Below are 57,671 nucleotides of genomic sequence, written 5' to 3'. Positions count from 1 at the left end.
ACCTCATCCTCCTTAGCATAAAAGAACTCAAACATAGATTGATATTCTCCTATACTAATCAGACCGATGAAGTGATGTATCCATCATGGCACCGTCCTCTCTCAAGACGCTTACGAAGTTAGCTGTCGGATTCGGACTTTGAGAGTAGCCCTACTTTCAACATTGAAAGATTCACCCCTAGTGACGACGCACAAATTGGTTCCTCCGCTCCATACATTTGGACTCAGCGTATTACAAAAAATGTATTCTGGCTGATATATTACTCCTGTATTTTGAAAAAGTAAACACAAAAAAAGCCAGTTAACAAACTGGCTTCTCGTATCTTTATACATGCGTCTTATTCAATTTATATGCAAAATGATTCGTCGGCCCATGACCACTTCCAATATTCAACGGCTCTTCAATCGCTATACTAATAAATCGTTTTGCTTCTTGAACCGCCTCTTCCATCAAGTAGCCTTTCGCAAGTCCTGCTGTAACTGCAGACGCAAATGTACACCCGCTTCCGTGCGTTTGTTTCGAAGGAATTCGCTCACTTCTAAATTCAATAAACTCTTCTCCATCGAAGAGTAAATCAATTACTTCATTACCTTGATATTCTGCATGTCCGCCCTTCATAAGCACATATTTAGCCCCTAATTCATGCAATACTTTTGCAGCTTCCTTACTATCTTCTACATTATGAATCTCCATTCCAGTTAACACTTCTGCTTCAGGCACATTCGGTGTGACAACAGTTGCTACTGGCAATAAATATTCTTTCAATGCTTGTACTGCTTCTTGTTGTAATAATGACGCACCGCCTTTAGCAATCATAACAGGATCTAGCACAATATTATTCCAGCCAAATTTCTTAATATGCTCTGCCACAATTTGAATAATTTCACTACTAAATAACATTCCCAGTTTCACAGCATCTGGCGTTAAATCCGTACCAATTGAATTCAGCTGCTCCGTAATCCCTTCTAAAGAAACAGGATATACCCCTTGAACGCCAAGCGTATTTTGAGCAGTAATTGCTGTAATAGCCGTCATTCCATACACACCAAGCTCTTGGAAAGTTTTTAAATCCGCCTGAATCCCAGCGCCGCCTCCGCTATCAGACCCTGCAATTGTTAAAGCTTTATTCACTTTCATCCCACTCATCCTTTTCTACCCAAAATAGCGATGATAAATTGTTTTCGCTTCGCTTATATCTTTCGTTCCATGTACAAGTACACGGCCATCTTTAAAAGCAACTAATCTCTTTTCTCCAACCGAAAATGATAATAAATATGGATTTACATTCAAATCATTCACGCGATCATTCAGCAATTTTTTATATTGTTCAAAATCCATTTCCTCTTTATGAGGTGGTCTAATTTGAACTGTATTTCTCCCGCATAACACTGCTGTTTTTGAAGTATTTTCCTTATTTAAATATGGATATACTGCCTGTTCACCACATGATAGACAATTATGTTTACGAAGCTTTCGCACATTCATACATGAATATTCATTTTTCCATACATCAAATGATACAAGCCCATCTCGAAGCGAGTCATAATCTTCTACTAACAGTTTAAGTGTTTCCGTTACTTGATGAGAAACGACAAGAGACACAGCAGGCGATATAATCCCCGCTGTATCACATGTCGCTCCGCCAAGCGGAATCGATTGTAATAAACAAGATAAACATGGCGTTTTTCCTGGAAGAATAGTATAAGAAAGACCGTAACTCCCTACACATGCCCCATAAACCCATGGAATAGAATATTTTTGCGATATATCATTCACAATGAAACGTGTTTCGAAATTGTCAGTCGCATCGATGATTACATCAACATTTGTAACGAGTTCTTCCAACTCTTCAGCCGTTACATCCTGAACGAGAGCTTCTACTCTTACTTCACTATTAACCTCTTCTAGACGTTTTTTTGCCGCTACAGCCTTCGGAAGATTATTCTCTACATCACTCTCTGCATACAATTGTTGTCTTTGCAAATTACTCCAATCGACATAATCACGGTCAACAATTGTTACTTGACCAACGCCTGCTCTTACAAACATCTCTGCATTTGCACTACCTAATGCACCTGCACCGATAATAAGTACATGCTTTTCTCCTAGCTTTTGTTGCCCTTCTTCCCCAATTGGAGAAAATAGTTCTTGGCGAGAATATCGATTATTCAACTACGCTCATTCCTTCTAAAGGACTACTTGCTGTCGCGCAGCGCTTACGTGCAATACGACCTGCTTCAAACCCTAATCGTCCTGCCTCAATACCTAATTTCATTGCGTATGCCATTTTAATAGGATCGTTCGCTCCAGATACTGCAGTATTTAATAACACACCATCTGCTCCTAATTCCATTGCAAATGCTGCATCAGCTGGACTACCAATACCAGCGTCAACGATAACTGGTACTGTCGCTTGTTCAATAATGAAACTTAAATTTAATGGATTTACAATACCAAGCCCTGAACCAATCGGTGATGCTCCTGGCATAATCGCGTGTACACCAAGTTCTTGTAATTTACGAGCTAATACAACATCATCAGATGTGTATGGTAGAACGATAAATCCTTCTTCTAGTAACATTTCAGATGCCTTTAACGTTTCTACTGGATCAGGTAATAACGTTCTATCATCACCAATAACTTCTACTTTTATCATGTCACAAAGTCCAGAAGCTTTTGCTAATTTTGCAATACGAACAGCTTCTTCAGCATTTTTTGCTCCTGCTGTATTCGGTAATAACGTATATTTTTTCACATCAAGTTTCTCTAATAAATTAGGCTGCTTCGCATCAAATATATCCATACGACGTACTGCGAATGTTAAAATCTCAGCCTCAGAAACATCAATTGCCTTTTGCTGCACATCAAAATCAGGGAATTTCCCTGTTCCTAATAAAAGTCTAGAATGAAATGAAAATTGTCCAATGTTTAACATAATCAACCGCCTCCTACGAAAGTTACAATCTCAATTTGGTCCCCATCAAAAACAGATGTATCGTTATGATCATCTTTTTGTAAAATATCTTTATTACGTTCTACTACAACAATTCTGTTATCTAACTCTAAATGTGTAAGTAGCCCAGCTACTGTTTTTATACTCTCTGGTACTTCAATTTGGTTACCATTAATTTTTAAATTCAAACTTCCATCCCCTTTCTAAACCGTTTTAGAAAGCAATGAATCTAGCAAGTGATTCTCCTGCTTTCCTTCTATTAAATCAGCCATATACTGACCAGAAACAGGACTTAATAAAATGCCGTTTCGATAATGGCCCGTACAAGCATATAAACCTTTTATTTCTTCATGCTCTCCCATATAAGGAGCTTCATGATTAGACTGCGGTCTTAACCCAGCCCACGTACTTTCCCATTCTGCTTCTTTTAAAGCAGGCAATATTGTGTAGGCACGCTCTAATATGGAAGTAATACTTTCTGGTTGTACAGACTTATTAAACGTATGAGGCTTCATTGTTGCCCCAATTACGTAACGGCCACCACGTTTCGGTGTAATATAAAAACGTTCTTGGAAAATAGGGGCTTTCAAGAGCGGTTTCTTGCTTCTTACTGCAACAACTTCACCCTTCACAGGATACGTGCCCCAGTCACTATGGAAATAATGTAGTAATTTCGTACTCCATGAGCCTCCAGCGATAACGACTTTTTCACATGTGATTACACCTTCACTCGTAACAATTCCAGTCACTTTATTATTTTCAATACGAATATTAAACACTTCTGTTTGTTCATATATATCAGCACCGGAAATTGCTGCAGAATGTGCGAATGCTTTCGTAAGCTCTGGTGCAATAACTTGACCATCTTTCGGATAATATACAGCCCCTATAATTGACTCGGAAAGAAACGGCTCTTTTTCCCGTAAATGGTCCCCCGTTAGAAATCGGGAATCTTCACCTGTTTTCTGCTGCCAATCCATAATATGAAGAATTCTTTTCTTCTCATCTTCATTTTGAGCGATGCGATAAATGCCCTTTTCTTCATACCCAATATCGATGCCTGTTTTTTCACGTAAAACTGCTGCAAGTTGTGGAAATATAGCACGGCTTTCTCTAGCAAGCTCAAACAACGGATCATATGCATCCCATTCTGCCTGAACACCGAGCAAACCAGCAGCTGCTTTCGAAGCTTCAGATGCGATTCTTTGCTTCTCTACAATCGCTACTTTATGCCCTCTTTCTGCTAGAAAGTGTGCAACTGAACTACCAATTACACCTCCGCCAATAATCGCTACATCATACTTCTTACACATGTTTTTCCGCCCACTTTCTTATTGATTCCTTATAAGATTTCGCCTTGCTATACGGATTACTACTGCTTATAATCCCGGACATAACAGCAATGCCACTTACACCATTTGCAAGAACATCACCTGTATTTTCAGGGGTAATCCCACCAATTGCAGTTATTGGTATGGATAAACAACTTGCCATATGAGCAATTTCTTCTAATCCTCTCGCTGGCACACCTTTTTTACAATCTGTCGGAAATACATGACCATAAACGAGTGAATCTGCTCCATTTTTAAATGCTACTATCGCTTCATCTAGCGAATGTACTGAATAACCGACATGCAAATAAGAAAACTTTTCTTTTACTAACCTTACATCTGCGCTTCGATATCCTAGCTGAACACGCGGAATATTTAATAGAATAGCAATATCAATTCGATCATTTATCACTATCTTCGATGCTGGAAAGCCTTTCCCCAAAAGACTTTCCACACCTTCATACAATTCCTTCGTACTTTTCTCACGCTCACGAATATGCAAATAATCGATCTCACTCTCAATTTGCATCGCTACATTCACTAACTCTTCGAATGGCATATGGCCATTTGAGATTACATGGAGCTCATTTTTCATATTCATTCGCCTACTTTAAAATGTTTTCAAATAATTCATCGGCTGGAACGATTTCTTTCGTCATTCCTTTGTCTTTCAACCATTTGTTTTGTTTCTCCCATGACTCTTTTGAATCCGATAAGAATGGCTCATCTTTCGTTTCCATCTTCTCTAATAAAATTTTCATACTTTCTTTTTCAACTTCTGGTACAAGCGGGAAGTTTTCTTTTTCTTGATGATCTAATAAAATATTTAATGCTTCATCGGGTTTTTTCTTCATAAAGTCATACCCTTTTTGTGCCCCACGTAAAAAGGCTTGCAATGCTTCTTTATCTTTTTTCAACGTTTTATCACCCGTTACAAACACAAGCTCATGATAGTTCGGTACACCATAATCTGCTGGATTAAAGTATGCTGGTTCATGACCTTCATGACGCATAACAGGTACTTCATGGTTAATGTATGCCCCTGTTACCGCATCCACTTTTTTCGTAATTAATGCTGGTACTAAATCAAAGCCAACATCGACTACTTTCACTGTATCTGGATTACCACCAGCTTCTTTTACCATCGTTTTTAAATACATCTCACTTAAAGGTGTTCCAGAATATCCAACTGTTTTCCCCTCTAAATCTTTTGGCGATTGAATGCCTGCTGACTTCAGTGATACAACATGATTTAATGGTGAACGTACGACAGCTCCAATTGATTTCACTGGAATTTGTTCATTTACTTTTGCCATGACAACATCTGGTTGATAATACAAACCAACTGTCACTTTCCCTGCTGCCGCTAGCGTTAATGGATCAGTCGGATTAGAAGGGAATTTAATATTCACCTTGACTCCTTCTTCTTTAAAGTATCCTTTTTCAATTGCCGTATAAATAAAGCTATGTACCGCATTCGGGTACCAATCAAGCATTACTGTTATTTCTTTTTCTGATTTATTCTTATCTGATGCCGAGTTACTCGAACATCCTGCAATCATTGCAACTAATAATGTAAACACAAAGATGCGTTTTAATAATTTCATGAATGTTTCCTCCAACTAATAAATTTCTTTTCTAATATCGAAACAAGTATGACGAAGAAAATAGCTAATAATGATAACAATACAATTGGTGCAAATACACCAGCTCCGTCTAACTGCGTCATCATTCTTTTACTGAAATATCCAAGCCCAGCTTGTGCACCGAGCCATTCACCAATCGCTGCCCCAATAACGCTAAGTGGTATCGCAATTTTTAACGCTGAAAAAAAATAAGGAAGAGCAGATGGCAACTTTAGCTTTAGAAAAACATCTTTTTTCGTTGCACCATATGTAACTAATAGCTCCTCCCATTCTTTTTTCGTACTGCGCAGTCCATCATACGTATTGACCGCAATTGGGAAAAACGTAATTAAAACGGTAACAACAACCTTACTCCAGATGGTATATCCAAACCATAAAACGAAGAGCGGCGCAAGCGCAGTAATCGGGATTGTTTGTGAAGCAACTAATAACGGATAAAATGCTCTTTCCATCCACGTACTCGCATTCATTAACATTGCTAGCCCTACGCCCAGTACGATAGAAATAACAACGCCTATTAAAACGACGTATAACGTTGCAGGTAAATGAACCGTAAATAATATATCTTTCAGCGCCCATATCTTCATTACAATTGCAGAAGGTGATGGCAAAATGTACATCTCATCTACAATTCTTGCTCCTACTTCCCACAGAGCAAGTAAAATTCCACTTAATATAAGGGCAGGTAATAACTCCTTCAAGCGATTCATCATACGAGTACCTGCCTTTGTAACATACTAAGGAGCTCTTCTTTAAGCGCTAACACTTCAGGCTTATATAAATCTTTTCTTGTTCGGTTACGATCAAGCGGCACAATTCGCTCAGTTAAAGTTGCTATCGGTTGATTTTCTACAACCAAAATTCGATTAGAAAGAAACAATGCTTCTTCAACATCATGAGTGATAAATAAAATTGTTTTTTCCCACTCTTTCCATTGTTCAAACAACCATTCTTGCAAAGATGCCTTCGTTAAAGCGTCCAATGCGCTAAACGGTTCATCTAACAATAATATCTCCCCGCCTGTTAATAAAGTTTGGATAAAAGATACGCGTTGCCTCATACCACCAGATAAATCTTTCGGATATTTTTTCTCGTACCCTTGTAAACCAAATTTATGTAACAGTTCTTTCGCTTTTACTTGCGCTTCTTTCTTCTGCACACCTTGGCACTCTAGCGGCAGGGCAGCATTCTCAATAATCGTCCTCCACGGCAAGAGCATATCTTTTTGGGGCATATACCCTACAGGATGACTCTTTGTTTTTGTCAGCTCTATCTGTCCAGTACTTGCCTCTTCTAAGCCTGTAATAAGGCGAAATAAAGTACTTTTCCCGCATCCACTCGGCCCGATAATACTTACAAACTCTTTATCTTGTATAGAAGCATTTAATTCATTGATGATTGGTTTCTCATCATAATGAAAGGTAACATTATGAAACTGTAGTATGTTCTTGCTCCTCAAAACCCCACATCTCCTTACGATAAGCCATATCCCAGAATAAATATTCAAATCGGCTGGAATATAAGAAAATCTCCTCTAATCGGTCTAGCTCTTTCTCTGACTTTCCAACTGCCATTTCATTTAATAAATCTATTAACCAAATACAAAGGTTACCGTATTCTTCAGAACAATATCCTTGAATCCACTCTCCAAAGAACTCATGATCTCTTGCTCCAGGAATATCATTTAAACGCTTTCCGATCTCCCAATAGCTCCACATACATGGAAGTAAAGCTGATATTAATTCTGCAAGTGTGCCATTTTGAGATACAGACATCATGTAATTTGTATAGGCTAAATTTTTAGCAGATGGTTTCGCAGATTCTATCTCCTCTACAGTAATGCCAAGTTTGTTTGCATACTGTTTATGGATCGTCATTTCTCCATTTAAAATCCCATCAATTTGCTCTGCAAATTTTGCCATAACTTGTGGATTCGTTGCCTTTACAACCCCAATTGCATATAGCTTTGCATAATCTAACAAATATAAATAATCTTGAATAATATAGTACTGGAATTTGTCTTTTTCCAACGTACCATCCCCCATACCTACTACAAACGGATGATTATGACTTTTCTCCCAAACAGGCTGCACCGTATCAAATAATCTTTCACAAAATTTCATTAATAATTCCCCTTCCTATATATCTATTTATCTCAATAAAAAAACCACTTCTGTATATAAGAAGTGGTTACAGCAAATAAAATTATAATTTATTCGTTGTTCCACTTCCCTTCGCTAGTATTATCTAGATCAGGTGTTGTAAGGGTTAAGGATTATTCCTCTCTCAGCACGAAAAGCACCCCTAGTGGTGTTAATATGAAATTTTCAAATAAAAAAGCCCCGTTTCTATACGCAAAGAAACGGGGACTCATTGTTAATGTCCGAATTGCTTCCCTACGCTAGCATAATCTAGATCAGGTAATAAAAAGGATCAAAGGCTTACGGCCCTACTCTCAGCTGGCAACACCAGCCCTCCTAGCAAACTATAAAATTATCACTGTCAGTATAACACCGCCATAAGACATCATCAACTGTTTTAATTTTCTTAATTAAGAATTAATTCTTAACGTGTTAAACAAATATAAATGCGACCTCACAAATGATATATACAATATTTATATACGAATCTCTCTTCTGACATTATTTTTATTGATTTCATATTACATTTATGTGAATACGACCAATATATTATATCTTTATACTATAATAAAATTACAACTATACAACTAGAGGAGGTCTTTATTACATGAATATGAAAGCCACAGCTTTAACAGCAACTACTATCGCAATTGCTTCTTTACTTCCTTCTATGGGAGAATCCGATATACAAACAGCGGCTGCTAAGCAACCATCTACAGTAAAAACTGGATATGTAAAAATTGACAACGTTGCACTACATCAAAATAGCCATACAGACAGTGCAATAATTGATACCATTCGATTTAATAGCCCGGTTACTATTCTTGAAACAGTTCAAGATTGGTATAAAGTATCTGTTAACAACAAAACAGGCTATATGAAAAAAGATGCAATTCTATTCAAAAAAAATGTTCAACCAAAGTCTCAATATATCGTAAATGCAAACGCATTAAACGTTCGTTCTGAACCTAATACAGAGTCTTCTATTCTAGATATATTACCAAATGGTCAATTCATTACCATTCAAGGTGAACAAGGAGATTGGTACAAAATATTACATAACGGTCAAATTGGTTACGTACAAAAAACATTTGTATCTAATGGATCCACACCTCTAGTAAAAGGTGTAACAGTACAAGGTTCTCCATCGTATACTGTTGCAACACCCAAATTAAATGTACGTAGCAATGCTAGCACAAGTGGCACTCTACTTGGCTCATTACAAAATGGTACACAAGTACAAGTAGTAGAAACGGTAGGTACTTGGTATAAAATTCGTTTTGGCACAGGATACGGATATGTAGCAAAACACTATGTAGTGCAAAATCAAAATCAAGCACAAGCTAAAACAGCTCAACCTGCATCAATTCCAGCAGTTTTCAAATTCCCTACTCAAGGGAAAATCAGCTCCACTTTTGATATGCGCTGGGAGCAAATGCATTATGGTATAGATATAGCAGCACAAGGAAATGTCTCTATTCAAGCTGCTGCTGCAGGTAAGGTTGTAAAATCTTATTATTCGGCTAGCTACGGCAATGTCGTGTTCATCGCCCATCAAATAAATGGGAAATTATATACAACAGTTTATGCTCATATGAAGGATCGCACTGTACAAGCTGGTGATCAAGTACAAACTGGACAATTAGTAGGTCATATGGGAAACACAGGTCATTCATACGGGCAACATCTCCATTTTGAATTACATAATGGGGAATGGAATTTTGAAAAAACAAATGCAGTAAACCCACTGCCATATTTAGTTAGGTAAATTATATGCCACGCAATATACCTCTCTTTATTGAATACCTGGCCTTTTTAGGTTTAATCTGTTGTTTAATCATTTATAATACGAACACTGTATTTTTATCTATTATTATTGCTTTTGTTGCTTTAGAAATCATTATGGAAGCATTACAAATGCGGCTAAAACAAAAAATTGCCCATATTTATAATGTAATTTTTCTTTTAAGTGCTCTTATAACAAATATAATTAGTAATGGTTTTTATTTATCTACCGTACTTCCTGTATTCTTTATAGGTGTTTTATTATTCATAGCTAGATACGTTCATGTTCCTAATAACCAAAAACATGAACAAGAAGCTTAGAAAGAGGAGACACTGTGTACCAATCTTTCAAAGATAATCCAATGAAATATATATTGAATTTATATGAAAAAATGAATACTTTTTTTGGTATACAAGGAAGTTATACTGCACAATTTCTCCTTTATGGAATGTTATTTCTTATCTTAGTTACTTTCTCCTTGCTTTACTAACAAAAAAAGGATCTCACATAAACTTGAGATCCTTTTTAATTTATATTAATTTTTAATATGTAAAATATGGTTTATCCACAAGCATATTTTTCATAAATGAAACTAAGATTATATTTTTTCTCTAAGCTCATTCTTTGTTCATCGTCGCACCAATAGAAAAGAATATCATGAATCGTTGCATAACGCTTATTTTTAAGAAATAGTTTAAAGAATGATGGTAAACAATCATGTAATTGTATAAATATATAATTGCGTAGTATTTCTTCTTTGTATTCAATTCCCTTACAAATATAAAGTAATTCTTCACAATAATATGCATGCTGTGGAACTTGGATCATTTCGAAAAATGGTACATATGATAGTAGCTTTCCAATAAAATGACCATACCGATCCATTACCCCTATCGTCATATGCTCCATCATTTCTTTCATCACATATAAATAATCATCTACATGAGTTGTCTTTAAAGGGTCTAATCGATCGGAAATTTGTGAAAGTACAGCTCTTTGACAAGCTAAAACTGCTTGACTAGGTCCATAATATGATAGGAAGTCTGTACACTTACGATACTTTCGTAATAAGTCATGTGTATATAAATCATACACAAAAGTATTACAATACATTGCCAGACTCATCATATCGCTATTTAATTTCTCTTTTGACAGTGTTTTCGCTCGCTTACACATATAAAAGAATGTAAATTCCAATACTTCTTTATGAGATAATAGATGTTTGCAATCTGTTATACATTTCTCACTAAATTTAACTCGATCCCAAATTTCTACATCCTCAGCTGTTAATTCACCAATACGATATTTAATAATTAAATAGTTTAAAGCAACTGCTTTCGTCAAAAGATCCCATGTTTCATACTCCAATGAAGTTCGGACAAATTCATCTAGCCCTTGGGTTATCATAAAAGCATTTGCCTCTTCATACCAACCAATCTCTTGACATAAACGAAGAATACGTACTAGAGTTGGAATTTCATCTTTATGAAACTGCGGTAAATTCTTTACTTTATTCATGCCATATACGATAAATGGCGCTAAATTTTCTTCTTTATAAAATTCTTTTTCTTTCCATACTAATATAGTTCGCTCTTTCCCTTCACCTTTTGGATGACAAGGTACAAGCAAAGAAAATAACTCAGCGAAATTATTTGGTTCTATATATGTATCTGTAACCAAATTCCAATTTGGATCGCCCTGTACAGCCCTCATATAATTCCCCTTCCCTTTTTATCCCGCTATTTGCGGGCAGTAAGACTCCCACCTCAAAATTCTGCGAATGCGAGGAAGTTAGGTGGGAGATAAAACTGCCCATAAAAGCCCGATTGGTTCAACTAATAATTATTTGGGGATGGACACCCCCCAATAATTAAAGTTTCACTTTATCTACGTAGGAAATATTAATTCATTATTACATCATTAACAACAAATATTGTTATATTCAAAATCTATAATAACACTTATATCTCTCAGTATATCATTTTTTCTCTTATTAAAAATTAGGAATGACAAATTTAAAAAAACTGTCAAAAATATTGACTCTATACTTATTATATAATGTCTCAGATACATCACGCTAACATATTAGTTTAATCCGTATATACTAGAATAATGTATCTGATCTTTATACATAATTTATTCCATATGCTCTGAGATTTCACTTAAAGCAAACCCTGCTTGATCATCTGCTGATTTTCTTATAGCTAAATCACCTAGTGCTAGCATCCCAACAAGTTGACCGCTCTCAACAACCGGTAACCGTCTAATTTGATATTGTGCCATTAATTCTGTAGCTTTTTCAATAGAATCGTCTGGAGAAACTGAAACAATGTTTGTTGTCATTACATTTGTAATTTGATTAGATCCAGGATGTTTTTCAGCAATCCCACGAACAACTAAGTCTCGATCAGTAACAAGCCCAACAACTTGTTTATTTTCAATAACAGGAATCAATCCAACCGATTCTTCCTTCATTTTTACAGCTGCCTCATATACATTGTCTAATGGTGTACAATGTACGATATGAGTACTCATAAGTTCTCTAACTTGCGTCATTTTTCATCTCCTCCTTTTAATACATACCATAGCTTTTCCTAAATCCCTTTATTTATTTCAGGAAAATAAGGTGATAAAAAGAGGCTTATACATAATAAAAAAGAGTCAGCAATATGCTGACTCTTTTTTTATGACCCGTACGGGATTCGAACCCGTGTTACCGCCGTGAAAGGGCGGTGTCTTAACCACTTGACCAACGGGCCATGGCTCCGCAGGTAGGACTCGAACCTACGACCGATCGGTTAACAGCCGATAGCTCTACCACTGAGCTACTGCGGAATATATATGGTGGGCCTAAATGGACTCGAACCATCGACCTCACGCTTATCAGGCGTGCGCTCTAACCAGCTGAGCTATAGGCCCATATACTTTACAGGGGCAGTAGGAATTGAACCCACACTGGAGGTTTTGGAGACCTCAGTTCTACCTTTAAACTATGCCCCTAAATGGTGCCGGCTAGAGGACTTGAACCCCCAACCTACTGATTACAAGTCAGTTGCTCTACCAATTGAGCTAAGCCGGCATAAAAAAAAACAAAAAAATGGTGGCTCGGGACGGAATCGAACCGCCGACACGAGGATTTTCAGTCCTCTGCTCTACCGACTGAGCTACCGAGCCAACATAAAATGGCGGTCCCGACCGGGGTCGAACCGGCGATCTCCTGCGTGACAGGCAGGCATGTTAACCACTACACCACGGGACCATTGGTTGCGGGGACAGGATTTGAACCTGCGACCTTCGGATTATGAGCCCGACGAGCTACCGTACTGCTCCACCCCGCGACGATATTATGTTTTAAAAATAAATGGAGGAGGTAGAGGGATTCGAACCCCCGCGCGACTCTCGCCGCCTGTCGGTTTTCAAGACCGATCCCTTCAGCCGAACTTGGGTATACCTCCATGAAGGAAAAATTAATATCTTATTCATTTTTATATGTAACTAAACCACTTTTTAAAAAAATGGAGGAGGTAGAGGGATTCGAACCCCCGCGCGACTCTCGCCGCCTGTCGGTTTTCAAGACCGATCCCTTCAGCCGAACTTGGGTATACCTCCGACATATAAAAAATAAAGTGGAGCCTAGCGGGATCGAACCGCTGACCTCCTGCGTGCAAGGCAGGCGCTCTCCCAGCTGAGCTAAGGCCCCATGTTTTTGGGAAAATCGGGAAGACAGGATTTGAACCTGCGACCCCCTGGTCCCAAACCAGGTGCTCTACCAAGCTGAGCCACTTCCCGTTAATAAAAGCGCGCCCGAGAGGAGTCGAACCCCTAACCTCTTGATCCGTAGTCAAACGCTCTATCCAATTGAGCTACGGGCGCATATGGTGCCGAGGGCGGGGGTCGAACCCGCACGGTGGTCACCCACCGCAGGATTTTAAGTCCTGTGCGTCTGCCTGTTCCGCCACCCCGGCATGTCATACTGAAAATTGGAGCGGAAGACGGGATTCGAACCCGCGACCCCAACCTTGGCAAGGTTGTATTCTACCACTGAACTACTTCCGCAAGACATGTTTGAATTATTTTATTAAAAGTGCGGGTGAAGGGAGTCGAACCCCCACGCCAAAGGCGCTAGATCCTAAGTCTAGTGCGTCTGCCAATTCCGCCACACCCGCATATTTTTTAAGAAAATGGTGAGCCATGAAGGATTCGAACCTTCGACCCTCTGATTAAAAGTCAGATGCTCTACCAACTGAGCTAATGGCTCTTAATGGCTGGGCTAGCTGGATTCGAACCAGCGCATGACGGAGTCAAAGTCCGTTGCCTTACCGCTTGGCTATAGCCCAATAATTAAGAAATGGTGGAGGGGGGCAGATTCGAACTGCCGAACCCGAAGGAGCGGATTTACAGTCCGCCGCGTTTAGCCACTTCGCTACCCCTCCGACATATATGGTGGAGGATGACGGGATCGAACCGCCGACCCCCTGCTTGTAAGGCAGGTGCTCTCCCAGCTGAGCTAATCCTCCATTTTGCCTGGCAACGTCCTACTCTCGCAGGGACAAGGTCCCAACTACCATTGGCGCTAGAGAGCTTAACTTCCGTGTTCGGTATGGGAACGGGTGTGACCTCTCTGCCATCATTACCAGACTATATTTGATTGAGACAAACATTATTATACTTGATTCACTTAGAAAGTCAATAAGTTTTTTATATTCTCTCAAAACTAGATAACGTTGCTTCATATTATATGGTTAAGTCCTCGATCTATTAGTATTCGTCAGCTCCACATGTCACCACGCTTCCACCTCGAACCTATCAACCTGATCATCTTTCAGGGATCTTACTAGCTTACGCTATGGGAAATCTCATCTTGAGGGGGGCTTCATGCTTAGATGCTTTCAGCACTTATCCCTTCCGCACATAGCTACCCAGCTATGCCCTTGGCAGAACAACTGGTACACCAGCGGTGCGTCCATCCCGGTCCTCTCGTACTAAGGACAGCTCCTCTCAAATTTCCTGCGCCCACGACGGATAGGGACCGAACTGTCTCACGACGTTCTGAACCCAGCTCGCGTACCGCTTTAATGGGCGAACAGCCCAACCCTTGGGACCGACTACAGCCCCAGGATGCGATGAGCCGACATCGAGGTGCCAAACCTCCCCGTCGATGTGGACTCTTGGGGGAGATAAGCCTGTTATCCCCGGGGTAGCTTTTATCCGTTGAGCGATGGCCCTTCCATGCGGAACCACCGGATCACTAAGCCCGACTTTCGTCCCTGCTCGACTTGTAGGTCTCGCAGTCAAGCTCCCTTATGCCTTTGCACTCTACGAATGATTTCCAACCATTCTGAGGGAACCTTTGGGCGCCTCCGTTACACTTTAGGAGGCGACCGCCCCAGTCAAACTGCCCACCTGACACTGTCTCCCGGGTCGATGAGACCCGTAGGTTAGAATTTCAATACAGTCAGGGCGGTATCCCACCAGCGCCTCCACCGAAGCTAGCGCTCCGGTTTCAATGGCTCCCGCCTATCCTGTACAAACTGTACCAAAATTCAATATCAGGCTACAGTAAAGCTCCACGGGGTCTTTCCGTCCTGTCGCGGGTAACCTGCATCTTCACAGGTACTATAATTTCACCGAGTCTCTGGTTGAGACAGTGCCCAAATCGTTACACCTTTCGTGCGGGTCGGAACTTACCCGACAAGGAATTTCGCTACCTTAGGACCGTTATAGTTACGGCCGCCGTTTACTGGGGCTTCAGTTCAGAGCTTCGCTTACGCTAACCCCTCTCCTTAACCTTCCAGCACCGGGCAGGTGTCAGCCCCTATACTTCGCCTTACGGCTTCGCAGAGACCTGTGTTTTTGCTAAACAGTCGCTTGGGCCTATTCACTGCGGCTTTCCGTTAAGAAAGCACCCCTTCTCCCGAAGTTACGGGGTCATTTTGCCGAGTTCCTTAACCAGAGTTCTCTCGCACACCTTAGGATTCTCTCCTCGCCTACCTGTGTCGGTTTGCGGTACAGGCACCTTTTATCTCGCTAGAAGCTTTTCTTGGCAGCGGGGAATCAAAGACTTCGCTCCATAAGGAGCTTCCCCATCACAGCTCAGCCTTCACGATAAGCGGATTTGCCTACTTATCAGCCTAACTGCTTGGACGTGCACAACCAATCGCACGCTTCTTCTATCCTTCTGCGTCCCTCCATTGCTCAAACGATAAAGAGGTGGTACAGGAATATCAACCTGTTGTCCATCGCCTACGCCTGTCGGCCTCGGCTTAGGTCCTGACTAACCCTGAGCGGACGAGCCTTCCTCAGGAAACCTTAGGCATTCGGTGGACGGGATTCTCACCCGTCTTTCGCTACTCATACCGGCATTCTCACTTCTAAGCGCTCCACCAGTCCTTCCGGTCTGACTTCACTGCACTTAGAACGCTCCCCTACCACTGATACCATTGGTATCAATTCGCAGCTTCGGTGGTGTATTTAGCCCCGGTACATTTTCGGCGCAGAGTCACTCGACTAGTGAGCTATTACGCACTCTTTAAATGGTGGCTGCTTCTGAGCCAACATCCTAGTTGTCTAAGCAACTCCACATCCTTTTCCACTTAATACACACTTTGGGACCTTAGCTGGCGATCTGGGCTGTTTCCCTCTTGACTACGGATCTTATCACTCGCAGTCTGACTCCTAAGGATAAGTCATTGGCATTCGGAGTTTGACTGAATTCGGTAATCCGATGAGGACCCCTAGTTCAATCAGTGCTCTACCTCCAAGACTCTTACACTTAAGGCTAGCCCTAAAGCTATTTCGGGGAGAACCAGCTATCTCCAGGTTCGATTGGAATTTCTCCGCTACCCACACCTCATCCCCGCACTTTTCAACGTGCGTGGGTTCGGGCCTCCATTCAGTGTTACCTGAACTTCACCCTGGACATGGGTAGATCACCTGGTTTCGGGTCTACGACCACGTACTAAACGCCCTATTCAGACTCGCTTTCGCTGCGGCTCCGCCTCTTCAGCTTAACCTCGCACGGGATCGTAACTCGCCGGTTCATTCTACAAAAGGCACGCCATCACCCATTAACGGGCTCTGACTATTTGTAGGCACACGGTTTCAGGATCTCTTTCACTCCCCTTCCGGGGTGCTTTTCACCTTTCCCTCACGGTACTGGTTCACTATCGATCACTAGGGAGTATTTAGCCTTGGGAGATGGTCCTCCCAGATTCCGACGGAATTTCACGTGTTCCGCCGTACTCAGGATACATTCAAGAGAGAACGAAGTTTCGACTACGGGGTTATTACCCTCTGTGACGGACCTTTCCAGGTCGCTTCGTCTACCTCGTTCCTTTGTAACTCCGTATAGAATGTCCTACAACCCCAAGAGGCAAGCCTCTTGGTTTGGGCTAGATTCCGTTTCGCTCGCCGCTACTCAGGAAATCGCATTTGCTTTCTCTTCCTCCAGGTACTTAGATGTTTCAGTTCCCTGGGTCTGTCTTCCATACCCTATGTATTCAGGTAAGGATACCATACCATTACGTATAGTGGGTTTCCCCATTCGGAAATCTTCGGATCAAAGCTTACTTACAGCTCCCCGAAGCATATCGGCGTTAGTCCCGTCCTTCATCGACTCCTAGTGTCAAGGCATCCACCGTGCGCCCTTTCTAACTTAACCAAACTAAAATTAAAAAAATATGAGCTACACTGTTATCTAGTTTTCAAAGAACATACATTTAAACTTGAGAGATAGTTCTCTCAAAACTGAACGAAACAAAACAAGTCAACGTTTATTGATGAACTGCGTTCATCAATTCTCCATAGAAAGGAGGTGATCCAGCCGCACCTTCCGATACGGCTACCTTGTTACGACTTCACCCCAATCATCTGTCCCACCTTAGGCGGCTGGCTCCATAAAGGTTACCCCACCGACTTCGGGTGTTACAAACTCTCGTGGTGTGACGGGCGGTGTGTACAAGGCCCGGGAACGTATTCACCGCGGCATGCTGATCCGCGATTACTAGCGATTCCAGCTTCATGTAGGCGAGTTGCAGCCTACAATCCGAACTGAGAACGGTTTTATGAGATTAGCTCCACCTCGCGGTCTTGCAGCTCTTTGTACCGTCCATTGTAGCACGTGTGTAGCCCAGGTCATAAGGGGCATGATGATTTGACGTCATCCCCACCTTCCTCCGGTTTGTCACCGGCAGTCACCTTAGAGTGCCCAACTTAATGATGGCAACTAAGATCGAGGGTTGCGCTCGTTGCGGGACTTAACCCAACATCTCACGACACGAGCTGACGACAACCATGCACCACCTGTCACTCTGCTCCCGAAGGAGAAGCTCTATCTCTAGAGTTTTCAGAGGATGTCAAGACCTGGTAAGGTTCTTCGCGTTGCTTCGAATTAAACCACATGCTCCACCGCTTGTGCGGGCCCCCGTCAATTCCTTTGAGTTTCAGCCTTGCGGCCGTACTCCCCAGGCGGAGTGCTTAATGCGTTAACTTCAGCACTAAAGGGCGGAAACCCTCTAACACTTAGCACTCATCGTTTACGGCGTGGACTACCAGGGTATCTAATCCTGTTTGCTCCCCACGCTTTCGCGCCTCAGTGTCAGTTACAGACCAGAAAGTCGCCTTCGCCACTGGTGTTCCTCCATATCTCTACGCATTTCACCGCTACACATGGAATTCCACTTTCCTCTTCTGCACTCAAGTCTCCCAGTTTCCAATGACCCTCCACGGTTGAGCCGTGGGCTTTCACATCAGACTTAAGAAACCACCTGCGCGCGCTTTACGCCCAATAATTCCGGATAACGCTTGCCACCTACGTATTACCGCGGCTGCTGGCACGTAGTTAGCCGTGGCTTTCTGGTTAGGTACCGTCAAGGTGCCAGCTTATTCAACTAGCACTTGTTCTTCCCTAACAACAGAGTTTTACGACCCGAAAGCCTTCATCACTCACGCGGCGTTGCTCCGTCAGACTTTCGTCCATTGCGGAAGATTCCCTACTGCTGCCTCCCGTAGGAGTCTGGGCCGTGTCTCAGTCCCAGTGTGGCCGATCACCCTCTCAGGTCGGCTACGCATCGTCGCCTTGGTGAGCCGTTACCTCACCAACTAGCTAATGCGACGCGGGTCCATCCATAAGTGACAGCCGAAGCCGCCTTTCAATTTCGAACTATGCAGTTCAAAATATTATCCGGTATTAGCCCCGGTTTCCCGGAGTTATCCCAGCCTTATGGGTAGGTTACCCACGTGTTACTCACCCGTCCGCCGCTAACTTCATAAGAGCAAGCTCTTAATCCATTCGCTCGACTTGCATGTATTAGGCACGCCGCCAGCGTTCATCCTGAGCCAGGATCAAACTCTCCAATAAAGTTAGTTTGTCTAGCATCTAAAAAATAAAAATTGACGTTCACGTTGTTTGTTTCGTTCAGTTTTCAAAGAACTTGTCTGCCGCTTCAAAAGCGACTTCATCATATTAACATCTTCATTTTTCGATGTCAACTATGTTTTTGAATTTCTTTTTTGTCGTTTTCTGCGTTTCCGCATCAGCGACGTTTATTAATATACCATCATGGTTTTTAAATAACAAGTATTTTTTATAAAAAATACAAAAAGTTATCTATCCTACTCTCTTCTATAGAAAGAACCCTTATCCTTTCTACTAAAAGCATTCATTTTGATTATATACAAGTTACTATACACTATCATCAACCAGGCAGTATTTCACAATAACTTCCTAACCTTTAGTCTTCTCCTTTTTTAATTTTATAATTACCATAGTTCTACTTAAGAAGGACAAATAATCATTTAAATGTAGAGTAACAAAAAACGTGGCCACTATACTAGAGCAAAACTTTAATTCCTGATTTTTCTCTCCAATCAGGAATTTTGCTTCCACAAATAACAAACTTCCCCTCGAAATATTAAATTAAGATTATTGTTAGAATTTTTTTACATTTAATTAATGAAAGATATCCAATTTTTGTTATATAGTAAGAAAGTGCCCACAAAACTATAAATAAACTAATGGAGGAATTATTTTATGGATAGGTTAACAAAATTTTCATTAAAAAACCGAGCCGCTATTATTATTATGGTTTTTCTCATTTCCATACTCGGTGTTTATTCCGGCTCTAAATTACCTATGGAATTTTTACCAAGCATCGATAACCCTGCAATAACTGTTACGACATTATCTCAAGGGCTCGATGCTGAAACGATGACCAAGGACGTAACTGATCCCCTTGAAAAACAATTTCGTAATTTAGAACATATCGATGGCATCACTTCTTCCACACATGAAGGATTATCACGCATCGACATTGCATATACATCCAAGGCAAATATGAAAGACGCGGCACGCGAAGTCGAAAAAACAATTAATACGATTAAATTACCTAAAGATGTAACTAAACCTGTTGTTAGTCAATTAAACACTTCTATGATTCCACTCGCTCAAATTACCATCCAGAAGCAAAACGGATTTTCAAAAGCTGACGAAAAACAAATTGAGAAAGAAATCGTACCACAACTCGAAAGCATTGATGGTGTTGCCAATGTTATGTTTTTCGGAAAATCAACTTCCGAATTATCCATCGTACTTGATCCTAACCAACTAAAAGATAAAAACGTAACATCACAGCAAGTACTAACAGTTTTACAAGGAAAAGAAACTTCCACTCCAGCCGGAGCAATTACCGTTAATAAGGCAGAATACAATCTTCGTGTCATCGGGGATATAAAAAATGTAAATGACATAAAAAACATCACCGTTACACCTCAAGTAAAATTACAAGATGTTGCTCAAATTGAATTAAAACAACATTACGATACAATCTCGCACATAAACGGGGAAGAAGGAACAGGATTAATCATCATGAAAGAGCCGAGTAAAAATGCGGTTGCAATCGGAAAAGAGATTGATAAAAAGATTAAAGATATAAGCAAGCAATATAAAGATCAATTCTCTATTAAACTTTTAGCTTCAACTCATGAGCAAGTTGAAAATGCTGTTACTAGTATGGGAAAAGAAGTAATCCTTGGGGCAATTGCTGCAACTCTCATTATCTTAATCTTTTTACGCAACTTCCGAACAACACTCATCGCTGTCGTTAGTATTCCATTATCTATTTTATTAACACTATTTTTACTCCATCAATCTAACATCACACTTAACATTCTAACTCTTGGTGGCTTAGCCGTTGCAGTTGGACGTCTCGTCGATGATAGTATCGTTGTCATCGAGAATATTTTCCGTCGTTTACAAAAAGAACCTTTCTCTAAAGATATTATTCTCGATGCAACAAAAGAGGTCGCCGTCGCAATTACCTCTTCTACTTTAACGACAGTCGCCGTTTTTTTACCTATCGGTCTCGTATCGGGAGTAATCGGAAAACTAATGTTACCTATGGTGTTAGCAGTTGTGTATTCTATACTTTCTTCCTTAATTGTGGCATTAACAGTCGTTCCACTTATGGCTTTTTTACTGCTCAAAAAAACAAAACGTCGCAATTCACATTCTTCACCGCGATATGTCACTACATTAAAGTGGGCTCTTTCTCATAAGTTTATCATTCTACTCACTTCTTTTTTATTATTTGCAGGATCAATTGCAGCCTACATACTACTTCCGAAAGCGAACATAAAGTCTGAAGACGATACAATGCTTTCCGTTAACATGACATTTCCAGGTGATTATGATTCTGAAGCTAAAAAACAAAAAGCCTTTGATTTCGAAAAGAAACTCCTCTCTAATTCTGATGTAACAGATGTTATTTTGCGAATGGGATCTAGCGCAGAAGATGCACAATGGGGACAGACAACTCAAAACAATCTTGCAACTATATTTGTAGTCTTTAAAAAAGGATCTGACATCGACCAATATATTAAAGAATTAAAAAAGGATCATAATACTTTTGAACCAGCTGAACTTGATTATATAAAAACGAGTTACTCTGACTCTGGAGGCGGAAACAACTTACAATTTAACGTAACCGCTACTAACGCAACAAATTTAAAAAAGGCCGCCAACATCGTCGAAACAAAACTAAAAGGTATGGACGATCTCTCTAAAGTAAAAACAAATATAGAAGACTCTAAAAAAGAATGGCAAATTCATATCGATCAAACAAAAGCGGAACAACACGGTTTAACACCAGAATTAGTAGCACAACAAGTATCATTCCTTATGAAGAAATCTCCTCTTGGGGAAATCTCAATCAATAATGAAAAAACAACCATTATGATAGAACATAAAAAAGCATCCATTAACAAACAAGAAGATATTTTAAACACAAACATACTATCACCTATTAACGGACCAATTCCTTTAAAAGACATTGCAACTATTTCAGAAAAACAACTTCAAACGGAAATCTTCCATAAAGATGGGAAAGAAACGATTCAAATTACTGCAGAAGCTTCAAGTGAGGATTTAAGCAAAGTAAGCGCAGAAGTAAACAAGGCGATAGCCGACTTAGATTTACCTAACGGAGCAAAAGTAAATGTCGCAGGCGCTACTGAATCTATGCAAGAGAACTTCACAGATTTATTCAAAATTATGGGTATCGCAATCGGGATTGTATATTTAATTATGGTTATCACATTCGGGCAAGCACGTGCTCCTTTCGCGATTTTATTCTCTTTACCATTAGCTGCTGTCGGCGGTATTTTAGGATTAATCATTTCAAGAACACCTGTTGACGTAAATTCATTAATCGGCGCATTAATGTTAATCGGGATTGTCGTTACAAATGCTATTGTATTAATAGAAAGAGTGCAACAAAATCGGGAAAACGGTATGGAAACCAGAGAAGCCTTACTAGAAGCAGGATCTACTAGATTACGCCCAATTATTATGACAGCTATAACAACAATCGTCGCTATGCTACCACTCCTCTTCGGGCAATCTCAAGCAGGAAGTATGGTATCGAAAAGTCTGGCCGTCGTTGTAATCGGTGGTTTGGCAGTCTCAACCGTTCTTACATTAGTAGTCGTTCCCGTTATGTATGAACTATTAGATAAAATCGGGAGAAAAAGACGCTCCCGCAGAAAAATAAGCACTTCTACAGAAACACCTGATATTTAAACTAAAAGGCGTTATCTTCAATTATGAAGATAACGCTTTTTTATCCCTCTACCTATCCATAATATAATCCATCACTTTTTTACCATACTTCTCTAGCGGCTCTCCAGAATCTACAATAAGATATTCACCATGTAAAGGCCTTTTACTGCCAGCCAGACATTTTTGAAATGCTACTTCTGATTCTACTTTTGTAATTTGACTTATCTTACGTTCACGCGTTTGTAACCTACGATTAATTTCTTCTATATTATTAAGATAACATTCAATATATTTATATGTAGCCCCATACTTCCGACATAAACCTATTCCTTTTCAAGCATCCCCTCATAGAGACATGGGCTATCTAATATAACACTATGTTCTTGTTCCAACAAAAAACCTATCAGTTTCCACTCAATATCATAGGAGACTCCCCCAACAACTGTCGATTCACTCCCTCTTACCGTTAATGATTTTAATAAATGTCCGTAAAAAAAACCCCTGTTTATAAACAGAGAGTTCTTTTACGGACATTTATGCCGCTTTTACCTTCTTCGTCGTTTTACGACTTTTTTTCGCTCCTGTAAAACGCTTGTGTAATACAGATGCTACGAAACGAGAAATGATATTAAAGAGTAATACCATAATAATTAATACAGCTGCAGATTTTGTTGCAATTAACTTCGCATCCGGGATAATCCCTTCAGAGTTTAATTTCCAAATGTGAACAGCTAACGTTTCAGCTGGTCTAAATGGATTTAAAGGATGCGAGGGGCTCGAGAAGTCCGCTGCTGAATTTAAAATAGGTGATGTTAAACCCGCTGTATAAATTAACGCCGCAGCTTCACCGAATATACGGCCTGCCGCTAAAATAATACCTGTAATGATTTGTGGTAACGAAGACGGGATAATGATGCGGGCAATTGTTTGCCATTTCGTTGCACCTAGTCCAAGACTCGCCTCTTTTACATTATGAGGAACTTCAGAAATCGCATTTTCACAAACGCGTGTTAAACCAGGCAAATTCAAAATAGTTAAAGCAAGAGCTCCACCCATTACTGTATATCCCCAGCCTGTCATGGTAACAAATACTAATAAGCCAAATAGTCCAACAACAATAGAAGGTAAAGACGCCATTGTTTCAATACATAAACGAACAAAACTTAAAAAACGACCTTGTTTTGCATACTCCGCTAAATATATTCCAGCCCCTAGTCCAAGAGGAATAGATATAATAAGTGTTATAACAAGCATGTAGAAAGAATTGAATAACTGTGGACCAATTCCTCCACCAGCTCTTGTATTGCTTGGTTCTCCGAATAAGAAACTAGGATCCCAAAATCCCCATCCCTTTTGCAGAATTTCGTACATTAAAAAAGCCAGCAAAGCTACAACTAAAGCTGCAACCCCATAAAAGATACTTGTCCAAACTTTATTTACCGTTCTTGCATTCATTATTATCGCTCACCTCTTTGACCAATCGCTCGAATTACTAAAATAAACAGGAATGAAATAACAAGTAAAATCATTGCTAACGTCCATAGCGCATTGTTCCAAGCTGTTCCGTTCAATGTATTCGTCATATCCATTGTCAGAATACCTGTTAACGTTGCTGTTGGACTATATATTCCTTCCGGTAATTTAATCGTGTTCCCGATTACCATTTGAACCGCTAACGCTTCACCAAAAGCACGCGCTAACCCTAAAACTATACCTGTTAAAATTCCTTGTTTTGCAGCAGGAACAATAACTCGGCTAATCGCTTGCCATTTCGTCGATCCTAGACCGTAAGAAGCTTCCAAGTAATCAAACGGAACAGAGCGTATTGCATCAGAGGCAATACTAGCAATAGTAGGTAAAATCATAATACTCAGGACAATAATACCCGCAATTAAACTAAATCCCACTCCACCGAACGAATCCCGTAATAGAGGAACCAAGATCGTAACCCCTAATAATCCGTATACAACTGATGGAATACCAACTAATAATTCTAAAACAGGCTTTAATACTTTATTCCCAAACTTCGGCGAAATTAAATTCATGAATATAGCAAGAGCTATAGCAATTGGTGCACTAATGACAACAGCACCTAACGACACAAGCGTCGAACCGACAATAAAGATGACAGCACCATACGTACCTTGATCAGCATTTGGATTCCAGTTTGTCGAAGTTAACACCTCAGAAAATGAGATACCACTTTGCGTGAAAGATTGAATTCCTTTGCCGCAAATAAACGCAATAATAGCTAATGTAATAAAAACAATAAAGATACCGCAAAACGTAACAAGTGATCTACCTATATATTCACTCTTTACGTAATTAATTTGTTTTTTCCCCTTCATCACAGGACAGACCCCACTTCATAGATTGCATTGAACAGGACTGGCCTTGCAGCCAGCCCCATAAAATTTTATTACTTATTTAATTTAGACATTGGGATGTAACCCATATCTTCTACTTGTTTTTCGAAATCTTTACCTTTTACATAGTCAATGTAAGCTTTTGTCGCTTCTTTTGCCTCACCTTTAGTTACCATGTACTCGTAAGACCAGAATGGATATTTACCAGCAGAAATATTTTCAACTTTCGGTTCAGATCCATCAATTTTAACCGTTTGTAACGCACCTTTTTTCTCACCAACCATGTAAGACATTGCTAAGTAACTAACTGAACCTGGAGTAGAGTTAATCGCTTGCTCTACAGCACCATTAGAATCTTGTGTTGTACCAGTTCCATCATTAATCTTCGCGTCTTTCATCACTGTCTTTTCAAAAGTAGCACGTGTACCAGATGAAGCTGGTCGGTTAATTACATTGATTTTTTCATCTTTTCCGCCTACTTCTTTCCAATTCGTTACTTTTCCAGTGAAGATATCTTGCACTTGTTTTACTGTTAAGTTATCAACTTTTACATCTTTATTTACGACAAGTGCGAATGCGATACCCGCAACTTTGTTATCTACTAATTCTTTTGCTTTTTCAGCATCTTTTATTTTATCTCCAGCTGGAACATCTGAGTTACCAATTTGCACTGCACCAGATGCTACTTGGTTAATCCCAGTTCCACTACCGCCACCTTGAACTTGAATAGAAACCTTTGAATTTTTCTCCATGAATTTCTTTCCAGCTTCCTCCGCAAGAGGTTGAAGAGCTGTAGAGCCAGCCGCTGCAATCGTACCTGATAATTCTTGTTTTGCATCGCTACCTTTAGCAGCTTCCTTATTATCCGTACTTTCTGCTTTTCCACATCCAACTAATGCACCTGCAACAACTAAAGCCGCTAAAGAAAATTTAATACCCTTTTTCATAACCATGTCTTGTACCCCCATTTGGATTATCACTTTTCGAATTCATCTTCTTTCGAACACAAATTCATTGTAGGACAACAATATTATGTGAGTGTTAAGCAATTTTTAAGTTTAAGTAAATAGGGGTAACATCCCGCAAAAGCTAGACATTCCAACATTTATAGTTGAAAAACCCAACAAAACCCACACTAAACATGCATTATTGTAAATTTAATCTTAACAATGTAAAGCTAGTGTAAATAATTTTCTGCATTTTCCCCTTTAGATTAAAACTACATTTACAATCACCCTATATTTTTAAGGTTTTACACCCTTACTTTATTTACATTGAGAAGAATTTCAGTAATATTTTTTGGTACAACTAAATAAATTGGAACAATTCTAAAAATAATTGAATATTTTTAAAGTACTAATTGACAGCATCATTAAATGTAGTCTAATATATTAGTATCAAAAAGTTTACCTAAGGAAACTTTTTAAACTTAAACTAACAATATAGAGATGAGGTAACTTTTATGGTATCGGCTAATACAAAACCACTTTCTGAATTTAAAACAGGAGAGTTTGTACAAATTGAGAAGATACAATTAGAAGGAACTATGAAACGACGTTTATTAGATTTAGGCTTTTTTCCTGGAGCGACAATTAAAGTATTACAACGCAGCCCACTTGGAGACCCAGTTGCTTATCAAGTAAGCAACACAACTATTGCACTGCGTAGTGAAGAAAGCTCCCTTATTTTCGGGGTATTAATAGGAGATGATTTCAGATGAGTAACCACCGCATTGCGTTAGCTGGTAACCCGAATACCGGAAAAAGTACATTATTTAATACTTTAACAGGCTTAAAACAACATACTGGAAACTGGACGGGGAAAACTGTTTTAAAGGCTGAAGGGGAATATAAGCACGGCGGAAATATATATACAATAATAGATTTACCTGGAACTTACTCACTGTATTCAAATTCGGCAGATGAAGAAGTAGCACGAGATTATATTATATTTGAAAAACCAGAAGTAACTGTAGTTGTTATAGATGCAACTGCAATGGAAAGAAATTTAAATTTAGCACTCCAAGTAATGGAAATGACAAACGATGTGGTCATTTGTATTAACTTAATTGATGAAGCGGAGAAAAAAGGAATCATTATTGACGAAAAGAAATTAGCAAAATCACTCGGTGTACCTGTAGTGAAGATTTCTGCTCGCAACCGAGTAGGCATTGGTCATTTGCTAAATGTCATCGCTAAAGTAGCAAATAAAAAACTAATTCCAACACCACTTAAAATTACTTATAACGATAAAATCGAAAATATGATTCAGGAATTAGAACCACAAATTTATAAAGTATTCGGTGATACGTATCCAGCACGTTGGATTGCATTACGTATATTAGATGGCGATAAGAATTTCTTAACTACACTTCAAAAACACCATAACGAACCACTTGTAAGGGAGGTTGTGATCAATGGAATCTCACTCAGCCAGTAAAGCTCTTCCGCTGGACTATATTGTTCAACATGCACAAACACTTTCAAAAGAAGATATACGAGATGATATTGTCGGAGATATTTATCGAACCTCCGCAAGTATATGTAAAGAAGCTGTCCAATATACAAATACCGATAAATTGTATCGTTCTGAAAAACTAGATAAAATTTTCACATCTCCAATCTGGGGATTCCCAATTATGCTCGGTATTTTATCTATTATTTTTTATCTTACAATTGCAGGCGCTAACGTACCTTCTGATATGATCGCTAAGTTCTTTGGCTGGGTAGAAGGATATTTAACATCTTGGTTCCAAGCAGCGCATGCACCTGAATGGTTACATGGCATTTTAATACTTGGTTTATTCCGCGGTATCGGTGCTGTTATTAGCGTTATGTTACCACCTATGGCAATCTTTTTCCCTATGTTCGCGCTATTAGAAAACTACGGATATTTACCACGTGTCGCATTTAACATGGACCGCTTATTCAAACGATCTGGTGCACATGGCAAGCAATCTTTAACAATGGCAATGGGATTCGGTTGTAATGCAGCTGCCATCATGTCAACACGTATTATTGAATCACCACGTGAACGTATGCTTGCAATCTTAACAAACAACTTCGTTCCTTGTAACGGTCGCTGGCCTATGTTAATTTTAATGGCTTCATTATTTATGGCTGCTGGTTATACAGGTAGTATGCAAACACTTGTTACTGCTGGCGTTGTAGTTGGAATGGTTGTAATTGGTGTTATTATGACATTAACTGTTTCTTGGGTACTATCAAAAACAGCTTTAAAAGGTGTGCCAACTCACTACACTCTTGAGTTACCGCCGTACCGTAAGCCAAAAGTTTGGAATACAATTGTACGTGCAACACTCGATAAATCAATATATGTTTTAAAACGAGCTATAGTTGTAGCTGCCCCTGCAGCTGCATTAACTTGGTTACTTGCTAATATTTTCATCGGTGACACAAGCTTACTTATGTATTTTGTAAACTTCCTAGATCCATTCGCTAAAATGTTAGGACTTGATGGCTTTATTTTAGCTGCATTCATTCTTGGGCTACCAGCTAATGAAATTGTCATCCCGATTTTATTAATGTCTTATTTATCAACTGGTGCTTTAACTGAAATAGATGATTTTAATCAAATTAAAAATCTATTCTTAGAACACGGTTGGACTTGGTTAACTGCGTTAAACACAATGTTGTTCTCTCTTCTTCATTTCCCGTGCGGAACAACACTAGTTAACATATATAAAGAAACAAAAAGTGCAAAATGGACATTCTTATCGTTCGCAATCCCTACCGTTATCGCCATTGTTGTGACATTCCTCTCTACACAATTGGTACATTGGTTAGGGCTTGTATAAAAACAAAGCATACATAGAAGGTATCCCCCTTCACATATGCTTTGTGTGAAAGAAACCTGAAATTATTCAGGTTTCTTTTTTTCTTTCCACGGCTGCGCTCCATACGTTGTGAGTTTTTTATGAATAAAGTATATGGCTCCCGGAAGAACCGCCATTAATATCGTGCAGCTAATTCCTAATCCAGTAAACAACTTCCATCACCTTATTTCACTCTTTTCGGTAAAGCTGAACCTGAATGCTCAATTGTCGGATGAACATGAACAGTAATTTCAGCGTTACTAAAGTAATTTTCACCTTGATCCCAATTCTTACTTATTTTTTTCCACTCTTTATAATTATGCCGTTTATATACTTCTCCTAATTCCAATACATCTACCTTATATTTTTTTTGAACAAGCTTAATCGATTTTTGAATACGCTTCTCCATTTCCTTCGAAATATCCCTCTTCAAGCGCTTTTCATTCATAACTTGTTTATGATCACTAAAGTGCAACTCAGCCAATGTACCTTCCAGAGATAAATGAATATCAAACTTCGGTTTTGTAGCATTTGTCGTAGACACTTTAATCTTTCGATGCACCTTATGAATTTCATATGTAATAAGCTGGTCTTTTTTACGGATAGTAAAAAACCCTCCAATTTTTTTACCTATTATATAATTCATTCCTACTGTTTGTTCTCCACTCAAACTGCCTACACACTTATTATCCTTCCCACGAAACAGTGCTGCCCCATTCATTTGTACCCCTTGTTTTGTTAGTTCGAGAATAGGTAATACGAAGCTTTGGTTAGAAATCATCTTTTCCTGTACTTCACCAATTCTTGCAGCTTCAATCATTTGAGCATTTTTCGGAGGGTGTTCAGCTAACATATCAATATACTGCGCCGGTAAGTTCTCAGGCTTGGCACTCTGCTTTAAAATAGCTTCTGCATTTTTCTCAGAAACGAACAAACGAATATTTCTTCTCATCTCATGATCGCGAATATATACATCTAACGTATTTTGTAAAATATACGGATTCGCTAGTAAATCTTTAGAAAAAATTATCACTTGTATATGCGGAAAGAATAATGAACGACTAATTTTTTTGGCGATAATTCGTATTTGCTCAAAGACACTATCTGCTTTCGCACTAACATTAATATAATTTTCACCATCTCCATCACCTTGTCCACCTTGTTGGGACAATTTACTGGGGAGTACCATCTGATACGTACCTTTCATAATTGGATTTGCTTTCTTTACCTTTACAATATCGTAAGCTGCGCCTACTACAAATCCTCTTTCTTCTATTTCTTCTAACTCAGAGCACCCACTTATAGATCCAGCTAAAACCATAACCATTATTATTTTAAGAAGGCGTTTCATTTCTACCATTCCTTCTTTTTATTTTATATACAATAAAAACTAACAAAGGCGCTAACACGACAAACCCCATATCTATCCAAGCTAAATAAGTCCCATAACTTGACAATTCTTTCGAATTACTAGGTATCATATTCACCATAAAAATAATCGGGGCACTTACAAAAATAAAAATATGTTTCTTCACTTTTGGAAACATAGCACAAAATAATAAAGATGCGACGTCATAATACATTGCTGTAGTGTTATAAATAGTAATAATCCAAGTAGTAAAAAAAATCGCATCAAATCTTTCTAAAAAACCTCCACCAATTTCAATTTCTTTCCCTAATTCAATTGTTGGATATGTCAATCCACGTGTTGTCATATACGTAAAAACACTAATACAAGTTACATAAATTAAAATGTATGACAACACGTTTACGATCACCGCTTTTGCAACTGCCATTGGCGCTTTTTTCGCTGTCTTATCATTCAACAACACAGCATAAAACAGAGCTACCTCAAATCCGATGAATGTAAAAATAGAATTTTTAACTCCTACAGCATACTGACTGACATTCGTTTGAAAAGCCGGTAGTAAATTATTTATTTCCATTAAATTCACATTCAATAAAGAAAGCAACACTATCGCAATTAAAACAATTGGTAAGAATAGAACATTTAACCTTAATAAAGCCGCTCTCGATCCTGCTACTCCATAAATAACAACTAATAAGAAGAAAAAAGACAATAGCTGTATTGGTGTATCACTAAATAAATATGTTTGTGAAATAACCGCAATCATTCGCGATTCATATGCTGTCAAAGCTGCAAACGTTAATACTAAAATGCTACTAATTGTGTATGCAACAGGTTTCGTCAAATGTGCACTCGTATATTGAACAAAGTTTTGTTTTGGGAATAAAATAGCTACCCTCGTTACAAACCAACCTAAAACCGCACATATCAATCCACCCAAAAGTAAAATAATCCAACCGTCCGAAAATAAAGTTTGATCAGCAATATCTCTCGGCATAGACAATGCCCCTATACCAATAATGGTTGACGATACCGCAAACCCAATTTCCCGAGATCCAATTTCCTCATCCCCATATTCAAATGGTTTCAATTACTCTCGCTCCTTTGGATTTAATGTAGAGTCTTTCGTTTGTAAATATTCCGGTCGCTCTTTCAACATCGATTTTGGCATACGAATAAGTTCTTCTTTCCAATCTTTATAAAATGCAGGAGCAATAGGCGTTGTATACGGAACACCAACACTCTTTAAATTTGTAATATGGATTGCAAGTGCAATAAGAGCTAAAATGATTCCGTATAACCCAAAAGCAGTTGCAGCTAACACGAAGACGAAAAGTAAAATTCGAAATGTAATCGTAATGCTATATACAGGAAGTGAAAATGTAGCAATTGCGGTAACCGCAATAATAATTACTAAAAACGGATTTACAATCCCCGCATTTACTGCCGCTTCTCCAATTACAAGACCGCCTACGATGCCAATTGTTTGTCCCATCGGTTTCGGAAGCCTAATCCCGGCTTCTCGTATTAATTCCATCGTTAATGCCATCATTAACGTTTCTATATAAGCAGGAAACGGTACCCCTTCTCTCGCTCCCGCAATGGAATAAGCTAGTTTAGATGGAATAAGCCCTTGATGATACGATACAAGCGCTACGTACATGGCAGGTAATAAAACAGCAGCAATACCTGATCCCATACGTAACATTCTTAATAACGTTCCAATTATCCAACGCTCATAATGATCTTCTACAGATTGAAAAATATCAACAAATACTAGTGGAGCTATAAGAGCAAATGGTGATCCATCTACTAAAATGGCCGCTTTCCCTTTCGCCAATGCAGCCACTATATTATCTGGTCTTTCTGTATTTAAAAACTGCGGAAACGGCGATAAATTATTATCTTGAATTAATTGCTCAATCGTTCCTGTCTCAAAAATGACATCTGTCACTATTGATTGAAGACGCCGATCTAGCTCGTTTACGATGTAAGGGTTAATAATATCCTCTATATATACTAGGGTTACTTCTTTCTGCGATCGCTTCCCCATAATATAAGATTGAAACCGTAACTTCGGATCACGTAAACCACGGCGAATTAACATTTTATTCACATTAATATCTTCATTTAACCCAACCCTCGGTCCACGAATTAAATCTTCTGTCACTGGCGGTTCTAGACTTCTTTTCTCCCAAGCCCTACTGTTAACAACAATAGCCGTTTGAATATTATCAATTAATATGACTGTATCTCCTGCTAAAACCGCATTTATAATGTCCGAAAACGTTGTCTTCATACCGACTTCTGCAATCGAAATAAAACGATCCAATAGTGTCTGAACAATAGCTACTTCATTTGGTATTTCTTCGTATTGAAGTGTACGAACTACATATTTATAAACATTATCCTTATCTGTTAATCCACATAAAAAAACAACCGCACAACGTGTAAAACTACCAGCAAGAGCAACTTCTCTAATTGTTAAATCATTAGGTGAACCTAACTCATCTCTAATTTCCTTCATAACTTCAAACAAGTTACCTTTTAGCTCTAACAATTTCCCCACCTAACTTCCTTTTCAACAAGTTTTTAGTTAGATTCCGCTAATAGAAGAAAATATATACAAAAAAGAGCTATCTCTTTTCGAAGATAGCTCTAACATACGAATTACTTTTCTACTATTATATTGTCGGTCTTTACAGATACATTTCTTGTGAATCCACTAACTACAAACATCACAATAATGTTAACTAACAACGCGACTATACCTACATTCAAATCTTTCATATACTGCGGGACACCCGGGAACATCGTAGCTATAGTAGAACCAGATAAGGTGATATATGCGACAATTAACAACCCAATTCCCATCCCCGCAATCGCACCTTGTTTCGTAATAATTTGACGAGGAAACAAACTACATACAAGCGCAGGGAAAAGTTGAGTAACTATACTGTACCCCATTAAAAGAAGAGCACCTATCGTTTCTCCTCCTTTAAATGTAAACAATACTGCAACAAACGTTACGACAGGTACAAATAACTTAGCTGCTTTTGCAACTTGTCTATCTGAAGCAGATGGCACCATCGTTCGGTAAATATTTTTTGCTAGCAATGTCGAAGCAGCCATAACAAGCATAGAACCTGGAACTAATGCCGTTAACACTCCCGCACCACCAATAATACCAATAAACCATGGATCAAACGTTTGAAGAGCAAGACGGAATAACGAAAGATCTACATCCGCTCCCTTTAACCCTGGAACTTGCAGGATAGCAGCAAAACCTGCAAAGAACACAAAAAGCAAAACTAAAGAATAGAGAGGCATAATTGCTGCATTTTTCCTAAATACTTTTTCACTTTTCGCTGAGAAAGCTGAGGCAAATGTATGAGGCCACATATAAAAACCGAGAGCCGTTAATATAATAGTAGAAACAAACCAAGAAATACTCATTCCCTTTTCAGGTAAAGATAAAAAACCTGGTTTTGCAGCTTCTACAGCTTCAAACATCGGTTGAAATCCTCCATAATAGTGATACGGTAAATATATACCTAAAAACATAACGATAAATAGTATCATAATGTCCTTCAAAGCAGCTGTCCAAGCCGATCCATGTATACCTGAAACCATTACATAAATAGTTATAACAATAGCACCAATCCATACCGCAATAACAGGTGTCACTCTTCCATAGGAAGCTTCCGAAACGATAATTCCTAATCCCTTTAATTGCAAAACAAGATACGGGATAATCGAAATAACACCAATAATTGAAACAATTACCCCAAGCGTCTTACTCCTGTATTTCTTCGCAAAGAAATCTGATTGTGAAATGAGGTTATGTTCTTTTGCATACTTCCAAATTGGAGGCAATAAGAAATACGATAAAATATAAGCTAATGCACCATATCCTAAAATATAAAAAGTAGGAGCTCCTTTACTATACGCCCAGCCACTTCCTCCTAAAAATGTGAATGTCGTATAAATTTCGCCTGCCATAAGGAGAAAAACGAAAATAGTTCCAAATCCTCTTCCTCCAACTGACCATTGTTCTAAATTCATATCTTTTCCATGTTGTGCCCGAATTCCTAAAAATAGTGCGAGAAACAAAAATATAATAATGATAAATAATGCAGTCATTTTACGTCCCCCTTATTAGCAGGATCGAATACGTACACAAGACCCATACAAAGAGACGTAATGAGCACTGATAATAGTACCCAAAATAATAAAAATGGCATCCCCCATACGTAAGGAGTGACCGAATTTGCAAATACTGGTCCAACTACTAAACAAAGAACTGGAATAAGTGCTAGCACGTGTATTTTTTTCATCTCATTCTCCTTTACTTATAAAATTCATAATGGATGATACAAAGACTTCCACTCCAATTGGTAATGCGTCTTCGTCAATTGTAAAACGAGGGTGATGATGCGGATATATAATTCCCTTCTCTTCATTTCCTGCCCCTATAAAAAAGAACGTCCCTGGTGCCTTTTGTAAAAATGCTGAAAAATCTTCCCCTGCCATCGTTGGCTGTAAACGAACAACTCTTTCTCTTCCATACAGCTGTAATGCTGTATGTTCAATAAGCTCTGTAACTTCATAATCGTTCACAACTGGGCGATATCCATATTCATAAGAAAATGTATACTTAGCACCGTAAGATTCTGTAATATGTTTTACAATCCTTTCAAGCTTCTTCTTTGTTTCTTCTCTTAATTCATGCCTTAAACTTCTCACTGTCCCTTCAATCTCCGCTTGTTCCGGGATAACATTATGAGTTGTCCCAGAATGAAATTGCGTAACAGATACTACGAGAGAATCTAACGGATTCGTGAGGCGAGATACAATTTGCTGAATTTGCGAAACTACTTGCGCACCAATGGCGATACTATCAACTGTTTCATGCGGAATTCCAGCATGCCCACCTTTTCCCTCTATCGTAATTTTAAAAACGTCCGGCGCCGCCATCGCAGGACCATAAATTACACCTACTTTTCCAACCTCTAATGACGCCCAAAGATGAGCACCAATAATGTAATCCACACCTGTCATCACTCCCGCTGCGACCATTTCCTCTGCACCGCCCGGAAAGTTTTCTTCTGCATGTTGAAATAAAAAGCGAATCTCTCCTTTAACTTTCTCTCTTTCCTCTACCAACTTATGTACTACACCAAGCAATATTGCCATGTGACCATCGTGACCACACGCATGCATCACACCTGGATATATAGAAATAAAATCAAACTTATTTTCTTCATGAATAGGAAGAGCATCCATATCAGCACGAACCGCGATAGTTTTACCAGGCTGCCTACCAATTAACCTTGCCATTACACTATATTTAGTAGGCCTTGAGACTTCTAAATACGGGATTTCCCGAAGTATGTCGAATACAAATTGAGATGTTTTTTCCTCTTGAAAAGATAACTCTGGATACTTATGAAAATGCCTTCTCCACTCAATCAACTGATTCTTTGATAAAACAAGTTCCTTTGCGACATCCATTTCTCTTCTCCCCTTCTTTACCAAGTTAAATGTTATTATAGCGTGAATCGTTAACTTCCGAAAGAATTTTCAGAATTTTCTATAATTAATATTCAAAAAGAAAAAGCCATCTCAAGATGACTTTTCATTTTATAAAATAGTAATTGCTTGTTTCCCCATTTGCTCCCATGCCTTTTCAAATTCAGCACGAGGAACAGCTTTTCGTGGATTGTTTGCAAGAGGATCATTTACGTATACAAAGTTTTGATCATATCCAATTACTACAACACTATGCTCATAATATGTAATTTTCACTTCACCTGAACTCGTATTCCATGTTTCAAAACTACTTTCGGCTAATGGTTTAAACGTTGTATTAATAATTACCCATACTGGAGAACCAGAACTAATTACTTTATATAGATCTTGCACGTCTCTACCTGTTAAATTAATTACTTTTTCAGGAACATACTTTTCTGCTAAATTAAAAATCGGTTGATTATATACACCGTATCCCGGCTCAGCTTTCGTGTAAATATTTCCAACGAATCCCTCATACGGATTTCCATGCAAACCATCTTGTTTAAATGGAACGCGATGAATTTCACTAGCAAGTTGCATCTTATCTACTTGTACACCTTTATGTTGTAGTAGCATAGTTAAACTTGTCACTTCACAACCTCTAGGTAATTCAGGTAACTGTCTAATAAACGGAACCTCTGTAATCATTGCACTTTCTTTCATCTCAGAGAACAGGTCTAACCGAAATTCTTGTGCCTTTTTCATAATTTTATCTTTCTCGAAAAAGAACACGACAGCAAATATAATACCGAAAATAAAAATATATTTTAACTTTTTCATCATAAACCAAACTCCATTATATCAATTATTTTAAAGGCACAACTCCTATCATTGTACCTTTCTTCTTACTAGTTTGCTAGAAAGATTCTGTGAATTATTATTCACAAATAATTTTTAAAATTCCGATTGTTTGAAATAGAAAGAAAGAATTATAATTTTTCAGAATTTTTAACTAAAAAACAAAATTATTAACCTAGTGAAAGAATCACGTTTCCTTCACTAGGTTAATAAACATTCTAAGGTATTTAGTCATAGTTAGTTTTTCCTTTACATACTCAGTTCACAACAAAATAAACCAAGTATGTTTTTCACCCCCACTAATGATTAAAAGCACCGAATAAAATCTAGTTAAAACATACAAAAAAATATGGGGGGAGGGACATATGAATCAACAAGTAGAACAAGCAGAATTAAAATACCACACACCACTTTATCCAATAGTTCCAATCGTAGCTTTCTCACTCAATTTCCTTACATTTGTTAGTTTAGCTTTCATTCCAGATCAGAGAATTGCTCTTTATTGCTGGGTTCCATTTATGATCATTTGTTACATTTTATACCGAGTTAAAGTTTCGGAAAGTTGTCACATTTGAGCAAAAAAGAAATATAACCTAGGTAACAAACTTAATATATTAAAAATTCAGTATTTTTCCTTATGATAAGATAATTTTTTTCTATTTATTGGGTATGTTGGTATAACTTTATTTATCTTAAAATTCCCACAATCACGTTTTTATCTGGAAAATAGTTTACAATGTTATCAAGTTACAAATGATATTCACCTTAAAAAGTGTGCATTTGTGTCTATTTTTTAACAATATGACGAAAACTATTGCCTTCTATAAATTAATAGGTTTATATTGTTTTATTGGCATAGTTTCAATCCAAGGAGAAAGGAGATTTTCAATCGTGCAACTAAAGAAAACGTTTTGGAAGTTGGCTTCGCTTCTTCCGTTATCATTACTTCTGTTCCTCGGTGGCTGTGATAAAAAACTCGCAGTATTAAATCCGCAAGGACCTGTTGCAAAGGCACAGTATGATTTAATTGTTTGGTCATTCTTGCTTATGTCATTAATTATCGCAATTGTATTCATCTTGTTTACAGTCATCTTGATTCGTTATCGTGAAAAACCAGAGAATATGGACTATGAGCCACCTGATCAACATGGTAACACATTATTAGAAATCATTTGGACGGTTATTCCTGTTATTATCGTTATCGCATTATCGATTCCAACAGTTAAGGCAACTTATGCTTCGGAAGAGGTTCCGCAAGAGTCCAAACATATTAAACCAGTTGAAATTTATGTTACATCTGCGAACTGGAAATGGTTATTTAGTTACCCGGAGGAAAAAATTGAAACCGTTAACTATTTAAACATCCCAGCTGGTGTACCAATTCAATTTAAGCTGACTTCTGTCGGTCCAATGAATGCTTTCTGGGTACCAGAACTTGGTGGTATGAAGTATACAATGGATGGCATGATCATGGACTTATATTTACAAGCTGACAAGCCAGGTTCTTACCTAGGTCGTAGTTCGAACTTCTCTGGTGAAGGATTCACTCACATGGAGTTTGAAGTTGAAGCAAAAACTAAAGAGAAATATGATAAGTGGGTAAAAGAAGTACAAGAAACTGCCCCTAAATTATCAGAAAAGAAATACAACGAAATTATTAAACCTGGTGTAGTGGGGCGTATGACGTTCTCTAGTCACCACTTAAGTTATGTAGATCCAAAATCACTTGAATATTGTGATTACAACTACTACAAAAACAAAAAATAATAGCTATTATTCCAACAGATTGGAGTGAACACAGTGAAGCTTGATGAATTTTTTGTCACAGGTGACCCGATTATTTACGGAGCTGACGCTTCTATCGTTCTTGTGACATTAGCGATTCTTTTCGTACTAACAAAGTACAAAAAATGGAGATGGCTTTGGGATGAATGGTTGACAACTGTTGACCATAAAAAAATAGGGACCATGTATATTATCTCTGCCGTTATAATGTTATTCCGTGGTGGTATGGATGGTTTAATGATCCGTGCACAGTTAACATTCCCAGAAACAACCTATTTAAACGCTGAACACTATAACGGAATCTTTACAACACATGGTACAGTAATGATTCTTTTCATGGCAATGCCATTCGTTATGGGATTAATGAACCTTGTAGTACCATTACAAATTGGTGCTCGTGACGTTGCATATCCGTTCTTAAATGCTTTAAGTTTCTGGTTATTCTTTGTCGGAGCAATGTTATTCAACATCGCTTTCGTAATTGGTGGTTCTCCAGACGCTGGGTGGACTTCTTACTTCCCAATGGCAGGTACAGAGTTTACTTCTGGTGTAGGAAATAACTACTACGCAATTGCATTACAGATTTCAGGTCTCGGTACGTTAATGACAGGTATTAACTTCCTAGTTACTATTTTAAAAATGCGTACACCTGGCATGAAATTAATGAGAATGCCAATGTTTACTTGGTCAATCTTAATTACAACAATTATCATTATTTTCGCTTTCCCAGTATTAACAGTTGCTCTTGCATTAATGACATTTGACCGTCTATTCGATGCTCACTTCTTTACGATGGCGAGCGGCGGTATGCCGATGTTATGGGCCAACCTATTCTGGGTATGGGGTCACCCTGAAGTATATATCGTTATTTTACCGGCATTCGGTATTTTCTCTGAAATCATTAGTACATTCTCACGTAAACGTCTATTCGGTTACAGTGCGATGGTGTACTCGATGGTTGCAATTTCTTTACTAAGTTTCGTCGTATGGCTTCATCACTTCTTCACGATGGGTGCAGGTCCAGCGGTTAACTCATTCTTCTCGATTTCGACAATGGCGATTTCGATTCCAACCGGTGTTAAGATCTTTAACTGGTTGTTTACACTGTATAAAGGACGTATTCGTTTTACAGTTCCAATGCTTTGGTCATTGGCATTTATTCCAAACTTCGTAGTTGGTGGAGTTACAGGGGTTATGCTTGGAATGGCAGCAGCTGATTATCAATACCATAACAGCTACTTCCTAATTGCTCACTTCCACTATGTATTAATCGCAGGTACAGTATTCGCTATGCTTGCTGGATTCACATACTGGTATCCAAAAATGACAGGTCATATGTTAAATGAACGCCTAGGTAAATGGACATTTTGGATCTTTATGAGCGGATTTAACATCTGTTTCTTCCCAATGTACTTCTTAGGTTTAGACGGTATGACTCGTCGTATGTACACTTACTCTGAAAGTCTTGGATGGGGCTGGCTAAACCAAATCGCATCTGTTGGTGCTGTAATGATGGCTATTGGCTTCCTAATCCTTTGCTATAACGTAATTTGGAGTGCACGTCACGGTGAGCGTGACACAACTGGAGATCCATGGGACGGCCGTACACTTGAATGGGCAACTCAATCTCCTGTACAACATTACAACTTCGCGAAACTTCCTGAAATTAAAGAAGCTGATGCTTTCTGGTTCATGAAAAAACGTGGAGAAACAGTTACACCAGCTGCAGAAGAAATAAAACCAATTCACATGCCAAGTAACTCTGGCGTGCCTATTATTGCGTCTTTATTCTTCGGTCTTGCAGGTTTCGCATTAGTATTTAGCTGGTTCTGGATTGCAGCAATCGGCGGAGTTGGTATTTTAGGTTGCTTAATCTATCGTTCATTCGATTATGATGATGGCTACTACGTAAGCGTTGATGAAATTAAAGAAACAGAACATATAGCATGAGAGGTGAAATGACATGGCGGCTTTAGATAAAAGCTTACCTTTGGAATATCAATCCGAGCAAAGCAGGTTGAACATCCTAGGATTCTGGATTTTTCTTGGGGCTGAAATTATGCTGTTCGCAACACTTTTCGCCTCTTATCTAGTCCTTGCTGGTCGTACGGCAGATGGCCCAACACCAGCGCAACTGTTTGAACTTAAAACGCTTTTAATTCAAACACTACTACTTTTAACAAGTAGTTTCACATGTGGTATCGCAATTCATGAAATGCGTAAACACAATCAAAAAGGAATGTTAGCTTGGTTTATCCTGACTTTACTTTTAGGTGCAGGCTTCCTATTCTTTGAAATTGAAGAATTCATTTTGTACGTTGGTGAAGGTGCAACGATTCAAACAAGTGCTTTCTTATCGGCATTCTTCGTTCTTCTTGGAACGCATGGTGCCCACGTAACAGGTGGTATCATCTGGGCAACTTGTGTTATTATCCAAATTTTAAAACGAGGTTTAACACCAGTTACAGCTCGTAAAGTATTTATTATCAGCTTATACTGGCATTTCCTTGATCTTGTTTGGGTCTTTATTTACACACTAGTTTACTTGAACGGGATGGTGGCGTAAATGGGTCAAAATAACAACCAAGCAAACGGGCATGGGCATAGCGGATTCCCATGGTCACACGTTTTCGGATTTATTTTATCGCTTGCACTAACGTTTCTAGCTTTATACGTGGCACTTTATACAACCCTGCCACTTTCAACGATATTAACAACTATTATCATAATGGCTGTTGCGCAAGCTTTATTACAATTAATTATGTTCATGCATTTAAAAGAAGGAGAAGGTAGAATTCAAATTCTTACAATGATATACAGTTTCTTCGTTGCAGCTGCAACAGTTGGTCTTACTGTATGGATCTTCTTCTCAATGTAATTTACATGAAAAGACTGCTGGGATTCCTCAGCAGTCTTTTTTTATCCCCTATTAACGAGCAGTAAGACCCCCACTGATTAAAGTTTCACTTTATCCCCTCCCCTATTACATCCACATTACGGAATTAACAACAAAATCATAAAAAATATACTTATTATGACGAATGTTAAGAAAACTCTTTCTTTATGAAATCGAAACCATATCCGTTGCTTTTCTTCCTATTATATGGCTAAATAGTTACTATATTTATTTGAAGGGAGAGAACGCAATGGAACATCATTCTTCTGTTCTATCACTTATGGTTGTCGTCGCAATCGCGTTTTTCGTTCCCCTTTTGTTACAGCGCTTTAAATTAAACGCACTTCCTGTCGTTGTTGCAGAAATTATCGCAGGAATCTTTGTAGGTAAAAGTGGATTTAACATCATTGAGCCAGACATGTGGCTTCAAGTCTTATCAACACTAGGGTTTATCTTCCTAATGTTTTTAAGTGGTTTAGAAATTGACTTTTCTATCTTTAAACAAAAAGGGAAAAAGAATACGACAAACGAACCGAACACATTCCAAGCAGCAAGCATTATCTTCTTGTTTATTTTCATTTTATCTTATGCCCTATCATTACTATTCGTATGGCTAGGATTCGTAGACAATGCAATGTTCATGACTTTAATTATTTCAACTATTTCTTTAGGTGTTGTCGTACCAACATTGAAAGAAAATAACTTAGGAAAAACCGCAATCGGGCAAATCATTTTATTAGTCGCTGTTATTGCAGACTTAGTTACAATGATTTTACTCGCTGTATTCGTCGGATTAAATTCCGAAAGTGGCCAAAGCATGTGGCTTCTACTTCTTCTATTCGGTGCTGGTATTGTAATTTACTTTGTCGCAAGACGTTTTAAAAATATTCCATACCTAGAAAGCTTAAAAGCCGGTAGTGTACAAATTGATACACGAGCTGTTTTTGCACTCATCTTAATATTAGTTGGATTATCTGAATCTGTTGGGGCAGAAAATATTTTGGGAGCCTTTTTAGCAGGTGTACTCGTATCTTTATTATCACCAAATGAAGATATGGTTGAAAAACTTGATTCCATCGGATATGGCTTCTTCATTCCTATTTTCTTCGTAATGGTTGGTGTAAATCTAGAAGTATGGTCTATTTTTAAAGAGCCTTCTAGTATGCTAATGATCCCAATTCTAATTGTGGGACTCTTTATTTCAAAACTGTTGCCATCACTCGTCTTACGAAAATGGTACCCACGCAATATCGTACTCGGAAGTGCTATTTTGTTAACATCAACACTTTCTTTAGTTATTGCGGCTGCACAAATCGGTGAAAAGCTAGGCATCATTAGCCCAAGTTTATCAGCATCTCTTATTTTAAGTGCAGTTATTACTTGTATTTTTGCACCTATATTATTTAAAAAGATGTTTCCAAAAGTGGAAACACCAAAACCGAAAGTATCTATTATTGGTGCAAGCAGAATTACCCTTCCGTTATCACTTGATTTAAAACGTGAAGATTATGACGTAACACTATATATGATACGTCAAAATAAAATAAATGATGAGGAAGCGAAATCTCATGACTTCCCTATTGTAAAATTAGATGAGATTACTATTCAATCTTTAATGGAGCAACAAGCTTTCGAAGCAGACCGTGTTGTTGTTGCGACAAGTGATGATGAACAAAACTTATTATTAGCAGAACACGCAAAAGAATTAGGTGTTGAACACGTCATCGCAAGTGTAGAAGATCCCCTTCTACAAGAAAAAGCGACTCAAGAACATATCGCTGTATTCTCGACTATTAACTCTACACGTATTTTATTACGTGCACTTATTGATAAACCGAGTCTCGTTCGCTTGATTACAACAGCAAATGAAACGGTGCGTGAGGTTGAACTACGAAGTAATAAATATAACGGCTTAGCACTTCGTCGCCTTCCGTTTCTAGGTGATGTACTTGTCATTCAAATTTACCGTGGTAATAAAGCATTAATACCACATGGTGATACGAAGTTACAGCATGGCGATACTTTACTTGTAACGGGTTCAAAAGAACATATTGATACAATGAAAAACATATTAGAATAGAAAATGCCCCTCACATAAATGAGGGGCATTTTTTCAATTTCATATGGTAAAATGTTACTATCACATATTATGGGGATGAATCACATTATGTCTATTGTAACTTTAGCTCTCTTATTATTAGCAGAAGTACTCGTCGCCATTATTCTCATCGGTATTAGCATTGAAATTTGTAGTTATGGATGGAAAAAATCGAATGGAATTAAGTACTTTTGTCTCTTAATCTCACTCCTTCTCGGAACCGCTAGCATACTAGGACTTCTCGTTGCACCCGCATATTTCTTCTTACAACTTATAGAAAAAGGCTTATAAGAAAGGATGATATTATGATTACAGTGAAACATATTGATGCATCTGAAACATACTTATTACGTCAAAAGGTTTTGCGTCCCAATCAATCATTAGAAGATTGTAAATACGATTCAGATTACGAAACAGACGCCTTTCATTTAGGTGCATTTTTATATGATGAACTTGTTAGTATCGCCTCTTTCTCTAAAGAAATACATCCTGATTTACAAGCTGGTACCCACTATCGTCTACGGGGAATGGCAACATTACCTAATTTCCAAAACCAGCATGCTGGCAGCTCCTTAATCCGTAAAGCTGAACAAGTCCTCCAAGAACGCGAAGCAAATATTCTATGGTGTAATGCCCGAATTACCGTAGCGGATTATTACAAACGATTAGGCTTCTATGAGCATGGTGAAATCTTCGAGATTAATCCAATAGGACTACATAAAGTAATGTATAAAGAAATATAAGAAAAGCTTTCTGCATATTGCAGAAAGCTTTTCTTATATTTCTTTTTCACTTTTATTTTTTTCATATATATGTATATAAACAAACTAGGAATTAAAAAGCAAACAAACATAATAAGTCCTGTTATACTAATTTCCTTTATCGAAATACCTGGTGTTAAAATGATACAAATAGCTAACAGTCCAATAACAATCCCTACTGGAATTAATACTAGTTTCATGAAATAACTACGCGATACTCCACCTGTATGCTCATATACCTCTACAGAATGTTTTAAATTTAAGAAGTTAATAACTACTATTCCGCCAATAAATATCATTAATAGATGAGAGACACTTTCATATCCGGCTCCTTGCACGACGTAACGATAAAAGACAATCCCTAATATCATAACGTTTTGCAGGATAAACGCCATTCTAATATGTTTTAACCCTTCAACCATTAAGCGCTCATCTTTCACGATTTTCATTAGATCACTCCTTTTCCTCCCAAAATAAATCATTCAATGTTTTATCTACCGCATAACAAATTTTCAAACATAAATCTAAAGACGGGTTGTATTTCCCCTTCTCAATTAAACTAATCGTTTGCCTTGTAACGCCTACTTTTTCTGCTAATTGTTGCTGTGTTAAATCTAACTGAACACGCGCGACTTTTATTTTACTTACAGCCATTCATGTTCCTCCTCTATCTTTATAGTAACATATATATTCCATTAAGTAATTTATATTTTACGTAACTGATTAATTTTCACCTTACCCCGAATTAACGGGTAGTAAAACTCCACCTCAAAATTCGGCTGGAGCAAAAAAGTTAGGTAGGAGATTAACTGCCCCTAAACGCCCGATTGGTGAAGGCTAATAATCAATAGGGATGAACAAAACCCCCACTGATTATAGTTTCACTTTATTATACACAAAAAAAGGGCCTCTCATAAGAAGCCCTCTTTCTATATCTATATTATAAGAATAAATGACATCCAAATAAAATTGTAAATAAGTATAGTAACGGATGCACTTCCATCCCTTTTCCCTTCACAATCTTTAAGATTGGATACACTAAAAATCCGATTGCAATTCCATTCGCAATACTAGACGTTAACGGAATACCTACGAAAATTAAAAATGCTGGTAATGCATCTTCAAATTCATCCCAATTAATATCACGAATGCTTTGTGCCATTAAGCTACCTACTATAATTAATGAAGGAGCTGTAATAGCTGCTACACTTGATAAAGAAGCAATAACAGGGCTAAAGAATGCCGTTATAACCGTTAAACAAACAACTACAATACCTGTCAATCCAGTTTTACCACCTGCAGCAATTCCAGCTGACGATTCAATTGTCGCTGCTGTCGGGCTTGTCCCAAAGATAGAACCTGTAGTCCCGCCAATTGCATCCGCAATGAACGCCTTGCCAAAACGCTTTTCAGTGTTATCTGTATTTAAACCTGCTTGTTTAATTAAACCAAGTAAAGCACCTGTTGTATCAAATAAAAGTACAAGTAAGAATGAAAAAATAACTCCATATAACCCATATTGAATTACATCAGAAAATGCATTGATAGGGTTTGAAATAATGATGCCTTCTGGCAAATGTGGCATTGCGACAATGTTATTTTCAAACTTTAATTGCCCTGTAAAGAAAGCAATAACCCCTGTCACAATCATACTAATAAACAATGCACCACTAACGCGTAATACCATTAATACCGCCGCTAACACTAAACCAACTATTGTTAAAATAACAGCCGGTGAATGAAAGTCTCCGATTGTAACTAAGTTAGATGGATGATCAACGATAATACCCGAGAGCCGCAATCCGATAAAAGCAATAAATAATCCGATTCCACCCGCAATTGCCTGTTTTAAACTGTCAGGAATTGCGACAATTAGCTTTTGCCTAAACGAAGTGAAAGATAATAAAAGAAAAATAATACCTGTTACAAATACTGCTGAAAACGCAATGACATATGTAATCCCCTCTGCCTGTTGAACAACAGAATAAGCAAAATATGCATTCATTCCCATAGCTGGAGCAATAACAATTGGATAGTTAGCTAAAAACGCCATACATAGCGTTCCAACAACTGTCGCAATAATAGTTGCCGTAAAAGCTTGATCAAATGGTACACCTGCATCAGATAATATTTTCGGATTGATGACAAGAATATACGCAAATGTAAAAAAAGTTGTGATGCCCGCTAAAAGCTCTTGCTTCACAGAAGTGTTATATTTTTGTAATTGAAACATGGCTATGTACCCTTCCTACACCTGAATTATTATCATACATTCTTTTCTTACTAGTATGTGAGAAAATATAATACTTAATCTTAACAATCAATAAAAAGAAGAGTCAATATGTTCTCTAATAGTGAGAATTTTAAGTTTAAGTCTGACCAGTTCAGATGTAGTACAGTTCATTTTGATTATTTTTGTAGCATAACAGATAGAAATGTTTTATAATTTGAAATAGTTAAATATTTAGGTAGCTCATTCTACAAGGGGGATTCTTCTTATGCAGCACACAAACAAATCTGGAACTTTAAATCGAGGTTTAAAAGAACGACATATTACTTTAATGTCACTCGGTTCGGCTATTGGCGTTGGGCTATTTTTAGGATCTGCTTCTGCTATTAAACTAGCTGGTCCTTCCATCTTACTAGGTTATATGATCGCTGGACTCGTTATTTTTTTCATTATGCGAGCGCTCGGAGAAATGGCAATTGAACAACCGGTTGCCGGTTCTTTTAGTAAATATGCTAATGATTATATCGGCCCACTTGCTGGCTATATTACTGGTTGGAACTACTGGTTTTTATGGGTTGTTACTTGTATGGCGGAAATTACAGCAGCTGGAATTTACATGCAGTACTGGTTCCCAGATATCCCGCGCTGGACTTGGGCACTACTCGCTCTATTATTAATGAGCGCTTTCAACTTCTTATCAGTAAAAGTATTTGGAGAACTTGAGTTTTGGTTTGCTCTCATTAAAATTGTCACAATTATCTGTATGATAGTGATTGGCTTTGGTATTATTCTATTCGGATTTGGAAATGGAGGCGTTGCAACTGGTATTTCAAATCTTTGGGAACATGGGGGCTGGTTCCCAAATGGCTTCTCTGGATTATTGCTTTCCTTACAAATGGTATTATTCGCTTATTTAGGCGTTGAACTAATTGGTGTTACAGCTGGTGAAGCTCAAAACCCGAAGAAAACACTCGCAAAAGCTATCGATAACGTATTTTGGAGAATCCTAATCTTTTACGTTGGGGCATTATTCGTTATGATGGCAATTTATCCATGGAACGAACTTGGCGAGAAAGGAAGTCCATTCGTATTAACATTCCAACAAATCGGCATTGCAAAAGCAGCAGGTATTATTAACTTTGTTGTATTAACAGCTGCACTTTCTTCTTGTAACGGTGGTTTATTTAGTACAGGGCGTATGCTATTTACTTTGGCCCAACAAAAGAAAGCTCCTGAAAGATTCGGTCGTTTAAATAAAAACGGTATTCCGAGTCAAGGAATTGTAGCAACGGCTATCGTTTTACTTGTTGGTGTTATATTAAACTACCTTGTGCCTGCAAAAGTATTTACATGGTTAACTAGTATTTCAACTTTCGGGGCAATTTGGACTTGGGGTATTATATTAGTCGCTCAAATTAAATTCCGTAAAGGATTATCAACTGAGAAAAAAGACAAGCTCACGTATAAAATGCCTTTACATCCAGTAAGCTCTTACTTCTCACTTGGCTTCCTTGCACTTGTACTATGTATAATGGCGTATTCAGAAGATACACGAATTGCATTAATCGTTGGCCCAATTTGGCTTATTGGCTTAGCTATCGTGTATTACATGAAAGGATTTCATAAGATTGATGAAACACCTAATTCAAAGATTAGTTAAACAAGCTATCCCTTCCTTATTAATTGGAAGGGATTTTTTATTGTCTATATAAATATTTCTCAACAAAATTCACGGTATTTTTACAATTTTTTAATATTTTTTACGTTTTCTGTCTTTATTTTTTCAGAAAAATAAATTACATTATTAAAGCACATATATTTATTATTAGGGGGATTCTTCTATGAAGAATAAAAAATGGATTACATTTTCTTTAGCAACAGCAATTACACTTAGTATGGGGAGTTCGTTCATACCGTCTACTTATGCCGAAAGCTCTGTAGACCCAGCTCCTGAAATTGCTGCAAAGGTTGTAAATCAAAACAATGGGAAAAAAGTATTATTCGATAATACGCACGGTCAAACTGCCGGCACGGCTGATTGGGTTATTGATGGCGGTTTTTCTGATTTCGGAAACGGCATTGCCCAAAACGGATATCATGTAAAAGAACTTCGTAAATCAGCATCTATTACATACGAAGATTTAAAAAACTACAATGTGTTTATCGTTCCAGAAGCTAATATTCCTTACAAAAAATCTGAACAAGACGCAATGTTACAATACGTGAAAAATGGCGGCAGTATTTTCTTCATTGCCGATCATTATAATGCAGATCGTAATAAAAACCGCTGGGACTCCTCAGAAGTGTTCAATGGATATAGACGGGGGGCATGGGATAATCCAGCAAAGGGAATGTCTAATGAAGAAACAACTTCACAAGCTATGCAAGGAGTAGAAAGCTCTGATTGGCTATCCGATAATTTCGGTATTCGCTTCCGTTACAATGCACTTGGTGATGTTTCAGCTAAAAATATTGTCTCACCTGCGCAATCATTCGGAATTACAACTGGCGTTTCATCTGTAGCCATGCATGCCGGCTCTACCCTTGCGATTACAAATCCAAAACTAGCGAAAGGCCTTGTATATCTTCCAGAAAATCCATCAAAATGGAATAACGCTGTTGATAGCGGCGTTTATAACGGTGGTGGCGTTGCAGAGGGGCCTTATGCTGCTATTTCGAAAGTTGGTCTTGGAAAAGCTGCCTTTATTGGTGATTCTTCTCCTGTTGAAGATGCCTCGCCAAAATATGTTCGCGAAGACTCAGGTCAAACAAAGAAAACTTATGATGGTTATAAAGAAGAAAACGATGCTGTTCTATTAGAAAACATCGTGAATTGGTTAGCGAAACAAGAAACATTTACAAGCTTAGATCAAGTGAGTGGTTTACAGCTTGATGCACCTACAGCTCTACAAACATTTGAACAACCAAGTTTATCAACAGAACCACAACCAGAACCTTGGAGCGCACCAAGTCAAGGTTACCAGTGGTTCAATACAAATACTTTCAAACCAGGTTCATACGGCTATAACGGTGCCGTGACAACGAGTGATTACGTAATTACGCACCCTAGCATTCTACCAAACAATGAAGTGTTCCAAATGAAGATTCAAGTAAATAACTTATTACCAAATACAACGTACAATAATTATTCATTAGGTATTTTCACAACTGGCGGAACACAAGTAGCAAAAGTTCAAAATACAAATGGTACTTGGCCATCTTCTTTCGGATATAGCAGTACATTCTCTTTCATAACAAATAGCCAAGGATCTGCTGAAAAAATTGTGAACGTACAACTTGATCCAAATACAACTGGACAAGCAACACTTCGCCTAAGACAAAACACAACAGCTAAATATAATGAGGCTGTAACGATTGGTAAGAAGTAAAGTAAAAGAAAAGGCAATCCGTAAAGGGATTGCCTTCTTCTCACTTCTCTTCTTTTGAGAAAAACATTCTTGAAATAACGATACCTATACTGCCAACGATTAAGAATAACACCGCTCTAATCATCATCGACACTTCTGGTAAATCGAGAAGGAATAACTTCCCTACTGTTACTACTAATACGACTAAGCCAGCATATAATATTTCGTTCATCTGTCTATAACGACCAAACCAAACTGCAAATAACGCATATACCATCCATAATAACGATACAGATACGCTAATTATACTTCCATCTGTAGAAAGAACTTCACCGATTCTAGTAATTGTAATAAATACAATAACCATTAATGAGTAGAGCGCTATAGAGTACACATATTTACCAAAACTCGCTAGCACTTCTTTCGCTTGTCTCATGCAATAATAGAACGTTCCTATTAAAATAATATGAGCGACAAACCCTGCTGAAATGAACTCATCAAACGGGCTAAAAATCGTCTGTACCATTCCAATCGCATAAATCGTTGCACCTACATACAACTTAATATTTTGCTTTACTTTAATAGCAGTAACCATACCGAGGAAACCTTGTAACAATAATACGATCGCTGCATTCACCAAACTATACTCGTATAAAATCGCTAAACTAAATGATCCCATTGCAAAGCCAAATATTAGATTTGAAAATACAGAATGTTTATTCTTCCTATATTCAAGTACAAACATAACAGCATGCACAAATGCACTTATAACTAATCCCCACGTTGTAAATTCAGGAATTTGAGAAATGGCTAAAATAAAGAAAACTGCATTCGCACTAAATATCGCCAATCGTGCTTCTTGTATAAAACTTCTCTCCGAAAACATATGCCAAAATAATAGTAAATGAATTGCACCGTATACAACTGTTAACTGTACTTGCACATTCTCTACTAATATTGACATAACAACAAAGAAGACAAATAGGACAATTGCCGCAACAACATAAGAAATCATATACAAGTACTTATAACGGTTTCTCAATGCATACCATAATAGGCTAATTGTTAATATCGTCTCATAACTAAAGAAAATATACGTATTAGGAGTCGTACTATTTAACAAGAAAGGAACAAAAAATGCTCCCACCGCCACGAAAATAGCGAGGTATTCCGATCTATATCTTTTCGCTAAATAAATCCCTAAAATAACCCATACAATATTACAGATAAACGCAATACTTGCAGGAATAAACTCATATAAATAATGTGCCGCAAACGTTGTTAAAACAATTCCCGTAATACTTCCTCCAGCTAATACTAACCCTAACGCTTGCCGCTCTCTTTTAATTTGTATATCTCCTACGTAATACAAACCGGCAGATAGTACTATACCAAACACAACCCGTATCGCTGGTGTTAATAAACCAGCATCTACCCCTGCTTTAAATAACCAAATAACCCCAAGTAGCATAATACCGACAAATATACGCGGCAACCATGTTTGGCAAAACTTAATAATATTGAATGGTTCCGGTTTAAAAGCAGATATATTTACTTGTTTTTCCTCAATTTTTTGAACAGGCTCTTTGATTTTCACTACATCTTCTTGTAATTTTTCATACATTACCGCTTCAATATATTCTTTCTTTTCTTTATTAACATTTTGTTGAACTTTATCTACTTCTATTTTCCTTTGTTTTGCTTTCAACTCAAAAAGTGCTTCTTGCATCGTTTCAATTGCCGTTTCGAGCGCTTCTATTTTCTTATTCAAATCCTCCTTCATACACTCCCCCCTCATCATCGATTTTTCACTTGACCTATATATTACCAATTACCTTTATCATACTCTTAGTCTATTCATTTTCAATACTATTTTTCCAAAAAAAGAAAGGTGTTTTCCGAAATAGGAAAACACCTCTTACTTATTTATTCTTATTTATAGCAATACTAACAATTACACCGAGGCAGACACCTACAAATGCCGGAACAATCCAACCTACACCTTCTGAATAAAACGGAAGCATTTTTAGTAGTGGTGTCCATTTATTCATCAGTACACTTTTGTTTAAAATATCAATCGCACTAAATACCGCTACGAGTCCAATCGTTACCGAATATACGTATACATACTTTCCAATATACTTATGGAATAACCCTAAAATAATAAGCGTTAGTGCAACTGGATAAATAAATCCAAGAATCGGTACCGATACTTTTAAAATTTGCGTTAATCCTAAATTAGCTAAAACCATACTAACAAAACTTAATATAAATGCCCAAACTTTATAAGATACTTTCGGAAATACACTTGCGAAAAATTGACTACAAGACGTAACAAGTCCGATGGAAACGCATAGACAAGCGACAGTAAAAATAAGACCTAATAAAACTAACCCACCTTGTCCAAATAATGTAGTCATAACTTGTGCTAACACTTTCGCACCGTTATCAAATGTACCCAATGAACCACTAATTGAACCAACATATCCAAGAATGACATAAATAATAGTTAGTAATAGTCCTGCTCCAATACCAGCAATACTCATATATTTCGCTAAACCTTTATCATCCGCTACACCTTTTGCACGCAGAGCATTTGCAATAACAATCCCAAATATTAAAGCTGCTAACGCATCCATCGTTAAATATCCATCTAAAAATCCTTGGAACATAGGAGCTTGTCCATAATTTCCTGCAGGCTCTTTCACACCGCCTACTGATGTAAACATACTTTTTATAAATATAATAGCAATCATACATAATAATAAAGGCGTTAACACCTTTCCAAACAAGCCCATTAATTTAGACGGTGATAAACTTAACCAGTAAACAATACTAAAGAAAATAGCCGTGTACAATAACAAAACTACGCTACCCGCTTCTGGGAACAACTGGCCTGGCCCCATTTCAAAAGCTAAACTTCCTGCACGTGGTATACCAAGACCTGGTCCAATAAATAAGTACACAATACACGGAAAAATAATTGCAAATGAAGAATGAACCCTGCCTGCTAACGTTTGAAAACTCCCTGCTTTCGCAATAGCGATAACACCTAATATAGGAAGCCCTGTTGCTGATATAATAAAACCTAACAATGCAATCCATACATGTTCTCCTGCTTCATATCCAAGGAAAGGTGGAAATATAAGATTTCCGGCCCCAAAGAACATAGAGAATAACATAAGACTAATAAGCAAAATTTCTTTTTTCTGTAACAATTTCATTTCTTTCTCCTTCTTCAATTTCACCTTACATGAAATCAATTCCACAAATAAAAAAATGCGGTAATCCGCTTCCTTACAAAGAAAACATAGTCCATAGTCTATCACAAAAGAAACACCCATTCTATATCTATTTCCCTTTTCAAATTTCTTCTGAAAAATCAACCTTTATTGACTTATAATAGTTAATAAGGTAAAATATTAATCATACAATACTATTAACTTTGTTTTTTGCTTGTGTCAGGAGGAAAAATCACATGGAATCAACGATACAACTAGAAAGAGAACAACAAAGAAAAAAGAAACATCCTCCAGGTTTATACTTACTCTTCTTTACAGAAATGTGGGAAAGATTTAGTTACTATGGATTACGAGGATTATTAACATTATATTTAACAACAGCTTTAGTAAGCGGTGGTCTTGGGTTTAGTCCAGCGTGGGCACTCTCTATTTACGGATTTTATACTGGTGCTTGTTATTTCACACCATTAATCGGTGGATACTTAACAGACCGTTTTCTAGGTAAACGAAAAGCCATCACAATTGGTGGTATAACAATGGCAATCGGTAACCTTACACTATTTGCCTTGCAAAACCAAGTCGGCCTATACCTCGGATTAGCGCTTATTATTATCGGTAATGGATTCTTCAAACCGAATATCTCTACACTTGTTGGAGAATTATACGAAGAGCACGATCCAAAACGTGATAGTGCATTTACAATTTTCTATATGGGTATTAACGTTGGCTCGTTTTTAGCTCCACTCGTTTGCGGATTTTTATCAGAAAATTTATTCAAAACAACAGTGGACGGTGTTGTTCATTTCGGATTCCGTTACGGCTTCTTAGCCGCTTCAATCGGAATGATCATTGGACAAATTTTATTTACAACACTATCTAATCGCTTCCTTGGTGATATTGGTAAAAAACCAACCCGCGATTTACAAACAACAGATGGACAACCAACAGTAGGAAATACACCATTAACAAAAAAAGAAAAACAACATACAGCAGTTATCGTCATTTTAACGTGCTTCGTTGTCTTCTTCTGGGCTGGTTTTGAACAAGCTGGTAGTTCGTTAACATTATATACAAATAAATTCGTTGACCGCTCCGTATTCGGATGGGAAGTACCAACGTCTTGGTTCCAATCGGTCAATCCGTTATTTATTATTTTACTTGCACCAGCCATTTCAGCATTATGGGCGAAACTGGCAACTAGAAAAAATGGTGACATGAAAATCCCAACAAAAATGGGACTTGGTATGATCTTACTCGGTATCGGTTATATTGTTCTTGTTATCGCTACATTAAAAACAGGCAGTGACGAACATAACATTACAGAAAAAGCAAACTTACTATTTATCGTCTTTACGTATCTTTTCCATACGTTAGGTGAGCTATTCTTATCACCTGTTGGACTATCAATGGTTAGCGCACTTGCTCCAGTAAAACTTGCTTCTTTATTAATGGGAGTATGGCTAGCAAGCTCAGGTATTGCTAATATTTTAGGCGGACAGCTTGCAAGCTTCACAACTTCACTTGGATATGCTGAAGTATTCACAGTTATTGGCGCTGTGGCGATCGTTTTAGGTTGTGTTTTATTATCAATTTCTAAGAAATTAGTGAAATGGATGGATTAAAAAAAGATGAGGAATTTCTCCTCATCTTTTTTTATGCTTTCTCGCCCTTTTCTATTGCTTGTTCATACAGATCTTTGTGCTCTTTATATTCACTTGGCACGAAGTTTTTATAGAAGAATGACAGCCAGCTATCTCCTTTTTTATATCCTTCTTCTCGAATTTCCGCTGCCTTTTTATTTGATTTAAATCCTTCAGTAAACCATTTCTTTAATGTTTCATTCTTTTCATACTTAGCAGGAACTTTTAAATCATAATTTTCAAATGCATATGTATATCCAGCTTTTTCCGCTGCCTTTTTAGCAGACTTATATCCTTTTTCATACGCGGTTTCATATACTTTCACATATGTATCCTTTTCAGTATTTCCAGGTTTCTTTTCAGCTAATTCTTTACCAGCCTTTTCACCAAGTTCCGCTTGTTCTTTTTCAATCTTTTCGGTTCTCTCTTTATTACCTACTTGGAAACCTTCTGCAAAGTTCCCCTTAAACTCAGGAGTAATTTGACTATCGTCCATTGCTTCTTGTGTTAACCCTTGCTCTTTACCTTTTTCAAAATGCGCTTTTTTCTGTTCTTCTAAAGACCATGCCGCAGCATACGCAGTTGTAAATGCTTGTTTATATGCATTTGACTTTCCAGCTACATGTCCTTCTGCATTATTCTTTCCTGCTTTAAAATCTGTCTCTCCACTTTTTTGACCTTCAAGCTGTCCTTTTTCCATGTCAGCTTGGCGCTGGGCTTCCTCTGCCTTACGTGCTTCTTCTGCTTTGCGTTGTTCTTCTGCAGCACGCTGTCTCTCTTCCTCTACTTTGCGCTGTTCTTCTGCAGCACGCTGTCTCTCTTCTTCAGCTTTGCGTTGTTCTTCTGCAGCTCTTTGCTTCTCTGCCTCCGCCTTACGCTGTGCTTCTGCTTGTTTCTCCGCTTCTACAGCACCATTATTATTTTGACTAGGCGCAGGGCTTGTTGTTCCGCCGCTAGAAGCTGGTTTATTGTGATAATGATATTCCCCGTACTGCAATCCCCATTTTTCACAATTTGTACGACACGTATGTCCACCATTAGCATCTGTACGTCCTGGATGTGCATAAGCAGAAATTGGCGCTACCAATAACGCTACACTTGTTGTTAAAAGAAGTTTTTTTACTTGCTGTTTCACTTTTGTTCCTCCCAAAATCTAGAATCATTACTTTATTATATAAAAATAGAAAAATATTTAAATACCAACTAAAATATTCTTTTATTTCTCAACATTGGATAAAAAAAGAAGGTTCACTCTTTAAAGAGTAAACCTTCTTTTTTCTTTATTTCTTAGCCTTTGTTCCTACTAAATCACCTATAATAACAAAACGCTTAGAATTATCCTTAACAGATACACATGTAATAAGTGTTATCTCATCTTTCCCATGATCCTCTACAACTTCCCATTTATCAGGAGTCACTTCAGATACACCGGTAACAGTATATTCATACTCATTTGCATTGTCATACAAATAAATTTTATCGTTCTTCTTTAAAGTTGATACATCACTAAATAAAACACCCTTTTTTGACATATTATGCCCTGCAAGTGCATAATTCCCTTGTCCCATTACTTGATTTTCTCTTACAGTTGCCGCACCTGATAATAAATTCTTTTCAGTCGACGCTTTTAAAACAGGAAGTTCTAATGAGATGCTCGGAATTGAAATACGACCGATTACTTGTTTTTTATCTAACGATGCACTCGCTACTTCTGCCAAGTCTGGTTGATTAATTTTTGAAGCATCTACAAATTCTGTATCATGCTTTTCATATTCCATCTTTTGAACAGCTTGTACATTCGCTGTCTGCTTCTTCTCTGCATTATATCCATCATAAAATGGCTTTCCGATTAATACACCACCTACAACAAATAGAAGGATTGCTACTATACTATAAATTCTTTGCTTATTCATATACAATTCCTTTCCGTTACAAAATCTTACTCTATATAAAATGATAAGACAATATTGCTGTATGTACAAGTATAAGCTGAAAAGAAACCTTCTTGCCGATGCAAGAAGGTTTCTTTTCAAGCTAATTTATTTTTGTATAGGGATATGTGAAAGACTGTCACTTGAGTCAAATAAATCAAATATACAACATATAAAGGATACGCTGGAATATACAAATTTGCTACAGGTGTAAATATTAATAATCCTAGTGCACAAGGTAATACAAACCACAATGATACAAATGTTGTTCGACATGCTCTATCTGTAATATCCTTCTCACGTTCATCCTCTTGGGGAAATAATAAAGGATACAATCGCAATGATGATTTTTTATATTTCTTCTTATGCAATCTTTTAAAAAACACTAATATGATAGCTACAATAAATAGTAATACAACAGGTGTCAAACTCATTGTTATTTTAGATGGCAAACTCTCATTTTTAATAATATCAGCAAACTGTATATAAAAATCATAAAACTCTACAAATGCCCAGCATGCCAATACACTGTAAAATAAATTTATGATATATGAAGCAATAATTCTATTCATCCTCTTCCCCCTCCTTATTTAAAACAAACACATCTTCCATCTTTAACTGAAACACATCACAAATCGTAAGTGCTAATAACAACGAAGGAACGTAATCCCCTTTTTCAATTGCAGCAATTGTTTGTCTCGTCACTCCAACCTTTTCTGCTAATACACTTTGCGAAAAATTGAAGCGAGCTCTTAATTCCTTCACCCTGTTTAAAATGGTCAAGTTTTCCACCTCTTACCATTATTGTATGCCACTCTTAACAAAATGTAAACTCAACTTAACATTTTGTTGTAAAAAAATCCAACT

Annotated in this window: 47 protein-coding genes, 20 tRNA genes, 3 rRNA genes, 3 pseudogenes and 3 riboswitches; of the genes and pseudogenes, 17 read left to right on the top strand and 56 right to left on the bottom strand. The window is 37.8% G+C overall.

The window, feature by feature from the left end:
• Window positions 1-91: 91 nt before the first annotated feature.
• Window positions 92-239, bottom strand: a riboswitch (cyclic di-AMP (ydaO/yuaA leader).
• Window positions 240-324: 85 nt separating this feature from the next.
• From thiD to tenA, 10 genes are read right to left on the bottom strand one after another with little or no spacing between them, the layout of a single operon-like run.
• A complete protein-coding gene (gene thiD, locus JFU23_RS19445; RefSeq protein ID WP_201032499.1) occupies window positions 325-1,146 on the bottom strand; it encodes a bifunctional hydroxymethylpyrimidine kinase/phosphomethylpyrimidine kinase in 822 nt (273 codons plus the stop codon).
• A gap of 6 nt (window positions 1,147-1,152) precedes the next feature.
• A complete protein-coding gene (locus JFU23_RS19440) occupies window positions 1,153-2,172 on the bottom strand; it encodes a thiazole biosynthesis adenylyltransferase ThiF (protein WP_201032498.1) in 1,020 nt (339 codons plus the stop codon).
• The gene (gene thiG / locus JFU23_RS19435; protein WP_002186754.1) at window positions 2,165-2,935 is read right to left on the bottom strand and encodes a thiazole synthase; all 771 of its coding nucleotides are present in this window, start codon (window positions 2,933-2,935) and stop codon (window positions 2,165-2,167) included. Before thiG ends, JFU23_RS19440 begins: the two co-directional genes overlap by 8 nt.
• A gap of 2 nt (window positions 2,936-2,937) precedes the next feature.
• A complete protein-coding gene (gene thiS / locus JFU23_RS19430; protein WP_002010653.1) occupies window positions 2,938-3,141 on the bottom strand; it encodes a sulfur carrier protein ThiS in 204 nt (67 codons plus the stop codon).
• 15 nt (window positions 3,142-3,156) lie between these two features.
• Window positions 3,157-4,266: a glycine oxidase ThiO gene (thiO, locus tag JFU23_RS19425; RefSeq protein ID WP_061675216.1), complete on the bottom strand. Its 1,110-nt coding sequence runs from the start codon at window positions 4,264-4,266 to the stop codon at window positions 3,157-3,159.
• Entirely contained in the window at window positions 4,259-4,879 is a 621-nt protein-coding gene (tenI, locus tag JFU23_RS19420; RefSeq protein ID WP_016101785.1) for a thiazole tautomerase TenI, read from the bottom strand. Before tenI ends, thiO begins: the two co-directional genes overlap by 8 nt.
• A gap of 10 nt (window positions 4,880-4,889) precedes the next feature.
• Window positions 4,890-5,891: an ABC transporter substrate-binding protein gene (locus JFU23_RS19415; protein WP_201032497.1), complete on the bottom strand. Its 1,002-nt coding sequence runs from the start codon at window positions 5,889-5,891 to the stop codon at window positions 4,890-4,892.
• Entirely contained in the window at window positions 5,888-6,640 is a 753-nt protein-coding gene (locus JFU23_RS19410) for an ABC transporter permease (protein ID WP_002029858.1), read from the bottom strand. Before JFU23_RS19410 ends, JFU23_RS19415 begins: the two co-directional genes overlap by 4 nt.
• Complete coding sequence (locus JFU23_RS19405; RefSeq protein WP_201032496.1) at window positions 6,640-7,389, bottom strand: ABC transporter ATP-binding protein; 750 nt, start codon at window positions 7,387-7,389, stop codon at window positions 6,640-6,642. Before JFU23_RS19405 ends, JFU23_RS19410 begins: the two co-directional genes overlap by 1 nt.
• On the bottom strand, window positions 7,358-8,053 hold the full coding sequence (tenA, locus tag JFU23_RS19400; RefSeq protein WP_201032495.1) for a thiaminase II: 696 nt from the start codon (window positions 8,051-8,053) through the stop codon (window positions 7,358-7,360). Before tenA ends, JFU23_RS19405 begins: the two co-directional genes overlap by 32 nt.
• Window positions 8,054-8,142: 89 nt before the next feature.
• Window positions 8,143-8,246, bottom strand: a riboswitch (TPP riboswitch).
• A gap of 60 nt (window positions 8,247-8,306) precedes the next feature.
• A riboswitch (TPP riboswitch) is annotated at window positions 8,307-8,419 on the bottom strand.
• 259 nt (window positions 8,420-8,678) lie between these two features.
• On the opposite strand from tenA, the gene JFU23_RS19395 reads away from it, so the two are divergent.
• Window positions 8,679-9,839 (top strand): SH3 domain-containing protein, encoded by a 1,161-nt coding sequence (locus JFU23_RS19395; protein ID WP_061675220.1) that lies wholly within the window; start codon window positions 8,679-8,681, stop codon window positions 9,837-9,839.
• 5 nt (window positions 9,840-9,844) lie between these two features.
• On the top strand, window positions 9,845-10,177 hold the full coding sequence (locus tag JFU23_RS19390) for a hypothetical protein (protein ID WP_002010638.1): 333 nt from the start codon (window positions 9,845-9,847) through the stop codon (window positions 10,175-10,177).
• Between the two features lie 241 nt (window positions 10,178-10,418).
• On the opposite strand, the gene JFU23_RS19385 is transcribed toward JFU23_RS19390, so the two are convergent.
• The 25 genes from JFU23_RS19385 to JFU23_RS19265 all read right to left on the bottom strand — a co-directional run bounded on the left by JFU23_RS19385 (window position 10,419) and on the right by JFU23_RS19265 (window position 19,215).
• Window positions 10,419-11,570 (bottom strand): DUF3965 domain-containing protein, encoded by a 1,152-nt coding sequence (locus tag JFU23_RS19385; protein ID WP_002188350.1) that lies wholly within the window; start codon window positions 11,568-11,570, stop codon window positions 10,419-10,421.
• 423 nt (window positions 11,571-11,993) lie between these two features.
• Window positions 11,994-12,413, bottom strand: a complete 420-nt coding sequence (locus tag JFU23_RS19380) for a CBS domain-containing protein (protein WP_002010634.1) — start codon at window positions 12,411-12,413, stop codon at window positions 11,994-11,996.
• 131 nt (window positions 12,414-12,544) lie between these two features.
• Window positions 12,545-12,616: transfer RNA gene (locus JFU23_RS19375), tRNA-Glu, on the bottom strand.
• A gap of 1 nt (window position 12,617) precedes the next feature.
• A tRNA-Asn gene (locus JFU23_RS19370) sits at window positions 12,618-12,692 on the bottom strand.
• Window positions 12,693-12,699: 7 nt separating this feature from the next.
• Window positions 12,700-12,776, bottom strand: a tRNA-Ile gene (locus JFU23_RS19365).
• Window positions 12,777-12,786: 10 nt separating this feature from the next.
• Window positions 12,787-12,857, bottom strand: a tRNA-Trp gene (locus JFU23_RS19360).
• Between the two features lie 3 nt (window positions 12,858-12,860).
• Window positions 12,861-12,936, bottom strand: a tRNA-Thr gene (locus tag JFU23_RS19355).
• Window positions 12,937-12,955: 19 nt separating this feature from the next.
• Window positions 12,956-13,031: transfer RNA gene (locus JFU23_RS19350), tRNA-Phe, on the bottom strand.
• A gap of 9 nt (window positions 13,032-13,040) precedes the next feature.
• Window positions 13,041-13,116 (bottom strand) — tRNA-Asp (locus tag JFU23_RS19345).
• A gap of 2 nt (window positions 13,117-13,118) precedes the next feature.
• Window positions 13,119-13,195: transfer RNA gene (locus JFU23_RS19340), tRNA-Met, on the bottom strand.
• 24 nt (window positions 13,196-13,219) lie between these two features.
• A tRNA-Ser gene (locus JFU23_RS19335) sits at window positions 13,220-13,312 on the bottom strand.
• Between the two features lie 61 nt (window positions 13,313-13,373).
• A tRNA-Ser gene (locus tag JFU23_RS19330) sits at window positions 13,374-13,466 on the bottom strand.
• Window positions 13,467-13,484: 18 nt separating this feature from the next.
• Window positions 13,485-13,557, bottom strand: a tRNA-Ala gene (locus JFU23_RS19325).
• Window positions 13,558-13,572: 15 nt separating this feature from the next.
• Window positions 13,573-13,646, bottom strand: a tRNA-Pro gene (locus JFU23_RS19320).
• A 10-nt stretch (window positions 13,647-13,656) separates the two neighbouring features.
• Window positions 13,657-13,730 (bottom strand) — tRNA-Arg (locus JFU23_RS19315).
• A 3-nt stretch (window positions 13,731-13,733) separates the two neighbouring features.
• A tRNA-Leu gene (locus JFU23_RS19310) sits at window positions 13,734-13,822 on the bottom strand.
• Between the two features lie 16 nt (window positions 13,823-13,838).
• Window positions 13,839-13,913, bottom strand: a tRNA-Gly gene (locus JFU23_RS19305).
• 29 nt (window positions 13,914-13,942) lie between these two features.
• Window positions 13,943-14,023 (bottom strand) — tRNA-Leu (locus tag JFU23_RS19300).
• A gap of 16 nt (window positions 14,024-14,039) precedes the next feature.
• Window positions 14,040-14,115, bottom strand: a tRNA-Lys gene (locus tag JFU23_RS19295).
• Between the two features lie 4 nt (window positions 14,116-14,119).
• Window positions 14,120-14,194: transfer RNA gene (locus JFU23_RS19290), tRNA-Gln, on the bottom strand.
• Window positions 14,195-14,206: 12 nt separating this feature from the next.
• Window positions 14,207-14,290, bottom strand: a tRNA-Tyr gene (locus JFU23_RS19285).
• A gap of 8 nt (window positions 14,291-14,298) precedes the next feature.
• A tRNA-Val gene (locus tag JFU23_RS19280) sits at window positions 14,299-14,374 on the bottom strand.
• Between the two features lie 5 nt (window positions 14,375-14,379).
• Window positions 14,380-14,495: ribosomal RNA gene (gene rrf / locus JFU23_RS19275) — 5S ribosomal RNA — on the bottom strand.
• Window positions 14,496-14,595: 100 nt separating this feature from the next.
• Window positions 14,596-17,517 (bottom strand): 23S ribosomal RNA (locus JFU23_RS19270).
• A 146-nt stretch (window positions 17,518-17,663) separates the two neighbouring features.
• Window positions 17,664-19,215: ribosomal RNA gene (locus JFU23_RS19265) — 16S ribosomal RNA — on the bottom strand.
• The 16S, 23S and 5S rRNA genes sit together here with 20 tRNA genes alongside, the layout of an rRNA operon.
• 672 nt (window positions 19,216-19,887) lie before the next feature.
• Here JFU23_RS19265 and JFU23_RS19260 point away from each other — a divergent pair.
• Entirely contained in the window at window positions 19,888-22,932 is a 3,045-nt protein-coding gene (locus JFU23_RS19260; protein ID WP_201032494.1) for an efflux RND transporter permease subunit, read from the top strand.
• Between the two features lie 48 nt (window positions 22,933-22,980).
• Here JFU23_RS19260 and JFU23_RS30600 read toward each other — a convergent pair.
• The 4 genes and pseudogenes from JFU23_RS30600 to JFU23_RS19245 all read right to left on the bottom strand — a co-directional run.
• Window positions 22,981-23,393, bottom strand: a pseudogene (locus JFU23_RS30600) (P-loop nucleotide/nucleoside kinase family protein); the annotation flags it as partial.
• Between the two features lie 52 nt (window positions 23,394-23,445).
• Window positions 23,446-24,366, bottom strand: a complete 921-nt coding sequence (pstA, locus tag JFU23_RS19255; protein ID WP_201032493.1) for a phosphate ABC transporter permease PstA — start codon at window positions 24,364-24,366, stop codon at window positions 23,446-23,448.
• A 2-nt stretch (window positions 24,367-24,368) separates the two neighbouring features.
• Window positions 24,369-25,259, bottom strand: coding sequence for a phosphate ABC transporter permease subunit PstC (gene pstC, locus JFU23_RS19250; RefSeq protein ID WP_012260333.1), 891 nt, complete (start codon window positions 25,257-25,259; stop codon window positions 24,369-24,371).
• Between the two features lie 71 nt (window positions 25,260-25,330).
• Window positions 25,331-26,230 carry a phosphate ABC transporter substrate-binding protein PstS family protein gene (locus JFU23_RS19245; protein ID WP_000245113.1) on the bottom strand — a complete coding sequence of 300 codons (900 nt, stop codon included), beginning with the start codon at window positions 26,228-26,230 and terminating at the stop codon, window positions 25,331-25,333.
• 509 nt (window positions 26,231-26,739) lie between these two features.
• Between JFU23_RS19245 and JFU23_RS19240 the strand changes: the two genes are divergently transcribed.
• The 3 genes from JFU23_RS19240 to JFU23_RS19230 are packed head-to-tail and all read left to right on the top strand — an operon-like array spanning window position 26,740 to window position 29,094.
• A complete protein-coding gene (locus tag JFU23_RS19240; RefSeq protein ID WP_002134462.1) occupies window positions 26,740-26,997 on the top strand; it encodes a FeoA family protein in 258 nt (85 codons plus the stop codon).
• Window positions 26,994-27,716, top strand: coding sequence for a FeoB small GTPase domain-containing protein (locus JFU23_RS19235; protein ID WP_201032492.1), 723 nt, complete (start codon window positions 26,994-26,996; stop codon window positions 27,714-27,716). The genes JFU23_RS19240 and JFU23_RS19235 overlap by 4 nt, the downstream gene beginning before the upstream one ends.
• Entirely contained in the window at window positions 27,694-29,094 is a 1,401-nt protein-coding gene (locus JFU23_RS19230; RefSeq protein ID WP_085309169.1) for a nucleoside recognition domain-containing protein, read from the top strand. The genes JFU23_RS19235 and JFU23_RS19230 overlap by 23 nt, the downstream gene beginning before the upstream one ends.
• A 62-nt stretch (window positions 29,095-29,156) precedes the next feature.
• On the opposite strand, the gene JFU23_RS30955 is transcribed toward JFU23_RS19230, so the two are convergent.
• The 8 genes from JFU23_RS30955 to JFU23_RS19195 form a co-directional block, all read right to left on the bottom strand.
• Window positions 29,157-29,285, bottom strand: coding sequence for a hypothetical protein (locus JFU23_RS30955; RefSeq protein ID WP_000493988.1), 129 nt, complete (start codon window positions 29,283-29,285; stop codon window positions 29,157-29,159).
• A gap of 11 nt (window positions 29,286-29,296) precedes the next feature.
• Window positions 29,297-30,463: a Ger(x)C family spore germination protein gene (locus JFU23_RS19225; RefSeq protein ID WP_085309167.1), complete on the bottom strand. Its 1,167-nt coding sequence runs from the start codon at window positions 30,461-30,463 to the stop codon at window positions 29,297-29,299.
• Window positions 30,447-31,571: a spore germination protein GerLB gene (gene gerLB, locus JFU23_RS19220; RefSeq protein WP_098168783.1), complete on the bottom strand. Its 1,125-nt coding sequence runs from the start codon at window positions 31,569-31,571 to the stop codon at window positions 30,447-30,449. The genes JFU23_RS19225 and gerLB overlap by 17 nt, the downstream gene beginning before the upstream one ends.
• The gene (gene gerLA, locus JFU23_RS19215) at window positions 31,572-33,050 is read right to left on the bottom strand and encodes a spore germination protein GerLA (RefSeq protein WP_201032491.1); all 1,479 of its coding nucleotides are present in this window, start codon (window positions 33,048-33,050) and stop codon (window positions 31,572-31,574) included.
• A 101-nt stretch (window positions 33,051-33,151) separates the two neighbouring features.
• A complete protein-coding gene (locus JFU23_RS19210; RefSeq protein ID WP_201032490.1) occupies window positions 33,152-34,624 on the bottom strand; it encodes a sodium:solute symporter family protein in 1,473 nt (490 codons plus the stop codon).
• A complete protein-coding gene (locus tag JFU23_RS19205) occupies window positions 34,621-34,818 on the bottom strand; it encodes a DUF3311 domain-containing protein (protein ID WP_002029838.1) in 198 nt (65 codons plus the stop codon). The genes JFU23_RS19210 and JFU23_RS19205 overlap by 4 nt, the downstream gene beginning before the upstream one ends.
• 1 nt (window position 34,819) lies before the next feature.
• The gene (locus JFU23_RS19200; RefSeq protein WP_002167120.1) at window positions 34,820-35,995 is read right to left on the bottom strand and encodes an amidohydrolase; all 1,176 of its coding nucleotides are present in this window, start codon (window positions 35,993-35,995) and stop codon (window positions 34,820-34,822) included.
• A gap of 129 nt (window positions 35,996-36,124) precedes the next feature.
• The gene (locus JFU23_RS19195; RefSeq protein WP_033708611.1) at window positions 36,125-36,835 is read right to left on the bottom strand and encodes a C39 family peptidase; all 711 of its coding nucleotides are present in this window, start codon (window positions 36,833-36,835) and stop codon (window positions 36,125-36,127) included.
• Between the two features lie 407 nt (window positions 36,836-37,242).
• Here JFU23_RS19195 and JFU23_RS19190 point away from each other — a divergent pair.
• From JFU23_RS19190 to JFU23_RS19155, 8 genes and pseudogenes are all read left to right on the top strand, one after another.
• Window positions 37,243-37,450 (top strand): annotated as a pseudogene (locus tag JFU23_RS19190) (amino acid permease); the annotation flags it as partial.
• 294 nt (window positions 37,451-37,744) lie between these two features.
• Window positions 37,745-38,620, top strand: coding sequence for a cytochrome aa3 quinol oxidase subunit II (locus JFU23_RS19185; RefSeq protein WP_201032488.1), 876 nt, complete (start codon window positions 37,745-37,747; stop codon window positions 38,618-38,620).
• Between the two features lie 33 nt (window positions 38,621-38,653).
• Window positions 38,654-40,588, top strand: coding sequence for a cytochrome aa3 quinol oxidase subunit I (qoxB, locus tag JFU23_RS19180; protein ID WP_201032487.1), 1,935 nt, complete (start codon window positions 38,654-38,656; stop codon window positions 40,586-40,588).
• Window positions 40,589-40,601: 13 nt separating this feature from the next.
• On the top strand, window positions 40,602-41,204 hold the full coding sequence (gene qoxC, locus JFU23_RS19175; RefSeq protein WP_000729310.1) for a cytochrome aa3 quinol oxidase subunit III: 603 nt from the start codon (window positions 40,602-40,604) through the stop codon (window positions 41,202-41,204).
• The gene (gene qoxD / locus JFU23_RS19170; protein WP_002063824.1) at window positions 41,205-41,516 is read left to right on the top strand and encodes a cytochrome aa3 quinol oxidase subunit IV; all 312 of its coding nucleotides are present in this window, start codon (window positions 41,205-41,207) and stop codon (window positions 41,514-41,516) included.
• Between the two features lie 268 nt (window positions 41,517-41,784).
• Window positions 41,785-43,614, top strand: a complete 1,830-nt coding sequence (locus JFU23_RS19165; RefSeq protein WP_201032486.1) for a monovalent cation:proton antiporter family protein — start codon at window positions 41,785-41,787, stop codon at window positions 43,612-43,614.
• An 18-nt stretch (window positions 43,615-43,632) separates the two neighbouring features.
• A complete protein-coding gene (locus JFU23_RS19160) occupies window positions 43,633-43,923 on the top strand; it encodes a DUF4022 family protein (protein WP_201032485.1) in 291 nt (96 codons plus the stop codon).
• 14 nt (window positions 43,924-43,937) lie between these two features.
• Entirely contained in the window at window positions 43,938-44,375 is a 438-nt protein-coding gene (locus JFU23_RS19155) for a GNAT family N-acetyltransferase (protein WP_201032484.1), read from the top strand.
• 50 nt (window positions 44,376-44,425) lie between these two features.
• Here JFU23_RS19155 and JFU23_RS19150 read toward each other — a convergent pair.
• The 3 genes and pseudogenes from JFU23_RS19150 to JFU23_RS19140 all read right to left on the bottom strand — a co-directional run.
• Window positions 44,426-44,842: pseudogene (locus JFU23_RS19150) on the bottom strand (hypothetical protein); the annotation flags it as partial.
• A 4-nt stretch (window positions 44,843-44,846) separates the two neighbouring features.
• Complete coding sequence (locus JFU23_RS19145) at window positions 44,847-45,047, bottom strand: helix-turn-helix transcriptional regulator (protein WP_000301182.1); 201 nt, start codon at window positions 45,045-45,047, stop codon at window positions 44,847-44,849.
• A 286-nt stretch (window positions 45,048-45,333) separates the two neighbouring features.
• On the bottom strand, window positions 45,334-46,626 hold the full coding sequence (locus tag JFU23_RS19140; RefSeq protein WP_201032483.1) for an NCS2 family permease: 1,293 nt from the start codon (window positions 46,624-46,626) through the stop codon (window positions 45,334-45,336).
• A 265-nt stretch (window positions 46,627-46,891) separates the two neighbouring features.
• Between JFU23_RS19140 and JFU23_RS19135 the strand changes: the two genes are divergently transcribed.
• Together JFU23_RS19135 and JFU23_RS19130 are read left to right on the top strand one after the other, a co-directional pair.
• Window positions 46,892-48,283 (top strand): amino acid permease, encoded by a 1,392-nt coding sequence (locus JFU23_RS19135; protein ID WP_201032482.1) that lies wholly within the window; start codon window positions 46,892-46,894, stop codon window positions 48,281-48,283.
• A 181-nt stretch (window positions 48,284-48,464) separates the two neighbouring features.
• Complete coding sequence (locus JFU23_RS19130; RefSeq protein WP_201032481.1) at window positions 48,465-50,012, top strand: DNA-binding protein; 1,548 nt, start codon at window positions 48,465-48,467, stop codon at window positions 50,010-50,012.
• Between the two features lie 40 nt (window positions 50,013-50,052).
• Here JFU23_RS19130 and JFU23_RS19125 read toward each other — a convergent pair whose 3' ends face one another.
• Together JFU23_RS19125 and brnQ1 are read right to left on the bottom strand one after the other, a co-directional pair.
• Complete coding sequence (locus JFU23_RS19125) at window positions 50,053-51,774, bottom strand: DUF2339 domain-containing protein (protein ID WP_201032480.1); 1,722 nt, start codon at window positions 51,772-51,774, stop codon at window positions 50,053-50,055.
• Between the two features lie 139 nt (window positions 51,775-51,913).
• On the bottom strand, window positions 51,914-53,215 hold the full coding sequence (gene brnQ1 / locus JFU23_RS19120) for a branched-chain amino acid transport system II carrier protein BrnQ1 (protein ID WP_404468342.1): 1,302 nt from the start codon (window positions 53,213-53,215) through the stop codon (window positions 51,914-51,916).
• Window positions 53,216-53,469: 254 nt separating this feature from the next.
• Here brnQ1 and JFU23_RS19115 point away from each other — a divergent pair, with 254 nt between their 5' ends.
• The gene (locus JFU23_RS19115) at window positions 53,470-54,855 is read left to right on the top strand and encodes a peptide MFS transporter (protein WP_002063816.1); all 1,386 of its coding nucleotides are present in this window, start codon (window positions 53,470-53,472) and stop codon (window positions 54,853-54,855) included.
• Window positions 54,856-54,886: 31 nt separating this feature from the next.
• Here JFU23_RS19115 and JFU23_RS19110 read toward each other — a convergent pair whose 3' ends face one another.
• The 4 genes from JFU23_RS19110 to JFU23_RS19095 all read right to left on the bottom strand — a co-directional run bounded on the left by JFU23_RS19110 (window position 54,887) and on the right by JFU23_RS19095 (window position 57,587).
• Complete coding sequence (locus JFU23_RS19110; RefSeq protein ID WP_201032479.1) at window positions 54,887-56,008, bottom strand: YHYH domain-containing protein; 1,122 nt, start codon at window positions 56,006-56,008, stop codon at window positions 54,887-54,889.
• Window positions 56,009-56,153: 145 nt separating this feature from the next.
• Window positions 56,154-56,786 (bottom strand): class A sortase, encoded by a 633-nt coding sequence (locus JFU23_RS19105; protein WP_085309135.1) that lies wholly within the window; start codon window positions 56,784-56,786, stop codon window positions 56,154-56,156.
• A gap of 116 nt (window positions 56,787-56,902) precedes the next feature.
• A complete protein-coding gene (locus tag JFU23_RS19100) occupies window positions 56,903-57,376 on the bottom strand; it encodes a DUF2178 domain-containing protein (protein WP_085309133.1) in 474 nt (157 codons plus the stop codon).
• Complete coding sequence (locus JFU23_RS19095; RefSeq protein WP_000154011.1) at window positions 57,369-57,587, bottom strand: helix-turn-helix transcriptional regulator; 219 nt, start codon at window positions 57,585-57,587, stop codon at window positions 57,369-57,371. The genes JFU23_RS19100 and JFU23_RS19095 overlap by 8 nt, the downstream gene beginning before the upstream one ends.
• Window positions 57,588-57,671: the final 84 nt, after the last annotated feature.

It is taken from the genome of Bacillus sp. TH50 (assembly GCF_016650565.1).
In the GTDB taxonomy this organism is placed as follows: Bacteria; Bacillota; Bacilli; order Bacillales; family Bacillaceae_G; genus Bacillus_A; species Bacillus_A mycoides.
Note: the sequence above shows the minus strand (reverse complement) of the source record. Positions and strands in the feature narration are given on the sequence as shown.

What these genes read in the sequence shown, in the direction of transcription:
- thiD (WP_201032499.1), bottom strand. Translation starts at nt 1,146, where the DNA reads ATGAGTGGGATGAAAGTGAATAAAGCTTTAACAATTGCAGGGTCTGAT.
- thiG (WP_002186754.1), bottom strand. Translation starts at nt 2,935, where the DNA reads ATGTTAAACATTGGACAATTTTCATTTCATTCTAGACTTTTATTAGGA.
- thiO (WP_061675216.1), bottom strand. Translation starts at nt 4,266, where the DNA reads ATGTGTAAGAAGTATGATGTAGCGATTATTGGCGGAGGTGTAATTGGT.
- tenI (WP_016101785.1), bottom strand. Translation starts at nt 4,879, where the DNA reads ATGAAAAATGAGCTCCATGTAATCTCAAATGGCCATATGCCATTCGAA.
- JFU23_RS19415 (WP_201032497.1), bottom strand. Translation starts at nt 5,891, where the DNA reads ATGAAATTATTAAAACGCATCTTTGTGTTTACATTATTAGTTGCAATG.
- JFU23_RS19410 (WP_002029858.1), bottom strand. Translation starts at nt 6,640, where the DNA reads ATGAATCGCTTGAAGGAGTTATTACCTGCCCTTATATTAAGTGGAATT.
- tenA (WP_201032495.1), bottom strand. Translation starts at nt 8,053, where the DNA reads ATGAAATTTTGTGAAAGATTATTTGATACGGTGCAGCCTGTTTGGGAG.
- JFU23_RS19395 (WP_061675220.1), top strand. Translation starts at nt 8,679, where the DNA reads ATGAATATGAAAGCCACAGCTTTAACAGCAACTACTATCGCAATTGCT.
- JFU23_RS19390 (WP_002010638.1), top strand. Translation starts at nt 9,845, where the DNA reads ATGCCACGCAATATACCTCTCTTTATTGAATACCTGGCCTTTTTAGGT.
- JFU23_RS19385 (WP_002188350.1), bottom strand. Translation starts at nt 11,570, where the DNA reads ATGAGGGCTGTACAGGGCGATCCAAATTGGAATTTGGTTACAGATACA.
- JFU23_RS19380 (WP_002010634.1), bottom strand. Translation starts at nt 12,413, where the DNA reads ATGACGCAAGTTAGAGAACTTATGAGTACTCATATCGTACATTGTACA.
- JFU23_RS19260 (WP_201032494.1), top strand. Translation starts at nt 19,888, where the DNA reads ATGGATAGGTTAACAAAATTTTCATTAAAAAACCGAGCCGCTATTATT.
- pstA (WP_201032493.1), bottom strand. Translation starts at nt 24,366, where the DNA reads ATGAATGCAAGAACGGTAAATAAAGTTTGGACAAGTATCTTTTATGGG.
- pstC (WP_012260333.1), bottom strand. Translation starts at nt 25,259, where the DNA reads ATGAAGGGGAAAAAACAAATTAATTACGTAAAGAGTGAATATATAGGT.
- JFU23_RS19245 (WP_000245113.1), bottom strand. Translation starts at nt 26,230, where the DNA reads ATGGTTATGAAAAAGGGTATTAAATTTTCTTTAGCGGCTTTAGTTGTT.
- JFU23_RS19240 (WP_002134462.1), top strand. Translation starts at nt 26,740, where the DNA reads ATGGTATCGGCTAATACAAAACCACTTTCTGAATTTAAAACAGGAGAG.
- JFU23_RS19235 (WP_201032492.1), top strand. Translation starts at nt 26,994, where the DNA reads ATGAGTAACCACCGCATTGCGTTAGCTGGTAACCCGAATACCGGAAAA.
- JFU23_RS19230 (WP_085309169.1), top strand. Translation starts at nt 27,694, where the DNA reads ATGGAATCTCACTCAGCCAGTAAAGCTCTTCCGCTGGACTATATTGTT.
- JFU23_RS19225 (WP_085309167.1), bottom strand. Translation starts at nt 30,463, where the DNA reads ATGAAACGCCTTCTTAAAATAATAATGGTTATGGTTTTAGCTGGATCT.
- JFU23_RS19210 (WP_201032490.1), bottom strand. Translation starts at nt 34,624, where the DNA reads ATGACTGCATTATTTATCATTATTATATTTTTGTTTCTCGCACTATTT.
- JFU23_RS19205 (WP_002029838.1), bottom strand. Translation starts at nt 34,818, where the DNA reads ATGAAAAAAATACACGTGCTAGCACTTATTCCAGTTCTTTGTTTAGTA.
- JFU23_RS19200 (WP_002167120.1), bottom strand. Translation starts at nt 35,995, where the DNA reads ATGGATGTCGCAAAGGAACTTGTTTTATCAAAGAATCAGTTGATTGAG.
- JFU23_RS19195 (WP_033708611.1), bottom strand. Translation starts at nt 36,835, where the DNA reads ATGAAAAAGTTAAAATATATTTTTATTTTCGGTATTATATTTGCTGTC.
- qoxC (WP_000729310.1), top strand. Translation starts at nt 40,602, where the DNA reads ATGGCGGCTTTAGATAAAAGCTTACCTTTGGAATATCAATCCGAGCAA.
- qoxD (WP_002063824.1), top strand. Translation starts at nt 41,205, where the DNA reads ATGGGTCAAAATAACAACCAAGCAAACGGGCATGGGCATAGCGGATTC.
- JFU23_RS19165 (WP_201032486.1), top strand. Translation starts at nt 41,785, where the DNA reads ATGGAACATCATTCTTCTGTTCTATCACTTATGGTTGTCGTCGCAATC.
- JFU23_RS19160 (WP_201032485.1), top strand. Translation starts at nt 43,633, where the DNA reads ATGAGGGGCATTTTTTCAATTTCATATGGTAAAATGTTACTATCACAT.
- JFU23_RS19155 (WP_201032484.1), top strand. Translation starts at nt 43,938, where the DNA reads ATGATTACAGTGAAACATATTGATGCATCTGAAACATACTTATTACGT.
- JFU23_RS19145 (WP_000301182.1), bottom strand. Translation starts at nt 45,047, where the DNA reads ATGGCTGTAAGTAAAATAAAAGTCGCGCGTGTTCAGTTAGATTTAACA.
- JFU23_RS19140 (WP_201032483.1), bottom strand. Translation starts at nt 46,626, where the DNA reads ATGTTTCAATTACAAAAATATAACACTTCTGTGAAGCAAGAGCTTTTA.
- JFU23_RS19135 (WP_201032482.1), top strand. Translation starts at nt 46,892, where the DNA reads ATGCAGCACACAAACAAATCTGGAACTTTAAATCGAGGTTTAAAAGAA.
- JFU23_RS19130 (WP_201032481.1), top strand. Translation starts at nt 48,465, where the DNA reads ATGAAGAATAAAAAATGGATTACATTTTCTTTAGCAACAGCAATTACA.
- JFU23_RS19125 (WP_201032480.1), bottom strand. Translation starts at nt 51,774, where the DNA reads ATGAAGGAGGATTTGAATAAGAAAATAGAAGCGCTCGAAACGGCAATT.
- brnQ1 (WP_404468342.1), bottom strand. Translation starts at nt 53,215, where the DNA reads ATGAAATTGTTACAGAAAAAAGAAATTTTGCTTATTAGTCTTATGTTA.
- JFU23_RS19115 (WP_002063816.1), top strand. Translation starts at nt 53,470, where the DNA reads ATGGAATCAACGATACAACTAGAAAGAGAACAACAAAGAAAAAAGAAA.
- JFU23_RS19105 (WP_085309135.1), bottom strand. Translation starts at nt 56,786, where the DNA reads ATGAATAAGCAAAGAATTTATAGTATAGTAGCAATCCTTCTATTTGTT.
- JFU23_RS19100 (WP_085309133.1), bottom strand. Translation starts at nt 57,376, where the DNA reads ATGAATAGAATTATTGCTTCATATATCATAAATTTATTTTACAGTGTA.